The sequence below is a fragment of the Thalassobacter sp. genome (assembly GCF_982993085.1).
Genome location: NZ_CEZFMW010000016.1, coordinates 1 through 40,406, shown reverse-complemented (window position 1 = coordinate 40,406; position 40,406 = coordinate 1). Strand labels below are relative to the sequence as shown.

The 40,406-nt window shown below is 59.5% G+C and carries 28 protein-coding genes and 1 pseudogene; 13 read left to right on the top strand and 16 right to left on the bottom strand.

Translation table 11 applies throughout. The annotated features are described in order from the left end of the window. Positions 1-171: 171 nt before the first annotated feature. Positions 172-1,551, bottom strand: coding sequence for an AAA family ATPase (locus AC4GMC_RS04515; protein WP_487877816.1), 1,380 nt, complete (start codon positions 1,549-1,551; stop codon positions 172-174). Positions 1,552-2,062: 511 nt separating this feature from the next. Here AC4GMC_RS04515 and AC4GMC_RS04510 point away from each other — a divergent pair. Continuing rightward, positions 2,063-2,977 carry a replication initiator protein A gene (locus tag AC4GMC_RS04510; protein WP_487878871.1) on the top strand — a complete coding sequence of 305 codons (915 nt, stop codon included), beginning with the start codon at positions 2,063-2,065 and terminating at the stop codon, positions 2,975-2,977. Between the two features lie 484 nt (positions 2,978-3,461). After that, entirely contained in the window at positions 3,462-3,902 is a 441-nt protein-coding gene (locus tag AC4GMC_RS04505; RefSeq protein WP_487875829.1) for a hypothetical protein, read from the top strand. A gap of 212 nt (positions 3,903-4,114) precedes the next feature. Here the strand turns inward: AC4GMC_RS04505 and AC4GMC_RS04500 are convergent, their stop codons facing one another. Next, entirely contained in the window at positions 4,115-4,861 is a 747-nt protein-coding gene (locus tag AC4GMC_RS04500) for a VPLPA-CTERM sorting domain-containing protein (RefSeq protein ID WP_487875828.1), read from the bottom strand. Positions 4,862-5,309: 448 nt separating this feature from the next. Beyond that, on the bottom strand, positions 5,310-6,074 hold the full coding sequence (locus AC4GMC_RS04495; RefSeq protein ID WP_487875827.1) for a sulfotransferase family 2 domain-containing protein: 765 nt from the start codon (positions 6,072-6,074) through the stop codon (positions 5,310-5,312). Positions 6,075-6,437: 363 nt separating this feature from the next. Between AC4GMC_RS04495 and AC4GMC_RS04490 the strand changes: the two genes are divergently transcribed. Genes AC4GMC_RS04490 through AC4GMC_RS04475 form a run of 4 tightly spaced genes read left to right on the top strand, consistent with a single transcriptional unit; the run spans position 6,438 to position 10,745 of the window. Next, positions 6,438-7,709, top strand: coding sequence for a nucleotide sugar dehydrogenase (locus AC4GMC_RS04490; RefSeq protein WP_487875826.1), 1,272 nt, complete (start codon positions 6,438-6,440; stop codon positions 7,707-7,709). Continuing rightward, positions 7,706-8,944, top strand: coding sequence for a glycosyltransferase family 4 protein (locus tag AC4GMC_RS04485; RefSeq protein ID WP_487875825.1), 1,239 nt, complete (start codon positions 7,706-7,708; stop codon positions 8,942-8,944). The genes AC4GMC_RS04490 and AC4GMC_RS04485 overlap by 4 nt, the downstream gene beginning before the upstream one ends. Continuing rightward, positions 8,941-9,816 carry a glycosyltransferase family 2 protein gene (locus tag AC4GMC_RS04480; RefSeq protein ID WP_487875824.1) on the top strand — a complete coding sequence of 292 codons (876 nt, stop codon included), beginning with the start codon at positions 8,941-8,943 and terminating at the stop codon, positions 9,814-9,816. Before AC4GMC_RS04485 ends, AC4GMC_RS04480 begins: the two co-directional genes overlap by 4 nt. Then, positions 9,813-10,745 (top strand): glycosyltransferase family 2 protein, encoded by a 933-nt coding sequence (locus AC4GMC_RS04475; RefSeq protein ID WP_487875823.1) that lies wholly within the window; start codon positions 9,813-9,815, stop codon positions 10,743-10,745. The genes AC4GMC_RS04480 and AC4GMC_RS04475 overlap by 4 nt, the downstream gene beginning before the upstream one ends. Before the next feature lie 22 nt (positions 10,746-10,767). Here the strand turns inward: AC4GMC_RS04475 and AC4GMC_RS04470 are convergent, their stop codons facing one another. The 3 genes from AC4GMC_RS04470 to AC4GMC_RS04460 form a co-directional block, all read right to left on the bottom strand. Further along, positions 10,768-11,391: an acyltransferase gene (locus AC4GMC_RS04470; RefSeq protein ID WP_487875822.1), complete on the bottom strand. Its 624-nt coding sequence runs from the start codon at positions 11,389-11,391 to the stop codon at positions 10,768-10,770. A gap of 199 nt (positions 11,392-11,590) precedes the next feature. After that, the gene (locus tag AC4GMC_RS04465; protein ID WP_487875821.1) at positions 11,591-12,370 is read right to left on the bottom strand and encodes a capsular polysaccharide synthesis protein; all 780 of its coding nucleotides are present in this window, start codon (positions 12,368-12,370) and stop codon (positions 11,591-11,593) included. Between the two features lie 3 nt (positions 12,371-12,373). Continuing rightward, positions 12,374-13,819, bottom strand: coding sequence for an O-antigen ligase family protein (locus AC4GMC_RS04460; RefSeq protein ID WP_487875820.1), 1,446 nt, complete (start codon positions 13,817-13,819; stop codon positions 12,374-12,376). Between the two features lie 200 nt (positions 13,820-14,019). Between AC4GMC_RS04460 and AC4GMC_RS04455 the strand changes: the two genes are divergently transcribed. The 3 genes from AC4GMC_RS04455 to AC4GMC_RS04445 are packed head-to-tail and all read left to right on the top strand — an operon-like array spanning position 14,020 to position 16,951. Continuing rightward, the gene (locus tag AC4GMC_RS04455; protein WP_487875819.1) at positions 14,020-14,913 is read left to right on the top strand and encodes a glycosyltransferase; all 894 of its coding nucleotides are present in this window, start codon (positions 14,020-14,022) and stop codon (positions 14,911-14,913) included. 11 nt (positions 14,914-14,924) lie between these two features. After that, entirely contained in the window at positions 14,925-15,998 is a 1,074-nt protein-coding gene (locus AC4GMC_RS04450; RefSeq protein WP_487875818.1) for an acyltransferase family protein, read from the top strand. Further along, positions 15,995-16,951 (top strand): glycosyltransferase, encoded by a 957-nt coding sequence (locus AC4GMC_RS04445; RefSeq protein WP_487875817.1) that lies wholly within the window; start codon positions 15,995-15,997, stop codon positions 16,949-16,951. Before AC4GMC_RS04450 ends, AC4GMC_RS04445 begins: the two co-directional genes overlap by 4 nt. Here AC4GMC_RS04445 and AC4GMC_RS04440 read toward each other — a convergent pair whose 3' ends face one another. The 7 genes from AC4GMC_RS04440 to AC4GMC_RS04410 form a co-directional block, all read right to left on the bottom strand. Next, positions 16,952-21,907 (bottom strand): autotransporter outer membrane beta-barrel domain-containing protein, encoded by a 4,956-nt coding sequence (locus tag AC4GMC_RS04440; RefSeq protein ID WP_487875816.1) that lies wholly within the window; start codon positions 21,905-21,907, stop codon positions 16,952-16,954. 114 nt (positions 21,908-22,021) lie between these two features. Further along, positions 22,022-22,741: a rhomboid family intramembrane serine protease gene (locus tag AC4GMC_RS04435; protein WP_487875815.1), complete on the bottom strand. Its 720-nt coding sequence runs from the start codon at positions 22,739-22,741 to the stop codon at positions 22,022-22,024. A gap of 67 nt (positions 22,742-22,808) precedes the next feature. Next, entirely contained in the window at positions 22,809-24,398 is a 1,590-nt protein-coding gene (gene xrtD / locus AC4GMC_RS04430) for a VPLPA-CTERM-specific exosortase XrtD (protein WP_487875814.1), read from the bottom strand. A 209-nt stretch (positions 24,399-24,607) separates the two neighbouring features. Next, entirely contained in the window at positions 24,608-25,891 is a 1,284-nt protein-coding gene (locus AC4GMC_RS04425; RefSeq protein WP_487875813.1) for a porin family protein, read from the bottom strand. 53 nt (positions 25,892-25,944) lie between these two features. Further along, positions 25,945-26,547, bottom strand: coding sequence for a polysaccharide biosynthesis/export family protein (locus AC4GMC_RS04420; RefSeq protein ID WP_487875812.1), 603 nt, complete (start codon positions 26,545-26,547; stop codon positions 25,945-25,947). Between the two features lie 226 nt (positions 26,548-26,773). Continuing rightward, on the bottom strand, positions 26,774-29,209 hold the full coding sequence (locus AC4GMC_RS04415; RefSeq protein WP_487875811.1) for a tetratricopeptide repeat protein: 2,436 nt from the start codon (positions 29,207-29,209) through the stop codon (positions 26,774-26,776). Between the two features lie 250 nt (positions 29,210-29,459). Then, positions 29,460-30,176: a sugar transferase gene (locus tag AC4GMC_RS04410; RefSeq protein WP_487875810.1), complete on the bottom strand. Its 717-nt coding sequence runs from the start codon at positions 30,174-30,176 to the stop codon at positions 29,460-29,462. 425 nt (positions 30,177-30,601) lie between these two features. On the opposite strand from AC4GMC_RS04410, the gene AC4GMC_RS04405 reads away from it, so the two are divergent. From AC4GMC_RS04405 to AC4GMC_RS04395, 3 genes are all read left to right on the top strand, one after another. Further along, positions 30,602-31,453, top strand: a complete 852-nt coding sequence (locus AC4GMC_RS04405) for an ExeA family protein (protein ID WP_487875809.1) — start codon at positions 30,602-30,604, stop codon at positions 31,451-31,453. Positions 31,454-31,592: 139 nt separating this feature from the next. Next, a complete protein-coding gene (locus AC4GMC_RS04400) occupies positions 31,593-33,164 on the top strand; it encodes a GumC family protein (RefSeq protein WP_487875808.1) in 1,572 nt (523 codons plus the stop codon). A 44-nt stretch (positions 33,165-33,208) separates the two neighbouring features. Further along, a complete protein-coding gene (locus AC4GMC_RS04395; RefSeq protein WP_487875807.1) occupies positions 33,209-34,045 on the top strand; it encodes a CpsD/CapB family tyrosine-protein kinase in 837 nt (278 codons plus the stop codon). Here AC4GMC_RS04395 and AC4GMC_RS04390 read toward each other — a convergent pair. Then, on the bottom strand, positions 34,042-34,833 hold the full coding sequence (locus AC4GMC_RS04390) for a metallophosphoesterase (protein WP_487875806.1): 792 nt from the start codon (positions 34,831-34,833) through the stop codon (positions 34,042-34,044). The genes AC4GMC_RS04395 and AC4GMC_RS04390 overlap by 4 nt on opposite strands. A gap of 108 nt (positions 34,834-34,941) precedes the next feature. After that, positions 34,942-37,698, bottom strand: coding sequence for a PKD domain-containing protein (locus AC4GMC_RS04385; RefSeq protein WP_487875805.1), 2,757 nt, complete (start codon positions 37,696-37,698; stop codon positions 34,942-34,944). A gap of 395 nt (positions 37,699-38,093) precedes the next feature. On the opposite strand from AC4GMC_RS04385, the gene AC4GMC_RS04380 reads away from it, so the two are divergent. Next, a complete protein-coding gene (locus tag AC4GMC_RS04380) occupies positions 38,094-39,512 on the top strand; it encodes an oligosaccharide flippase family protein (protein WP_487875804.1) in 1,419 nt (472 codons plus the stop codon). Between the two features lie 4 nt (positions 39,513-39,516). Here the strand turns inward: AC4GMC_RS04380 and AC4GMC_RS04375 are convergent. Next, positions 39,517-40,406 (bottom strand): annotated as a pseudogene (locus AC4GMC_RS04375) (hypothetical protein); the annotation flags it as partial.

The window sequence follows — 40,406 nt, the reverse complement described above, 5'->3', positions numbered from 1 at the left end:
GCGGGGCTGAGACGTTTGCGTTTGGCCATTTGGGTGTCCTCCTGGATCGGGGGCGAAGCCTAGCGGGGAGCAAAGACTGCGCCTAGGGGTTTCTTCCGCCTCAGAATGCCTTGGTTAGGGTCTATTTTGACGGGTGCGCTGGCTGAGGCAGGTCGAAGGCGGCGATCGTGCTCATTCCGCAGCCTGCTGCATGGCCAGTTCATCGCGGCGCCACACCCCCAGCAGAAGCTTTTTGAAGGCGGCGTAGGTCGCATCAAAGGTTTCGCGGCCACGGGCATAGGTTTCACGGTTAAAGTCGCGGTAATCGGCCTCGTAGATGCCTGACACCTGTTCACCCGCTTGACCGATCAGGGCTGTGAACCCCTGACGGTGCGGCGAAAGTGTTTTACCAAGATAGGCCTGCATCAATGCGGCCAGTTCCGCCTGCTGGCTTTCGTCGTGGCGGGTCAAAACGGCGCGCACAGCATCCCACTCAAACGCCATCTCAGGCCGGCCAAGGGCGCGGGCGGCGATGTTTTCGCCCTCTTCGATGGAGGCAAAGGTGGAATGGAGCATGTCGAAAAACCGCCCCGTGCTGTCGAACTCAAGGAAAGACGCACCAAGGGGCACCAACAGGATATCCGCCGCAGCCAACCCATTGATCGTGAGGTAGCCAAGGGCAGGGGGGGTGTCGATGAAGATCAGGTCATAGGTGTCCAGCACACCGTCGGCCTCAAGCCGGTCGGTCAGGGCATCCCACAACTTCCACCCGCGCCCGGCCATCCGCCAGACGGGGATCTGGAACTCAGCCCAATACAGGTTCAGCTGCGCCCCGATCAGGTCGATATTGGGCCAATGGGTGGATTGGATCAGATCGCGCGTGCCGACACCCAAGGCTTCGGTCAGGGTGTCGTCCATGGGGACGGGCGCCTCGCCCCGGTCTACGCGGCGCTGGTTGTCGGATTGCAGGTGTTCTGCGTAGTGGCGCGCCAACAACGGAAACACGGTCTGCCATTCGTCCTCAACTTTGCCGCCAAAGATCGATGTCATGGAGCCTTGGCTATCGAGGTCAATCACCAGGACCTTGTAGCCATCAAGGGCGGCGGACATCGCCAAATGCGCCGCCGTTGAAGTTTTGCCAACCCCGCCCTTAAAATTCGCGACGGCCACCATTTTGGCAGGCAATCCTGCGGGACGGTAGGGCAGGTATTCTTTGGCCTTTGATCCCTCTTGGGCGAAATGCGCGCGCAGGCGCAGGACCTCATCAAGGGTGAACCACTTGGCGCCGCCTTCGGTTTCAGATGTGCCTTGGGGCAGATCGGGATGGGATTTGAGGACACGGCGAAAGTGGGCTTGGGCCACGGGGATTAGATAGCGGGTAATCTCCCATGTGGAGAACAGGCGGAGGGTTTTTTGCCCCTCTGCGTTCAACCCGCGAGAGGCCAGATCATTGCGACCTTGGGCACAGGCCCCGGCGATATTGGCAAACCCTGCGCTGCCTACGGGGGCGTCCAATTCGGCCAAGGCCGCATCTGGGTCGATATTGAAATAAGGAGGTAACATGCGTGACATACTCCTTGGGTCCTGCCGATGTATTGTGTTTTGCCCAGTATACGCAAAAACACGGCACATGGAAGAAAAGACAGCAAGTGGCGATGTTTTTCTCTGATTTTCTTAGCAAATTCCAACAGTGGGTCTGGGTGTGTGGCTAAAGAGTGTCTGTTAGATTTGTGTTATCTATGTGTTACGCCTCTAAATCTGGTGTGCAAAGGATTATTCTTGTTGAGCTTTTTTTGGGGGGGTGACTCTGAACCCACGTTAAAGCGACTCTGAAACCACGCACAGGCGACTCTGATCCCCCGATAGATTTACGCGCAGGGGGCGGGTCGGGGTTCACAGGTGTTGTGGATAACTCTAGGGTGGGTGTCACTAAAACCACGATAATGAGTCGCCCCTTGATCCTTAGGATCGGGGAGGAGGCCGAGCAGTGAGCCAGACAGTGACGACCCTAACCCCCGCTTCCGGCGGAGGCTTCTTCGTATGTGATGTCTTGAGCGCCATCCCCAAGGATGACCTCGCATCGATGGAGCATCCCCTCTTTTCGCTCAGCACGCGGCCAGACCGCCGGATCCTGAGCTATGTGCATAATGATACCGAAATCACCGTCACCCCCAGTGTGCGCGGATTGGCGACGATCCATGACAAGGACATCTTGATCTTTTGCATCAGCCAACTGATGGCGGCGGTTAATGCGGGGCGGGCCACGGCGCGCACGCTGCATCTGCGGGCTCACGATCTGTTGGTGGCCACGGGGCGCGAAACCTCGGGCGATGCCTACCGGCGGCTGCGCGACGCGTTTGAGCGGCTGGCCGGCACTCGGATCACCACCAATATCGAAGTCGGCGGCCGCGAGATCACCAGTGGCTTTGGCCTGATTGAGCGGTGGGAAATTGTGCGCGCCTCGCGGGGGGGGCGGATGGTATCGGTGGCGGTGACGCTGTCGGAGTGGCTGTATGAGGCGGTGCTGTCAAAATCGGTACTGACGCTGAGCCGTGAGTATTTTTCCCTGCGCAAGCCGCTGGAGCGGCGGCTCTATGAGATCGCGCGCAAACATTGCGGGCGCCAAGAGGCTTGGGTGATTTCGGTGGATGTGCTTCTGAAAAAGTCGGGCTCGGCGTCGCCCCGGCGGGTGTTTCGCGCCATGGTCCGTGAGATGATCGCCGCCGACCCGCTGCCCGATTACCACATCGAAGAGATCGAGGGCGACAAAATCCGCTTTTCATCGCGGGCGCGGATGATCGAGCGCGAGGTCGCGGGGCAGGGCGGGCCGAGCCTGTCGCCTGCGACGCTGGAAAAGGCCCGCGCCTTGGCCCCCGGTTGGGATGTCTATGCCCTAGAGGCGGAGTGGCGCGGCTATTGGCATGCCTCGGGCCGGCCGCGGTTGCGCTCCGCTGAGGCGGCGTTCCTTGGGTTTGTGAAGGGCAAGGGCGAGGCCTAGCCCCCCTTTGAGCCGGGCGCCTGATGGGGCTCTGTGATCCTGCATCGCGCCCCGTCCTGTCCGCCCACTATATACATGCACGAAAAATCCACGTGGTGGCGGCCTCCGGTTTGGTGGGGGGGCTTATTCTCGTGTGCAGGCCGCTTCCCTAGGGGGGGCGGCTTTTTTGATGTGGGGTGTTTGGGACAGTGCCCCCGGCAGCGGCACCCAAATGTTACAAAATCGGCAGTTTGCTCACGCGATCTGGAGGGTTGATCGCGCCGGCGTGAGGGCGGTGCGGAGACAATAAAGGTATGTGCATAAGCGCACCTTATATACGTCATTCTCACGCTTCCGTGCATTGATGAGCGCATTTCACAGCCGTATATCTAACTCATCGAACGGCGGCAAACACACCGCCTCACACAAACCGCCCACACCGGGCAACACACTCTCAAATGCCAAAACGGCGCATCGCCGGGCACACACACAAAGGACTAACACAATGAAAACTCTTATCGCTTCCGCCGCTCTCGCACTCGCATTCACTGCTCCTGCTTTCGCAAACGACCAACTGGCAGCCTCCCTCGGCGTTGACGCCGGCCAGTACACGCTCTCTGAGCTGGCGCAGATCAAAGCGAACAAAGCCTCCGATGATGGCGTCAGCTTCAAAGTTGGCAACGCCGGTGAGACATCGTTCTCGACCCGCGGTGTTCAAGGCGGACCTTCGGTGTTCGAACTGGCCCAAGTCATCGCCAACAACGCCAGCGACGACGACATCGACTTTCCGATCAAAAGCGTTGACGAAGCCCGCGCTTCAACCCGCGGCGTGACCGGTGGCCACGTGCAATTGGCAGCGTCCTTGGGTGTCGATGCTGGTGGCTACACAGTGGCTGAGCTGGCCGGGATCATCGCTGACCGCGCATCGGACGACAGTGTGAACTAAGACAAAATCTCTAAGCTCTCGGGGTGCGCGCATATTTGGGTGCGCCCCGATCCACACATTCCACCTCTCTCCTCCCTCTCTCCCTTTGGGTTCCGTCCGTCTCATTCTCCCCAACTCCTTTGAATAAACGGAACCCACACGAGGTGTGTGTGGCCTGACACCCCGGACGACCTAACGTCGCCGGGGTGTCAGTGTTTTTTGGGGTGTTTGCGCTAGGCCACGGGGGCTACCGGGCGCCGCCGCATTGCGCCAAGCGTCATGAGACCAAGGATCAACGCCAGCCCCGAGGCGGGCAGGGGGATGACAGCGGGCATCGGAAACCCGGTGAGCGCGCGAGAGGTGGTCCCGAAACTGTCGATGACGATATCGACCTCGCCCTCTCCGGTGAGGCGGAAATCCGTCGCATCCACCGCAAAGAGAAACCTTTCATACTTGGGGGTGGCCGAAGCGATATCGGGGGCCAGCATGTCGATCGTGATTTCATCGCCGTCGGCGGACAGCGAAATCCCGGGGGCCAGCAGATGCATCGGCGTTTTGGGATCGCTCCAGGCAAAGTCGATGGCATAGCCCGCAAACCCGCTCATCCGGAACAGCTGTGCCCCATTATTGAAGCCGCCTGCCAAGCTTGCGTCACTGGCGAAGGGGGCGATGTCGAACACCAACCGCCCGCTGGCCGTGCGCGACACAGTCGAGGTGATCCCGGCGGATACATCATACAAGTCCGGCACGACGCCGACGCCATCGACAAAGCCGTCCCGCGTTTCACGCGCGCGTTGGGTGACTGTGCTTAGCTCGGTCCCGAACCAATCGGGATCACCGGCTGCCACGCCGAACAGATCATAATCCGTCAGATCAAGGCTGCTGCCCGGGGTGAGGGGGACGGCCTGCGCAGGCAGAGCGAGCGCGCCAGCAAGCAGGCTGGCAACAAAGGTACGGTGCAAAAAGACAGTTGGGCGCATGACATATCTCTCTTGTGACACAAATTGGAGGGCCCGGAGGCACGCGATAATTTTGGTTTAGAAACAGAGCTATAAATCAACAGGCCCCCGCACAAACTTGTCAAGACGCCCAAATGAGCGCGCCAAAAAGTGAGCGATGAGACGCCGGAAAAAGACGCCACAACGGATTTAGATTGAGGGTCGTATCCGGGGTATGGGGCTCTTTGGGGCTAAGGTTTGAGATGTTGGCCCCGTTCCCGCCGTGTCATGGCGCAAGGACCGAGGCCGGAAACCTCTGAATATGCCCCTTATCGCATTTCTGCGCGGGCTTCAGCCAAATCCGCGGCGGCCATCTCGGTGACGAGGTCTGCAAAGCTGGTTTCTGGTGTCCAGCCCAGGTTTTTTGTGGGGGGGGGGGGCGCCATATCCAATGCCGCGCAGGGCGCTTGGCGGGGATGGAACGCCCCGGCTACAACCTGTTGCGGATTTTGCCGATCAACTGTGCCGCTCGGGCGCCGAGGCTGGGGCTTGGGGCAGATTGCGCGCCGCCTGTGGGCAGGCCAGGGATGGGACAGGGGTGGCCGTTGGCTTGGGGGGCTGCCTCATCCTCAAGCCGGTAGCCAAATCGCTCAAAATCTTGTGCGAATATCTCTCCGATTAGCGCGAGATCCCCGGCGCTGGGGCTGGTTTTGGCGGGGGTTTTGGCCTTCTTGCGGCGGGCGTTGACTTGGGTGATTTCGGTGGGGCCATTTGTGTCACCCACAACCATGTTGAGCCACGGGATGATCGCCTCTAGCCCGTGTTCAAGGTAAAACACGGCCGCATCGGCGGGGACGATCTCGCTCATGGGGCGGGTGTGGTTGTCATAGGCGTAGGGGGTTTGGGCCCATTGCAGCGGCAAATCCGTCAGCCAATCCGAAAACGTCATGCCTTGGGGGACCGTCTTTTCCTGCTCTAGCTGGAAATGCCATGCGCTGATGATGCGCGCGGTGGGGTGGCGCACCACGGCAAAGCTGGCGTCGATGAACCCTGCGGGAAACAGCTGGGCCAACGCGTGGCGATCCATATGTTGGGGCGAGGTCTGGGTCCACGGGTGGCTGTGGCTGAGGTAGGCGGTGTCCACAAAGGCCAAAGATCCAAAGCGCGCGGCCAAGTAATGTTCCAACGCCGAGCCCGCGCATTTGGGCACATGGGCATAATAGAGCAATTGAGAGCCTGCACGCATCAGGGGCATAAGAACGTCTTTCGTAAGGGCGGCTTGGGAGCCAATTCTAAAATTACTTTTTGCCCCCAAATCAGGAGGCCTTTGTTTTTATTAGAAACGATGGGGCCACAGGTCCAGCCGCCGGGCACCGGTTTTGCGCAACTGCGGCGCAAACCCCACGCATAGGGGTGGGCCATATCCCGCCGACTGGCGATGTGTTCCGCCGCGACGCAGAAACACGCCTTTATAACGCCTCTAACCTGCCCTTATTCTGGCTCAGATGGTACGTTTTTTGCAGTATTGAAGGGGCTAATCCTGACAAGGCACGCCCCAAAGTGCATGGTTTCCATGTCAAAGAATTTTAAAAACCGATATTGAGGGCGCGTTTAAAGTATGAAGATTGTAATTTTTGGCCTCGGGTACGTTGGATTTACGGCGGCCTGTTGTATCGCCAGCCAAGGGCACACTGTCATCGGGGTGGATGTGTCCAAGCGCAAAGTGGATGCCATCAACGCCGGCAAAACCCCCATCATCGAGCCGCAGGTCGCCGAGATGCTGCAAACCGGTTTGGCGCAGGGGCTGATTGAGGCGCGCACCGAAATTGGCGACGCGCTAGAGGGCGCGGATTTGGGGATTGTCTGTGTCGGCACGCCGTCGGCGGCGGATGGATCACACAACATGGGGTATGTGGCGGATGTAACCCGCCAGATTGCCCAAGCCTTGGCCAAACGCCCGCGGACTGGGGCGCCCTTGGCGATTGCCTACCGCTCTACGTTCCGGCCGGGCACGGTGGATGAACTGGTGTTGCCGGTGCTGGCCTCGGTGCTGGATGATGTGCCGTCACAGGCGCAGGTGGTCTATAACCCCGAGTTCCTGCGCGAAGGATCGGCGGTGCTGGATTACTTCCACCCCCCCAAGATCGTGATCGGCACTCATGATGGCCAGCCCAATGCGGCGATGGATCAGTTGAACGCAGGGATCGAGGCGCAGGTGTTCAACGTGGGCTTCCGCGAGGCAGAGATCACCAAGTTCATCGACAACACATGGCACGCGGTCAAAGTGGCCTTTGCCAATGAAATCGGGCGCACCTGTCTGGCCTTGGGGGTGTCGGCGAAAACCGCCCATGAGATTTTCGTCTCGGACACCAAGTTGAACATTTCGCCCTATTATACCCGCCCCGGTGGGGCCTTTGGGGGGTCGTGCCTGCCCAAGGACGTGCGCGCGTTGCAGCATATTGGGGCGGATGTGGGGGCGAACCTGCATCTGGTCGACAGTCTGTTGCGATCCAATGAGGCACATAAACACCGGCTGTTTGAATACGCCGCCGCCGGTCTGGAGCCGGGCGCGCGGGTGTTGATGGTGGGCTTGGCGTTCAAGGCGGGCACCGATGATCTGCGCGAAAGCCCCAACGTGGATTTGGCGCGCAAACTGTTGGGCGCAGGGATCGCGCTGGATGTGTATGACCCCGCGATTGAGGCCGACATGCTGGTGGGGGCCAACCTTGGGTATGCGTACAGCCAGTTGCCCAGCCTTGAGCGGCTGTTGGTCAGCCGCGCGCAGGCCGAGGCCGGGGGATACGCCCGCATTTTGGTCAACAACGCCACCGCCAAACAGCTGACCCTGCCTGATGGTGTGGACACCCTTGATCTGGGGAGCCTGTCATGAGCGAGAGTTTTGCCACCCCACGCATGAACGCCGCCCGCACTGCCCAGCCCCTTGCGGGGCGCAAGGTCCTGATCATCGTCGAAAACCTGCCCCTGCCGTTTGACCGCCGGGTCTGGCACGAATGCCGCACGCTGACGGCCGCCGGCGCGCAGGTCGCGGTGATCTGCCCCACGGGCAAGGGCTATGAGGCAGCATATGAGGAAATCGACGGCGTCCATATCTATCGCCATTCCCTGCCGCTTGATGCCAAGGGGGCCTCTGGCTATTTGCTCGAATACGGCGCGGCCCTGTGGCACGAAATGCGGCTGGCGTTGAAAATTGCGCGCAAGCACGGGTTTGACACGATCCAAGGCTGTAACCCGCCGGATCTGATTTTTCTGATCGCGTGGCCGTTCAAGCTGTTTGGTAAGCGCTATATTTTCGACCACCACGACATCAACCCCGAACTGTATGAGGCCAAGTTCAACAAGCGCGGCTTTTTCTGGAAGCTGATGGTGCTGTTTGAGCGGCTGAATTTTCGCGCAGCTGATGTGGTGATTTCGACCAACCAAAGCTACCGCGAGATCGCGCTGACCCGTGGCTCAAAGGTGTCTGAGGATGTGTTTGTGGTCCGCTCGGGCCCCGATCTGACGCGGCTCAAGAAAATGCCCCCCTCGCGGGAATGGCACAAGGGGCGCGCGCATATGGTGGGTTATGTGGGTGTAATGGGCGACCAAGAAGGGTTGGACCTGCTGTTAGAGGCCGCGCGCGAGATCATCATCGATCAGGGGCGCGATGTGCAGTTCGTTCTGGTGGGGGGCGGACCCGCTTTGGCGGATTTGCAGGCGATGGCCCAAGATTTGGGTCTGTCGGAGCATGTCACATTCACCGGCCGCGCGCCTGATGATGTGCTGTTTGATGTGCTGTCGAACGCGGATGTCTGCGTGAACCCGGACCGGGTGAACCCAATGAACGACAAATCCACCATGAACAAAATTCTCGAATACATGGCGTTTGAAAAACCCATTGTGCAGTTTGACGTGACCGAGGGGCGGTATTCGGCGCAAGAGGCTTCGCTTTATGCGGCCTCAAACGACACCTCGGATATGGCGGCCAAGATCCTGTCGCTGATTGATGACCCGGAAAAATCCGCTCAGATGGGGAGATATGGGCGGGATAGGGTCGAAACGGAACTCAGCTGGGATCATCAGGTGGACACCCTGATCGCGGCCTACACCCGCGTGATGGAAAAATGACCGGGGCTGTGGCCCCCCTGACCCATGCGGTCATCATCCCGCATTACAACGACACCGACCGGTTGGGGCGGTGTCTGAATGCGCTGCTGCCGCAGGTATGCGGCGGGGTTGAGGTGGTGGTGGCCGACAATGCTTCGCCCATGGATATGGGGCCGGTGGCGGCACAGTTTCCCAGCGTGCGGTTTGTCACCCAGCCCGAAAAGGGCGCAGGACCTGCCCGCAATAAGGGGGTTGAGGTGACCACTGCGCCGGGGCTGATTTTTCTAGATGCGGATTGCGTCCCCGGTCCCGGTTGGCTGGCGCGGGCCTGCGCGGTGCAGGCCCAGGATGCGGTCATCGGGGGGCGGATTGATGTGTTTCACGAAACCCCGCCGCCGCGCACCGGTGCGGAAGTGTTTGAGGAGGTCTTTGCCTTCAAGCAATCCGACTACATCGCGCACAAAGGGTTCTCGGTCACTGCGAACCTTGTGACGACGCGTGCGGTTTATCTGGCGGCGGGGCCGTTTGTGACGGGTCTGTCTGAGGACGTGGATTGGTGCCGCCGCGCGGTCGCGGCGGGGGCAAGCCTGCGGTACGACGATGCGCTGGTGGTGGCCCACCCTTCGCGGCAGGACTGGCCCGCACTGGCCAAGAAATGGCGCCGGTTGACCCAAGAAATGTATGGGCTGGGCGGCAGCCGCCCCAAAGCGCGGATCACATGGGCTCTGCGCGCGCTGGCCATGCCGCTGTCGGCGGTGGTGCATGCCGCGCGTATTGTGCGTTTTGACGGGCTCAGCGGGGGCGAGCGTTTGGCAGGCATTGCCACGTTGATGCGCCTGCGGGTGCGGCGGGGGGTTTGGATGCTCGCCCAGGCGATGGGGCGCACGATATGAGCCAGCCCCCCGAATTGACCATCATCATCGTCAGCTACAATACCCGCGCCCTGACCCTCAAATGCCTTGAGACGCTTTATGCCACGACCCGCGACACGGCCTTTCGCTGCGTGGTCTATGACAACGCAAGCGAGGATGGCTCGGCGCAGGCGATTGCAGCGGCCTTTCCCCAAGTCGATTTGATCGCAAGCGCGGAAAACCTTGGCTTTGCCAAGGCCAACAACGTCGTGGCCGAGGCCGCCACCACCCCGTGGATTTTGCTGCTCAACCCCGATACCGAAGTCCACGCAGGCGCGGTGGACAACCTGATGGCCTTTGCCAAGGCCCATCCGCAGGCGGGCATCACGGGCGGGCGTACGGTATTTCCCGATGGCACCCTGAACATCGCATCGTGCTGGAACAAGATCACGCCGTGGTCGGCCCTGTGTGCGGCCACCGGGTTGCGCAGTGCTTTTCCCAACTCAGCCGTGTTCAACCCCGAAGGCATCGGCGGCTGGCCGCGCGACAGCGTGCGGCAGGTGGACATCGTGGTGGGATGTTTTCTGATGATCCCCACAGATTTGTGGCAGACCCTTGGGGGGTTTGACCTGAAGTACTTTATGTACGGCGAAGAGGCTGACCTGTGCCTGCGTGCCGCCAAACTGGGCTACCGCCCTGCAATCACCCCCGACGCGCAGATCATGCATATTGTGGGCGCGTCCTCTGGCAAACTGGCGCGCAAGGTCGTGATGGTGGCCAAGGCCCGCGCCACCCTGATCCGGGACCATTGGCCCCGCGCGTTGGTCCCATGGGGGCTGTTTTTGATGTGGCTGTGGGGCGCGCTGCGGTATGGGGCAAGCCGCCCTTTGGGGTGGCTGGGCAAGCGAGAGGGGGCGGCAAAATGGGCCGCCATCTGGGCCGCGCGCCACGATTGGTTGGCGGGGTACTAACCTGCGGCTTGGCGTGGGTGGTCTAGAGGTCTGATTTGGGGGCGCCCGGACGATCGGGATTGCGAGTGCCCGTTTGCGTGGCGGGATTTCCGCTTATGATGGCATTTGGGGGGACGTTTCCGCGCACCACGGCGTTGGCCCCGATAATCGCGCCATCCCCAACTGTAGTACCTGCCAAAATGACTGCGCCATAGCCCACCCAAACGTCATGGCCCAAAATCACATCCGCCTCTTTCATCGGCTGTTTGGTTACGGGGCTGCCGTCATGGATGCGATAGCTTGCGGCCGTGATCATCACGTTGGGCCCAAACAGGGCGTCCGTCCCGATCACGATGCGTCCTGAGCTTGGCCCACCCCAAAGATTACAGCCCGCCCCGATCCGCGCCCGATCCCCAATGTGCACGTTGCTGGGGTTTGACAGGCTGACCGTGGGGCTTAGGCGCACATCATGCCCCAGATGTGCGGCGCGGCGGGGGGCGACATGGGTGTAATTGTAGTAGTTCACGATCTTGATCAGATGCGCCCAGGCCCGTGGGTCCACCGCCGCCCCGATCAACCGCAGAAACCGCCCCACCCGAGAACGGTCTTGTTTGTGCACAGCCTGCTGCGCGGACGCGTCAACTTTGGAGGCAACGGTGTCTTTCATGGCGCGTGCTTTCGTTCTGATCGGGCCGGTGTGGCGCCCTGTAAGGGGGGCCACTCTTTCACTATTGCAGTGGTATGGCCCCCGTGTGACGGCCCTGTGGCCCCGTGATGGCCGCGTCTTTGGCGATGGCTCAGCGTAGCGGCGCGGGTCTGAGCAGGCAAGCTAGGGGCAAGAGCGGTTGGCATGAAACAGGCGCACATTAGGGGGTTTTCGGCGGATTGGTGCCGCCCGTGATTTGCGCCAATAGCGGCGGGGGGAGGTCTTCTTTCCAGCTGAGTTTATGCAGGGGCAGGGTGGCCAGCACTTCTGCGGGGATGTGCGTTTGTCCCGCGCGCCCGGCGGCGTAGACGGTGTGGGGGCCATCCGCGCTGAGTTTTGGCATGAGCCGCCATGTGGCGCGAAACTGGCGGTTTGTCAGGATGCTCCACTCCATCATGTAGTGAAAAAAGAAGTAGTTGATGGCCTGGTCATGACGGCGCCAATACGCGGTCACGAGGTCCGTCATATGGGCGATGATAGGGTTGCTGGGGGCCGCCGCAATAAACCAATTGCCCATGATCCGCCCTGCGACGGGGCGATGAAACGCGAAAAACCCGGCCTGCATCAGGGGGGGCAACCACTCATCCAAGGGTCGTGCGCAATAACAGGTCGCATCAACCCAGACGCCGCCGTGTTGTTGCAACAGGCGTAGGCGCAGCAGGTCTGATTTATGCGCCCATGACACATCCGGACCAAACGAGATATCCGCCAGATAATCGGGCAAAGTCTCGGCGGTGATGACGGTGACGTCCCAATTGGGATGATGTGCGCGCCATGAGGCAATGCAGGTTTGCACGATTTGGGGGGCGGATGCTTCTCCCTGTGCCCAAAACAGCCACAGCTTGCGCGGTAGGGGCTGGGGCGGATGGCTGATTTGCATCCCGTATCGCCGCAACAGCCGGTTCACGAGAGCACGGGCGCGAATGAACAGGTCAACCATTCCCTAGCCCTGCTTGCGCGAAGTTGGGTTGAGCACGCGGGCATAGCGTGTGGCGGGCCGGGGCGTGGTGGGGGCGGGATCGCGAGGCGTGATCTTGGCCCCGGTGCCGCGGGCCTTGGGCGCAAAGCGGGAATACAGCGTGCCCGTGGGGGCGGGGGCTTCCTGCGGGGCGTTTTCCTCGGGCTCAATCTGTTTTTGCGCGATGATCCAAAGCCCGCTGGCAAAGATGAAAAACGCCATCGAATACATGACCGAAAACAGGGCCACAGTGGCCAGCGTCAGGTTCATCCCGACCATCATAAACACCCACCCCAGCCGCAAATCGCGCATCGGGCTGTTGGGCTGTAGCGGGCGACGGGCGACCAGAAACGTGCCGCCAATAAACGCCGCCGCCAGCGCAAGCAGAGCGGGCATCCCATAGATCAACGCCTGCAATAGCCAAAAGTTGTCGATGCTGCCGCTCATCCAAGGGGGCAGGCCCCAGTCGTTGTATCCCACGCCCAGCCATGGGGTTTTGCCGATCTGCTCGGTGCCGAACTCAAACAACCGCTGGCGGATTTGCACTGTGGCTTGGTTGAACGACAGCCGTGAAATCACCGCAATCAGCGCGGGCCGGTTCGAGGCGATGTCGAGGATGATATACATCACCGTCAGCCCGGTGATCAGGATGGTCCAGCGGTTTTTCACGTTCACCGTCGCGCGGGCCCACAAGATCAGGGCAAACTGCACCGCGATCGTCAGAACAGCCGCACTCGACAACGACAAAAAGCTGCAAAACGCCGCCGCGCCACCCAAAATCCACCGCTCGCCCGAGGAAATCGCGCCCTTCAACCCGCTCAGCACCATCGCAAACACCAGTGCGCAGAAAAAGCCGTAGTGGATCGGGTGCACAAAGGTGAATTGCGCCCGGTACAGCCCCGGAATGCGCTGTTCATGGGTGGCCCGAGGAAAGACATTCATCCCGGGCAACCGGTCGACCAATTGCATGATAATCATCTGTTTGGTCAGGGCTTCAAACAGCGCAAATGGCAGGCTCAGCAGGACGACATAGCCCAAGAAACGGCACAAAGACGCGAAATGCTCGGCTGTTTGGATAGAGGCGCGGGCGGTCAGATACCCCCCGAGCACCACCACCGCAGTGGACCCCGTGAACTGCACAGCCTCCGCCGGGTTGTTGACGAAAATCGAAATCGTCAGCCAGAGAATATTGAGAAACACCAAAACGTCGACGGGCAGAACTTTGCCATATTTGCCGCGTAGAAGGTTAATCGTGAGAAACGGAACCAGCACCAAAAACATCAGCCGCGAGGGAGAGAGCGCCAAAGGCCCGATACTGAAACTGGCAGGAATGATCATCGCGATGATGGCGATTTTGGCCATCCACGGCAGCGGGGCGTTGGCCAGAACGCAGGGCGGGGTCACCGCCTGAGAGAAACCTGTGGGTCTCACGCCACAACTGCCTTTTGATGTCGCAAAGGGCCTGAATTCCGGGCGACTGGCACATCACAAAGGGATAAGCAGGGTTTCATTCGATACTTGCTCTTCTTTGGGGAGCGCATAAATTAACGTTAATAAATTATTACCCTTAAGTATTTAATATTTTTGCCGATGGATAGGGTTGTGAGCATAAAACTTGAAGTGAGGTCACGATGAAGATCCCCGACACTGCCTCTGACGAGGGCACCAATAGCGGGTCTCAGGCTGAGGCTAATCCCGGGCGGGGGGATGCGCCCTTTCACCATGTTTTGATGACTCGCTTTAATCTGGCCACTCCGGGGCGTGAATTTTCCATTCGGACCCAGCCCGGCTGGCTGGAGGGGCGGTTCGATCTGTTTGAGCAATATTGCCTGCCTTCGGTGGCCGCCCAAACCAGCCACGATTTTGACTGGGTGATCTATTTTGACATCGACACCCCCCAAGAATTCAAAGACCGGATTGCGACCCTGCAAAAGGTGTTTGCGTTCCGTGCGTTCTACACTCCGATGTTTGGCAAAACCGGTTGGCAGGATTCCATCCGCTCTGAGATCGCGCCGCGCACACCATTTTTGCTGACGACGCGGCTGGACAGTGACGACGCGCTGGCCACGACCTTTTTTGAACGTTTGCATGATGAAATTGCGGTCCATGGCCACGCGCCGGGGGCCTATAATTTTCGCAACGGGCTGATCAGGCGTGGCGAGGCCGTCTATAAGATGGTCCACGACAGCAACCCATTCTTTAGCTTCCTTGAAATCAACGATGCCGCCATCCGCACCGCGCCGGGCATTCATCACATGGCCATCGATGAAACCGGCCCTGTGGTGCAAATAGACGGCCCTCCCGCTTGGATGCAGGTCGTGCATGAAACGAACGTCTCAAACCGGGTGCGCGGCTGGCGCATGGTGCCCGATGCGGCGGTAACGTCGCATTTTCCCGCCACCGCCGTGGCCGGATTGCAGCCCCCCACATTTGCGGAACGCACCCATGAGGCGGTGATGGGCCCCTTGCGGCGCCTGCGCGACCGTCTTGTTGCCCTCATTCCGCGCAAAAAAGGCGCCATGTAGAAGGATTTTTCATGGCCAATGCGCATTTCTCAAAACGTTCAGTCCCGCTGGATTGTATCCGCACCTTGGCGATCACATTGGTGTTCGGCTTTCATGTCGCGATTTTCTATGACCGGGCCGATCTGGATGCGGTGGCGCGATTTTTCCTGCGGTTTGGGTTTTATGGAGTGGATATATTCTTTCCGCTGAGCGGGTTTTTGATCACCCGGTTCTTGCTACGATCCACCCGGCCGGATTTTGTGAAGGCGTTCTTTTTGCGCCGGGTGTTTCGGATTTTGCCGCTGTATCTGGCGGCTATCACCCTATATGCGGCCGCTGCGATCGTGACGGGCTATGAGCAAGAATTGCTTAGCCGGATTTGGATACCCTATCTGTTTTTGACGGGGTGGTTCGTGTTTTTGGATGGGGTCGAAACGGTGCCCTATACGATCACGTGGTCGCTGTCGGTCGAAGAATTCGCCTATATTCTGTTTGGTATTCTGGCGTGGATAAACCGCGCACGGTTTCCGCTGTTTATTATTGTGCTGATCATCGCGCCTACAGTGCTGCGATATTACCTCAACACCCAAGGGTTGGACAAAATCTATTACTTCCCGCCAGCGCGCATTGATGCGATTGCGATTGGGGGTCTGACGGCGCTGTTTCTAGACCGATGGAGAGGCCGCGAAAACGCGCTTATTGGTGTCTATCTTGGGCTTTCTGCGCTGTTTTGGGCTGTCGGTTTTACCGATATCTTAATGCGCCAGACGTTCTTTTTTACCGCGATTGCGTTTTCGACCTGTGCGGTGATCTTGATCTCTGAGGTGTGGTTGCGCGGCGCGCCGGGGGTTGTTTCAACGGAATTGGCGCGGGTGGGGTTCTATTCCTATTTTCTCTACTTGTTCCATTATTTCATCATTTTTGGCGTGAACGCGGTGCTGGGCAAATTGGATATCGCACTGGGGTATTGGACGGTGTTGGGCCTGTGTTTTGCGATCACCTACGCGGCGGCAATCCTGTCCTACAAGGTGTTCGAGGGCCCGATGATTGATCTGGGCCGAAAGCTGGAACACCAGCGCGCCCCCGCAAAGGGAGTGCCCGAATGACCGCCCCCCGTGTTGAGATTTTGCTGGCCGTTTACAACAACGCCCCCCACCTGCGTGCCTTGCTGCAATCGCTGTTGGAGCAGACCTATGATGATTTTCACCTGATCATCAGTGACGATGCCTCAACCGATGACAGTCTCGCGATCATTGATGAAATGGTGGCCGCATTTCGCAACCCTGTTGAAGTGATCCGCCGTCCAAAGGGCAGCGGGTCGGCCAAGGCGAATTTTGCCTTTCTGACCGGGCAGGCCGCCGCCCGTGGGCAGGCCGATATTATCTGTTGGTGCGACGCCGACGACGTGTGGAAGCCTGAGAAAACCGCGCTTTTGGTGCAGGCCGTTCTGGGGCGTGAAGCCGTGTTGGGCCGGGACGTGCCCCTGTATGTGCAATCGGATGTGCATGTGGTCGACGCAAATCTAGGGATGATTGACCCTAGTTATACGACCTTCAAAAAGATTAATCCCGCCGAAGCGCATCTGTTGCCCCGTGCCCTAATCTCGACACATGGGTTGGGCTGTGCGGCGGCGTTTAATGCAGCCCTGCTCAAGCGCCTGACGGATATTCCGGTGGATGAAGTGACGGGCCACGATTGGTACGCGACGCTGGTCGCTTTATGTTTTGGAGCGGTGCATCACATTCCTGATAAAACGGTGCTGTACCGCCAGCACGGGGGCAATTCCTCGGGGCAAAAGCGGGTGGGGTTGTTTAGCTACCCGGCCTCAAAGCTGCGGATGATGTACGAAGTGCGCCGCCGGGTCGAAATCCGCCGCCGTCAGGCGCAGGCTGTGATCACGGTTTTTGGCGATCAGCTGCCCCCCGAGGCTTTGCGTCTGATCACCCGGTTCGTCGCAACGCGGGGGCAAAATGCGATTGCCCGCCGCTGGGTTTTGTGGCGCGAACGGCTGCTGTATCCGGACCGGCTGCGCAACACGGCCCTGATGCTGTTCGCCTGATTAGGTGATGGTAAAGGTGCCGTTGGGCGTCAGGTTGCCGCCGCCACCCAAGTTTGTGCCTGCGTTCCAACTGTCCAACCCGGTGAGGAAAATCTCTGGCACTTCGCCCGTAGGCCCGGACCCATCTGGCCCCATGTTGAGGTATTGGAAACTGTCGCGCACCGATGCTTGGCTGATGTCGGGCAGGCTGCTTGGAAAGCCGATATAGGCAAAGTCCAACACCCCTTGGAAATACCGTCCCGCCGCGCTGAGCGCGAGCAGTTCTAGGTTGTCCACCTGAGACAGTGAAAAGCTAGCCCCCGATGCCCATGTCGGATTTTCAGGCGTGAGCGGCGTGTTGCCCAAATAGGCTGTCACACCCGAAGCCATATCCGGCGCGGTCGTGTCGATTGAGATCAACAACCGCTCTGGTGTGATGCCGTTGGTGGGGATCGGGCTGGTCAGGCGAAATCGGATCGTGTTGCCCCAGCCGGTAAAGGCGAATGTGCTGCCGATCATCTCGGCCCGGACACGTGGGGAACTGCCGTCCATCACCCCAAACAGGTCATACCGCCCGCTTGATCCGCTGCCTTGATCCAGTTGCAGCGCGATCAGCGCCTTGGTGATGGCGGGTTTGTCCCCCGCCAGCGCGCCGCCCGTCAGATAGGCGCCTGTGCTGGTCACGGTCTGATAATCCGACTGCCCGATGGCTGTGGTTTGCCAGCGGTATTCGCCCGCGCTTAGGCCCGCAAAGCTGGCCACATAGAACCGCGGCATGACCACCCCGGACCCTATCCGCAATTCGACCGTTTTGCCGATGGGCAACGGCGTGGCGGGCAAGAAATGCAATACGCTGCCCGTCACCCAAAACTGTGCATCCGTAATCGGGACCGTTTGGGCCACGGTTCCATCGGTCACATTATAGACCTGCACATTCCCGGCGCCTTTCTCAATGAATTGATCAAAGCTGAGGGTGATTTCCCCATTTGCAGGGAAGGGGTCGCCTTGGCGGGGCAGGGTTTCGGTGATTTTGGGCGCGCCAAAGCTTGCGTTGGGGGCGCCGGTGCTGGGGTTAAAGAACCCGTTCGTATCCGTGGGGCCAACCGCGCCGATGCCTTCTACATCCAACACACTGCCTGCCGCGGCACGGGCGGCGGCAAAGACGTCTTCGCGGGTGTCGGGGCGAAAATCATCCAATGTGTTCGCACCAAACAGGGGCAAAAGCGGGCTCATATCGCCTCCGGAGGCCAGACCATCCACCAATGTGCCCACATCCTGCGCCCCGTCGTTGCGGGTCAGCGAGCTAAGCACAAAGTTGTGCTGTCCCGCGGCCGTCGCCCCATTGAGCCGCATTTTCGCGGTTGAGGGCGATTTGGGGTGCCCATCCACCGGAAAGCTGAGGAAGGTATTGTTGTAGGCGCTGGTGTCGACCATCGCCAATTCCGGCCAGAACGTATTGGCGGCCTGCCCCATAAAGATGTTGCCGTAGAACGTACAATTCACCGACCCCTCGTTCGAGAAATACCCCTGCAACGACAGCGCGCCGCGATAGGCCAGCCATTGCGCGCCGTCCCAGACGAATTTGTACCCTTGGCCTTCTGCGTAGGACACTGACGTGCCCGTCGGCGTGCCGTCATCAAATACGATCTGCTCACCACCTGTGGTTTGCAGGGTCACTGTGCCCTCATCGGGGTAAATCCGCTGCACACTTTGGACCGCGCCGGGATAACCCGCTGGCAGGGTGATCTGACGGTTGGCGCTAAAGCTGCCCGCCGGGCCGGGGGCATCTGCGGTGGACACCATGACCAACTGCCCGCGGGTGATCGTGTCGTCCAGCACCATGCTGCGCCGGGCCACGATATTGAACTGGAGATAGCCCAGTTCCTGATATGCCCACTGCGTGCCGCCGCTGCTGACAAAGGAATAGCCCTGTTGGTTACCGCTGAGCGGGGGCAGGGTGCCGGCCTCATGGGTGTCGCCGGGGGCCAGTGCGAATTCCAGCGTCGCCCCCGCCCGGTTGCCTACGATCTGACAGAAATAGCCATAGCCATCGCTGGCGGCACATTGCGGCAGGACGACGGTCGCCGTGGTGCCCGGTGCCACAAGAAACTGTAGATCCGTGAATGTATCGGCGGGCGTCAGGGTGACGGTGCCGTTCACGATCTCGCGGGCGTGGTCATTTGCGGCCAGATAATCTGTCTCATTGGTGTAAACGACGCGGCCACGGGGCGCTTGGGGGTCGGTTTTATCATAGCTTGCGCGGCCGACATTGCCCCATGTGACCGTGTTGCCATAGGCCGTGATGTTGGTCAGTGGACCGTGGCCTGCGTTGACCTGAAACCAATCGGGGTGGCGGAAGGTCGGGTTAGACCCCGGGCTTGAGCAGTGATTGTTCGCAACCAGCCCGTTGCGGAACTGACCGTTCGAGGAAATGAAGTCGCCGTGGAAATCACGCCCCTCACAGTTGACCAGCTGGCCGCCGTCACATTGCATGCCATAGCAGCTTTCGACGTTGTGCACGGTGCATCCCTCAATCCGGACCCGTGTGGCGGTGGTGCTGGTGTCGATCCCGGTCACAGTTGAGAACGGCCGCCCCCCATCAGAGGACACCGGCAGGTTGCCGGTCACATCGCAATTGCGCACCAGCGCGTCTTGGGCCGTGCGCATCTGGATGATGGCAGACCCGGGCGCCAAATCTTGGTAGCGGCGATTGACGAGGTTCTTGCCCAGCTCTTCGGTGAAATCAAACGTGAGCCCATCAAGAACATACGAATACCCTTGGGCATTGGTCGCGACCGAGCCCGTGAATGTCCGCGGGTGGGTGACCCAGCGTTCCAGCACTGGGGGCTGGTCGGGGTCATCGGCGGCAAAGGTGATCGGGGTCTGGTTGGCATCAAACCGCGAGTCGTATCCGTTGTTCAGGTACCGCCCCGGGCGCAGGTAAACGGTGATGTCTTGGCCCCCCAGATCGGCGCGCCCGCGCACGGTGTTCAGCTCTTCTACGGTCGAGACATGCAGCGCATTGGCCGTGACGACGATCTCTTGGCTGTCCACATTGTAGATGCCCGGTGTCAGGGGGCTGGTGTTGGTGGTCAATTGCTCGGCTGTGGCGGTGAAGGGGCCATAGGTGCCATCCGCAAGACCGGGCATGGGCAACGCGCCCTGACCCACAGGCGTCAACGCCCCAAAGCTGAGCGCACCGGGCTGTGGCGCGGGGTCCGCTTGATCGCCTGCAATGGTTGTGAACCCGCTGGCGGTATCGGTGCCTTGCGCGTTCGTCGCGGTCACGGCCCAAGCGACGCCTTGGGCGTCAGCAGAGGAGGGCGCGGTATAGGTCCACGGGCCGGTGCCCGTCGCCTCGGCGCGCATGTCGATGCCATCCAGCGTGAGGGTGCTCAGCGCGACATCAGGCACAGGCGTACCAGTCAGGTCAGTGACAGAAATGCGCAATTCGCGGCCCACAAGGCTATCGGTGGCGGTAATGGTGGGGGCTGCTTGATCCCCTGCGATGGTCGTGGCCCCACTGTTGGTATCGGTGCCTTCGCTGTTCGTCGCGGTGACGGTCCATGCGATATCTTGTGTGGTCGCCGCGGCAGGCACGGCATAGGTCCACGGACCGGTGCCCGTGGCCTCGGCCATAACGTCCATCCCATCAAGGCTCAGCTCGGTCAGTGCCACATCCGGTGCAGGCGCGCCCGAAAGCTCCATCACGGAGACACTGAGCATGCTGTCAATCACCTCCCCCGAGGCAATCACCGTCGGCGCTTCACCCACAGAAGCCGAGGCCACAGTGGTATCCAGTACGATTTGCCACGCCACAGCGCCATTATCGGTCTCAGACCCGCGCCATTCCGCGATGATCCGCGCCCCTGCGTCCTCGGGTTGGACGACGTATTCGGTGGTGATGTCCTGCACCGTGCCCGCCGCGCGGAAAATCCGGAAGCGCGCCACATAGGAAACTGCCCCCCCCGCGCCGGGTTGGACGACACCGGGTGTGATAATGATGGTTTCACCAACCTCAGGGGTTACGTCATTGACCGAACCATCCGCCGAAACGGTGGGAAGTTGTGGGGCTTGATCGCCTGCAATAGTCTCTGAGCCGCTGGCGGTATCCGTACCTTGGGTGTTTGTCGCAGTCACGGTCCATGCGATGTCTTGGGCGTCGGCAGAGGAGGGGACCGTGTAGGCCCAGGGGCCGGTGCCCGTCGCCTCCGCGCGCATGTCCGTGCCATCGAGTGTAAGGCTGCTCAGCGTCACCTCAGGCACAGGCGTGCCAGTCAGGTCGGTGATAGAAATACTCAACTCGCGGCCCACAAGGCTATCGGTGGCGGTAATGGTCGGGGCGGCTTGATCGCCTGCAATAGTCTCTGATCCGCTGGCGGTATCTGTGCCTTGGGTGTTCGTGGCCGTGACAGTCCATGCGATGTCTTGGGCATCGGTAGAGGAGGGGACCGTGTAGGTCCACGGGCCGGTGCCCGTCGCCTCCGCGCGCATGTCCGTGCCATCAAGCGTGAGGCTGCTCAGCGTCACCTCTGGCACAGGCGTACCGGTCAGGTCGGTGACAGAAATACTCAACTCGCGGCCCACGAGGCTATCGGTGGCGGTAATGGTCGGGGCGGCTTGATCACCTGCGATAGTCTCTGATCCGCTGGCGGTATCCGTACCTTCGGTGTTCGTGGCCGTGACGGTCCATGCGATGTCTTGGGCATCGGCAGAAGAGGGGACCGTGTAGGTCCACGGGCCGGTGCCCGTTGCTTCGGCTAAGACATCCAGCCCATCAAGGCTCAGCGCGGTCAATGCCACACTTGGCATCGGTGTGCCCGACACGCCACTGATCAAAATGCTCAGATCACGTCCCGTGAGAGCATCGCTTGCCGTAAGCGTGGGCGCGACACCCGGTGTTGGCTCGCTGGGAGCGGGGGCGTCGAGCGACGCTACGAAACTGGCCGGGTGGCTGTTGATGGCAAGCGAGATCATGGATCCGGTCCTCTTTTCGGGTGCGCGCAAATACGGGAGAGCCGGATGTATAGGCTTGGGCCGATCCGTGTTGCGGATCAGCTCAGAGCAGCGCGCGCGCCTGACAAAAAGGGACTAGGACGACGGAGGGCGGCGGTCGAAGGGGCCATAACGCCCTTCCCAGATGGCACGCATGATCAGGCCCGCACCAAAACCTGCCCCCGCCAAGGCGCCGCCCAAATGGGTCTGCCACGCCATGCCCAACTGCTGATCAAGGCTCAACAACACGCCCAGTGCCACCAAGCCCACCAACACCGCAGTCCGCTTGGGGCGGATCGACAGAATATGGCCCTTTTGCACCAAAAACATCTCATACAAGCCCCATACGGCGGCCAATCCCGCCACCGCCCCCGAAGCACCGGTCATCAAGCTACCAGGTGGGGCAAGCCACAGAAAACTCAGCGCCCCCCCCAAGGCCCCGCCCACAAAGACCAAAACGAAATCAGTGACATACATCCACGGCATCAAATACCACAGCAGATACAGCGTCAGCAGATTGCCCAGCATATGGACCGGCCCGATGTGCAGCAGAACATGGCTAAAGAACATCACCCACGGCTGGGCGTCATAAAGCGGGGGCGTGCCTGTCAGATAGCTCGAATTGAAGGCCAATGTGGCAAAGCAAAAGATCCGCAGGTTTTCATAGCCAAAGTCATGCGCCAGCGAGAGCAGCACCTCAGCCCCCGCGATCAACACCAACAGGGTCAAAATCGCGGCAGGCGGACGTTTGAGGCGGTGCTTGCGGCGCTGTGTTTGGGGGGCCGCGGACGCAGGCTTGGTCGAAGGGGTTTTCATAGCCCCAGTGTGAGCCGCGCGCGCAGAAGTGTCTAGGCGCACAGATGACGACCCGTGTCCGAGGGCCTTATTCCGGCACGAACCGGGGCGTGCGTTTGAGCGCGAGTTCCATCAACCGCTGCATCCGCGCCTCGGCATCGGCCTCGGTCTCATCGGGCAGGATCGGGGTGACAAACCGGATCAACGCCCCATCCGTGCGGTTGATGGTCAGACTGTCCCAAACTACCGAAAACTTGGCCAAGTAATCGTTGGTCATCCGTTTGCCGCGTTGCTCAAACCAGTAATAGACTAACTGCTGGGCGGTGCCCTTTTGGATCACGGCGCGGTTGACCTCAAAATCACCGTACACCGTGTTCGGGAAGCTGACGGTATGAGGATCAAGGCTGAAAATCTCCCAGCCACCTGCGGGCAGGCAAACCTCAGGCGAATGGATCCCGCCCCCTTCGGTTTGTTTGTCATAATAGGCCGAAAAGAGGTTCACCGGCGCCACTTCCTCGCGGGAGCGGAAGGTGGCTGCGATGTAATCGGTGGCCGCAAGGACCTCCTCAATTTCGGGCTCAAGGCTTTGGAGCGTACCGGTCCAACTGCCAAGTTCGCGCGGAAAGCTGGAAAAGGGATCCCGGCTCATGGGCTCAAAATCACGCTGTGGGGTCAGCACCATCGCCAGACCCACCACCACGCACACACCTGCCGCAATCGCCAAACCGCGCGTGGCCACCAAATCCAGCACCCGGCGGGCTTGGGGGACCATGCCGTCAAAATCCAGATCGATTGTCTCGGACAGGGGCTTGGGGTCGCGTGTCAGGCGTTGCAGGCCAATCGCCATCAAAAACAGGATTGCGATGCAGCTGCCAAAGATTACCCAGCCTTCAAAAAAGTGCAAAAATCCTTCGGCATGGGAAATCCCGTATTGGTTCACCATCACCCCGATGACCCCGATCCGGAAGGAATTCATCAACACCGTCAGGGGGGCAGCGGCCAAAAACAGCACCGCCTTGTGCCAAAACGGCCCCTTATAAAGGATGCCAAACAGGTATGAGAACGACAGGATCGGGAACAGATACCGCAGGCCCGAACAGGCCTCGGCCACGTGCAGCTTATAGATGCCCAGATCAATGATGTTGCCTTCTAAAAAGACGGGAATGTCCATCATCCGGATGAACATCACCCCTACTTCCGAGGAAACGAACTGCAACGAAATCGTCAGCTGCCAAAACACAAACTGCGGCAGAGGCAGCATAAAGATCAGGTGCAAAACAGGCAGTTGGTGTTTCTTACCCCGGTCCCAGCCCATCACGGTCAGCACCACACCCGCGGTCCAGATGATGAACCCATAGGTGACAATATCAGGGATACGCACCAGATTGCCCAAGATCGCGATCACGATCCCAAAGCAGATCACCGCCACGCCGGGCCCCGTGCGGCGGCGTTCCATTGGATCAGGGGCAGGGGCTTGGCGTAATTCGCGCAGATACAGATACAATGAGATCAGCGGGATCAACGGCCCGTGGCTGTATTCTGGCGTCACCCAGGCCTGTCCCAATGAGACAAACCCAAGCCAAAACACCGGGATCGTCGCGACGCAAATCAATATGAACCAGACGGTGCCCATCGACAGGCCGCTGAACCCAGTACGGGGCGCGTGGGAAATGCTCATAATGACTAACCTTTGGAAAAAACCAGGGATCTAATTTAATATAACTTAACGAAGTCGCGCGATTCTCTCTAGCCTGCCAAGCGGCTGTGCCCCCCGTAAACACTGTGTTTCCGCCGCAATGGCGCAAACGTGATGGCACTTTGCAGGGCTATTTTCCCCGCTATAGCCTTTGGGCGACAAAAACCGCCGCCCAAGGCACGGTCCCCACCCTAGGGGCGGAAGGCAAAGGCCCGCGAAATAGACAGCGATACCCGGGTACTGTCGGCACGGTCCGACCCGTCTTGATCCTCAATCCGGTGGGTGGCTTCGGCCGCAAGGCTCCAGTCACTGGTCAGGGCATAGCTGACGCCCGCACTTAGGCTTGCGGTCAGGGTGCCAACACCGGTTTGGGTTGTTTCACTGTCGCGCACCGCCAGATCAACTGTGCCTGTCAGTCGGTCGCTCAACAATTGCTCAAGACCGACGGTGACATTGGTGCGGCGTGTTTCCGCATCGCGGCTGTCTTGGGTGATGCCATGCTCCAACCCAAAGCTCAGGGCACTTGCGGGGCCTGCAACCGTCCATTCAACCGAGCCCGTGACACCGGTGCCATCAAACGCGCTTTCCTCAATACCGATCTGCGCATCAAGCTCACCCGTGGGCAAATCATAGCTGCGCCCGACCAGAAGCTGGGTCCGGGTGCCATCGGCCGTATCCGTGGTCTGCGCCGATAGGTTTACGTTGCCATCTGGGCGCGCAAACACAAGCGAAACGCCAACGATATCTGTGTCAGAGGTATCCGCCGACCCCACTTCGTCCAACCGCGAAGTCGAGCCGCGTACCGTCAGGGTGGTGGCCCGGTTCAGATCAAACCGCAGCGAAAGCGAGGCGCTGTCGCGGGTGCTGTCCACAAGGCCCGGGTCGGTTGTATCGACATATTCCGTCTCGACCCGGCGAAGGGTGGCCGTGGCCCCAACGGGTCCATCAACGCCCCACTCATAGGACAGCCCGCCGCCGTATTGTTGCCGGGTCCCGGTGTCGGGGCGGCTGATCAAGGTCGGGTTGCCAAATTGGTCCTGTCCGACCTCAAACGCCAGATCGTCCACATCCGTTTCGCCAAAAAACACATCCGTCGAGATCGTCGAACGCGCCGCATCTTGGCTGTAGGACAGGGCAAGACGCGGGTCTTTGAAACCATTGGGCTCCACGTCGCCGTATTCCAACGCGCCCGAGCCTGAGAACGTCAGGCTAGAGGTGCGGGTCGTCGTGCTGAGGTCAAAGCCCAGATCGGTGCGCGCGAAACTTTCGGTGGGCGCATCGGGACGTTCCAGCCCAGGGTTGGTTTCACTGACCAGACCCTGAGAAATGGTAAAGTTCCAAAGCAACCCACCTGTGCTTGCGTCTTGGGCGGCCACTGGAAACCCAATGGCGCAGCTTACGGCGGCTCCGGTCCACAGCATGATCCACGGGGCACGGCCCATCGTGTTTGCGGCGCGTGTCGGTGTCGTCTGCATTATGTCTTGAGCCCCCTGCCCAGTTTAGTACCCAGTTTTAGTTTACCCAGTTGTCACTCAAACAATCGACGTTGTGGCACCACCAAAACGTCGCCGTCGCGCAACCGCATCATGCCGTCTTGGCTGATGCCGGCCTCGATATCATTATAATTCAGCGGGAATGTATCACCGCCCCGGCGCAGTTGTAGCCGTTTAGTCGCGGCAAAACGTGTGAAACCGCCCGTTTCTGCCAAAAGCTGCAACACGATGGTGTTGGGATCAACCTCACGCTTGCCCGGGCTGTTCACTTCGCCCAGCACAAAGATGTCGATGGTCCGCCCCGACGATCCGGGCACCCGGGCGCGCTGCGCCTCTAGGGCCACGAAAACCGTGGGCACAGTGGCAAAGTTGGGAGACAATTGGCTGGCCAAATCCGCCTGAACGGCCGCGATGGTGCGCCCCGCCGCCTGTACGCCGCCCACCAGTGGCACCGAGATTTGCCCATCAGGGGCGATCAGCAACAGCCGGTTCAGGCTTTGATCTTCAAGCACTTCAAGGCGCAGGGTATCGCCCGCGCGCAATTGATAAGCCTGCTGGGCCTGAGCGCCCGAGGTAACCGCGATGCTGGCCCACAAGCCAACCAAAACTGCTGTGAATGTCCGCATCAACCGCGCCATAATATGTCCTCCTTTGATCTGCCGCGCAGCACCGCCTGTGGCGGGGGCGGCAGGTCGTTAACTGCCTTTACGTAATATCGAAAGTATGCGCTGAAAAATTGCATGATCATAGACCCCTACGCCTTTGAAGATCGCCTTGATGGGGTCACCGGCGTCAACCGTGGCATCTAGGTCACGCTTGACGCAGATTGGCCTTGTTTTGAGGGCATTTCCCCCGCGCATGCGCCTACTGGCTGTCAGAAGCCAGCGTGATCAGCCGCTCTTGGGCGATGGCCAGTTGCGGCAGGGCACGGTCACCCGCCAACTCTTGCATACGCTTAAACTGAGCAATCGCCTCGGCGGTGCGGCCCAGATCCGCATACACCATCGCCAAATGGAACTGCGCAACCGGGTCGTCGGGCAGGCCCGCGGCCCCGGCCTGCAAATAGGGCAGGGCATCTTCTAGGTTGCCGCGCCGATATTCGATCCAGCCGTAGGTGTCTTGAAACGCCGGCACAGGCTGTGACCGCAGACGACGCGCAATGGCATAGGCCCGCTCAAGGCTGGCCTCATCCGTGCGGTGCACGCTAAGCATGCTGGCCAGATTGTTGGCCGCGATGACGTCGTTGGAATTGCCCGCATAGATTTGCTCATAAATCGCGATGGCATCCTCAAAGCGGTTCTCAGCCTCAAACCGGCTGGCTTGGATCCACAGCAATTGGCGCGGATAGGGGACATTTTTGATCCCGTCCTCTAGCACGGTGATCGCCGCATCAACTTTGCCCTGCACCATCAAAACACCATACAACAGACGCACGGGCAGTTCGGCCTGTGGCTCATCGGCGATGATGGCCTGCAAAGCCGCCTCAGAGGCGGGGTAATTGCCGTCCAATGCATCCAGATTGGCCAACAGTAGACGCAGGGTGCTGCTGTCGGGATTGTCGCGCAGCGCAATGGTCAGCGTTTGGCGGCTATCCTCTAACTGGCCCGCTTGGATTTGGGTCACCGCAAGGGCGACAATCGTGCGGATGTCGTCACTGGCTGCCGCGGCTTGGTCTGCCAACAGGTCGATGCCCTCTTGGAACCGGTTGCGCGCCAACAGCATCGTGGCCTCCAGCTGCTTGGCCACGTTGATAAACCGCTCCTGCTCAGTGCTTTTGAGAAGCGATGTGATTTCCTGCACCCCGCCCCAGTCTTCTTGACTGATCAACACGCGGGACAATTCCACCAACAACAGCGGGATGTCCCCATTGGTGCGGCGGGCATCGCGCAGGACGGTTTCGGCCACGCCCACACGGTCCTGGCTCATCAAGAACCGGGCATACCGCAGGGCTTCCTCTACGCCCGTGTCAGAGGCGACAACGGCCTGCGCCAATTGCTCACCGGCCAAATCGGGGCTGCCGTCCCGCTCAAAGGCGGCGGCAAGCAGGGTCATGATGGCCGGATCACGGGGCGCCTGACTTTGGGCGGTGCGCAGGGCCAAGATCGCCTCGCCGGGGCGGTCACTGTCGATCAGCCAACTGGCGCGCAGCTTCAAGGCCTCCACGTGGGAACTGTCTTCGGTCAGCACCGCGTTGACGATGGCTTCGGCGGCGGCACGATCCTCGGCCGACAGCAACATCTGCGCCTTTGCGATTGAGATATCGCGGGTTTGGTCCGAGGGCTCTGCCGTGGCCAAAATAGCATCCAATGCGGCCAAGGCGTCATCGGCTTTGCCGTCCTCAAAATCCATGCCCGCCAAGAAGGCGCCATAGAAATCCGCAACAGGCGTGCCCTCATTGGCGGCGCGCAGAGCCTGCAATTCAGCGCGGGCGGCATCGCGGCCGCCGATGCGCATCACAAGGCTAACGACCTCCATGTGGGGGGCGGTGTCACCGGTCAACGCACCGGCCTCAGCTCGCAAAAACGCCTCTGCGCCCGCGAAATCTTCCTTGGCAAAGTACCAACGGATCAGGTCCTGCTTGAGATCATCGTTGTCGGGATACAGCTCGACCATAGCTTTCAGCTGGGTGCCCAAATCCTCATTCAACCCTTGGGCCGCGAACAATTGCAGCTTCATGCGGTTGAACTGAAAACTCTCGGGCGAAAGCTCTAGGGCCTTTTCCACGTGAGGGAAAACGTCGGCATAGCGCTCGGCTTCCAACAGGTGGTTCATCGCCACACGGCGCAACAACAGGTTGTCGGGCTGGGCGGTGATCTCGGCGATGGCGGCCTCGGCCACGGCGACACGGTCGGCCTCGATCCGGGCCTCGATTGCGTCGCGGTAAGCAAGGGCCAGCTCGATGGCGCGGCTTCGGGGCAGCTCGGGGGACAGTTCTATTGCCGCCCGACCATGACGTTCGGCACCATCCCAATCACCCTGATCCACAGACATCTCTGCCAGTTGCAGGCGCACATTCACCATATCTGGATACTGCTCTACGAGGCGTAGATATTGGCTATAGGCTTCGGCAATTTCACCGCGCGCAAGCTGGGTGTCGGCGTACAACAGCCGCGCTTCTTGGTGGAACCCATCGTTTTGAAACACATTGCGCAGTTCGACCAAGGCGCGCTCGATCTCTCCCTCATCCATCAGATCTAGAGCAGAGGCGTAATATTCCGCCGCCCGTTCCTCGGGGCTTTTGCAGGCCCCAAGCGCCAGCGTGGCAAGAAGAAGGAGAGTGAATTTAGACAGGCGTGGCATGAACAACCCTTTTGGCGGGAAACGGAGGATATCCGCATTTCAGGCACTGAAACGTGGATTATGAAAGGCAATGGTGAGAATAAAACATGTCTGAACCCATTAACAAAACCGGGTAGGATATCTGTACATATAGGAGAGGACGGGACCAAACGGGAGGGCAAACAAAACGGGCCGAAGCGGACCCCGACCCGTGGCACCCGCCCGGGGGCCCTTGGATATGCGCCTGAGCGTAGCCGACGTCCGTACCCGTTTACTGTCCGGTCGCCTTGATCACGACGGAGAATGTGGCGCCGATCAGCTTGATGTCAGTCCAAAGGCTCATGTCACGAAAGTAGATCGAGTCAAAACTAGCCCGGCCCTGAAAGGAGCAATTGTTGCGCGCCGAAACCTGCCAAATGCCAGTGATACCAGGGCGCATGTCGTAATAATGCGTGCCGGGGTACATGCCGCGCTGCTCAGGCAGCATTGGGCGCGGGCCCACAAGGCTCATGTCGCCCTTCAGCACGTTCCACAGTTGGGGCAGTTCATCAAACGAGGTTTTGCGCAGCACACGCCCAAAGGCCGTGATCCGGGGGTCATATTTCAATTTTTGGGTGGTTTCCCACTCCGTCCGCGCCTCTGGATTGCTCTCAAGATAGGTCTCAAGAGCGGCTTCGGCGTTCTCTACCATCGTGCGCAACTTCCAGATGCTATAAAGTTTGCCGTTCCGGCCCACCCGATCCTGAAGATAGAAAGGCTTGCCACCGCGCGCCCAAATAACAGCCGCCAGCCCTAAAACCATCGGCAAGACAAACGGCGCAGAGCCCACAACAAGTAGGATATCCAGTATACGTTTAATATAATTTTGGTAGAGAGAATGGCGCCAAGTAGGTTGAAAAATATCAACAATTGTCGCGTGTGAGCTAAATTGCTCGGCTGGGTTTTTCGACAAAATGGTCAAAACTCTATAACTTTCTATGTTTCTCACATCCGAAAATTGCGGCTGAGTATGTACAGGTCTGTTCGAGCTTTCTGTCTCTAAAGATACACGAGGCAGATCAAAATAAGTTCTTAATATACTAAAAGGCTACACTTAGGAGATAAGCAAAGCAATCTTGTTGTTTGCCTTAAAAATTGCACAGAGCCGTGATCTGTCCTTAAAAACAGGCAAAAATAGGAAATTGACCGTCTTTGCGGCAGTGCAGAAACCTGTCACAACTATGCAAGAGCAGTGCATGGCCGCATACCATTGATGCGAATCAGGCCGGGCAGAGACGCTAATGTGATGCGGCCTTAGTCGCCTTATGAGACCTGTGACCGGTCTCTGCATCGCAAGCGCGCATGAGACGTGGCTTGGCAGTATTTTCGCCAAGTCATTAGAAAAAATTTGTTGGGGATACGCGGCATCGCGATATGGGCAGTAGTTTAGACATTTACACGCAGCACTTTGGTCTGAGCGAACGCCCGTTTTCGCTCGTGCCTGACCCTGACTTTATCTATTGGTCGCCGTCGCACAAACGCGCCTATTCAGTGCTGGAATATGGCCTGCTGACCGGGGCGCCGATTACGGTGATCACTGGCGAAATTGGCGCCGGAAAAACCACAATCCTGCACCATATGCTCAAGACCATCGACAGCGATGTGACCGTGGGGCTGGTGTCCAATGCCCACGGCGACCGGGGTGAATTGCTGCGTTGGGTTTTGCTGGCGCTCGACCAGACCGCGCGCCCAGATGAGACCTATGTCGACCTGTTCGGGCGGTTTCAGGATTTTCTGATCGCTGAATATTCTGTCGGTCGCCGGGTCGTGCTGATCTTTGATGAGGCCCAGAACCTGACCCGCGAAAGCCTCGAAGAGCTGCGCATGTTTACCAATATCAACGCCAACAAGGATGAACTGTTGCAGCTGGTTTTGGTGGGCCAGCCCGAGCTGCGCGATATTATCCGCGGCCCCGGTTTGCGCCAATTTGCCCAGCGGGTTTCGGCCACGTTTCACCTTGGCAAAATGGACAAAACCACTGTGCGTGCCTATATTCGTCACCGGCTTTCGGTGGCAGGTGGCGCACAAAATCTGTTCAGTGCGGGGGCCGCAGACAAAATTTTCGAAGCCTCGCGCGGGGTGCCTCGGTTGGTGAACCAGCTTTGCGATTTCGCAATGGTGTATGCCTATTCCAGTGGCAACAAAAAGATATCGACCCACACCGTGCAACAAGTCCTCAACGATGGGGTCTGTTTTGCCGAAGGCTTGGTCGATGAAGAAGAATAAGGCCTGCCACAAAACGGGCCAAAACCTTTGGCATTATGTTTGCAAATATAGACGCAGATGTAGTGATGAAAAATTGATTTATTATAGGACCTTGGGAGTGACAGGCGACATGACTGAGACGGCCAGGGGGCTCTGACACATGGATATTAGTTTTTATTTCAAACTCTTTTTAAGACGGCTTCACTATTTCCTCATCATGGTGGTTTTGTGCTCGGCGGCGGGCATTTACCTCGCACGGGCTCTGCCCACCGTGTTTGAGGCCGACGCCCGCCTTTTGGTCGAGAACGAACAAATCCCCGGGGATCTTGCGGCCTCGACCGTGCAGATCAACGCCAATGAACAGCTTCAGATTATTCGCCAACGAATTTTGACGCGCGACATCCTGATCGACATGGCCAACCGGCTCGATATCTATGCCGATGCCCGCCGCGCCGGTGATGCCCCCCTCAACGCAGAGGAAATTGTTGCCGATCTGCGCAATCGTATTCGCATTGATATTCCACGCGCCAACCGCCGCGGCGAAAGTGGGGCTACAATCGTCAGCATCGGCTTCCAAGGCCCCTCTGGGCGCATCGCCGCCGAAGTCACCAACGAAATGGTGAACCTTGTGCTGGCCGAAGACGTCACCATGCGGACCCGGACCGCGCGCCAAACGCTCGAATTCTTTGAGCAGCAGGTAGAACAGCTCGACCGTGAACTGTCCGAGGCCGCAAGCGAGGTTTTGACCTTTCAAGAAGCCAACATCGCCGCTTTGCCCGACAGTCTTGAGTTCCGCCGCGGCCAACAGGTCGCCGCCCAAGAACGTCTGGTGCTGATTGAACGCCAGCTTGCCGAAATCCGCGACCGCGAGGCCCGCATCCGTCAGATCATTGCCAACAATGGCTCGATCGGGGATTTGGGCGTGGACCTGCGCGCGAATGAAACCCCCGAGGCCGCCCGCCTGCGCGCGCTCAAGGAACAGCGCGACTCGTTGCTGACGGTTCTGTCGCCCGAAAATCCGCGCATGCGCCTGCTGGATCAACAGATCACCCCCCTCGAAGAAGTGGTCGCCGCCCAACAACAGGTCGCCAGCGAAGCCGGTGCAAATGGCACCACCGAAATTCTGTCTCCGATTGAAATGCAGCTGCTCGATATGGAAGGGCAGTTGGCCTTTTACGAAGACCAGCGCGTTCTCATCCAAGATGAGATCGCAGCCCTGACCCGGTCCATCGCGCAGACCCCCGCCAATGCTGTTGTTCTGGCCGCCCTTGAACGCAACCGCGCCTCCATTGAGCGGCGCTATGAAACGGCGGTCGTCAATCTGGCCAAGGCCGAAACCGGGGACACCATCGAAGGCCTGTCCAAAGGGCAAAAGATCACCATCATTGAACCCGCCATCGCACCGCGCACCCCCAGCAGCCCCAACCGCCCCCTCATTGCCGCCGCAGGCGTCGGGGCGGGGATTTTCTTGGGCGTGGCCATTGTGGTCTTGCTGGAATTTTTCCGCGCGGGCATCCGGCGCCCCGTGGACCTGACCAAGGGGCTCGGTATCACCCCCTTTGCCACCCTGCCTTATATGCTGTCGCGCAAAGAAGTCGTGCGCCGCCGCCTATTTGTTTGGGGCGGGTTTGTGGGGGTTCTGGCCGCAGTCGCCCTAAGCGTCTGGCTTGTGGACCGTTATTATATGCCGATCGACCGGATCGCTGAACTTATTCAACAGCGCCTGCGCTGATCTCCAAACGAAAGGAGCCCCGCGCATACGCCGGGGAATATCCGATGGAAAAAATACAAAAAGCTCTCGCAAAGGCCAGAGACAGCCGCAACACACCCGCCCCCGCCCCCCTGCGCAGTGCGGCCGCCCCTCAGCTCAGTTCTGCGCCCTCAAGCGCAGAGCGTGTCAGCGCAGCCTGGCGCGATCTGCGCCCCTTTGAGGTAGAACCAGAGGCCCTGTTGGCGCACCGGATCATGACGCTGGAACAAAATCGTGGGGCCACGGCCTTTGACGTGATGCGCACCAAGATCACACAAACCATGCGCGCCAATGGATGGCGGCGGTTGGCAATCACCTCACCCACACCCGCATGTGGCAAAAGCACGATTTCGCTCAATCTTGCCTTCAGCTTTGCCCGCCAACCCGACCAACGCCTGATCTTGGCAGAGATGGACCTGCGCCGCCCCGATCTGGGTGTGCCCCTGCGCCACCGCCCCGAGAGAGGCTCGGATGCGGTCCTGCGCGGTGATGTCTCCTTTGCCGAACAAGCGATCTGCCATGGTGGCAACCTTGCCGTATCGCTGGCACGCAACCCCGTGCGCGAAGCCTCTGAGCTGTTGCAGCGCGCGGTCGTGGGCCACACCCTGACCGAGATTGAGGCCACCTATGACCCCGATCTGATGATCTTTGACATGCCCCCCATGCTGGCCAATGACGACATGATGGCCTTTTCCAGCAATGTGGATTGCGTGCTCATCATCGCGGGTGCCGAAAGCACGACGGTCAAACAGATCGACCTATGTGAACGGGATTTGGCGAGCCAGACCAACGTTATGGGTGTCGTGCTCAACAAGTGCCGCTTTGTTGAGACTGAGCAAAGCTACTATAACTATAGTGACTAGGTGGTGTGAAACACCACATCACCTGCGCCATCGATCACCGCCGCCGTCAGCCGCCCCGTGCGCCACGCACCGGTATCCACCGCGATACGCCCCGGCTCTAACACGGGGGCTTTGACGATCTTGTGGCCATGGGCCACCCACAGCCCATCCCGCCGCGGCGTGTCATAAAACCGAAGGTCACCCCACAGAAATTCGCGGGCCCCTTGCAACGCGGGGCTATGGCGGGGGTCTGCTCCTGCATGGGTCACCCACAGCGCGCCTTCGGTCCAGAAGAGCGGCCTGTCAGCCAGCCAGCCATGCAACTCAGGGCCCATCGCCTCCGCGAGGTCCTGCGCCAGCGTTGTCAGCCTTTGGCGCGCATCCCCTTCGGATCGATCCATCCGGTCGGACGACAGCCCAAAGCTCAGCAGTGTCTCGGCCCCACCGTATTGCAACCACCGCAGCCCTATTCCGCTGGGATCATCGATGAAATCCAACAGCATCCGGTCATGATTGCCCATCAAACACGTCAGGCTTGCAAAGGGGCCGGGGTGCGTTTCCAACCCGTGCAGACGGCGCAACACCGCCGCACTGTCCGGGCCACGGTCCACCATATCGCCCACACAGATCACCCGCATCTGGCCCGCCTCCGGCAGAGCAGCCAATGTGTTCAGCAAAGCGTCCAACAGATCATCGCGCCCATGCACATCGCCGATCACCGCAAGCGGGGCCTCAAGGCGGGGGCGCGAAACATCCGCCCCACCACTGCCACCGCCGGGCACCGGTTTTGCGCGCCTGCGCCAGATCATTGTGGGATATGTCTATGGATCATACATCTGCATACCCGCCCCGGCGTGCCCCCTCAACCGCCCACACAAAATCCCGTGGCCGGGCAAAAAGGTACCAAGATGGTGAAATCAGGCGACCCAGATCCCAAGGTCTTCGTCCTCATTATAGGGCGTGTCCGACAGGCTGGGGTCCTGCAAATGGGCATCCGCCTCTGAGAGCGTGGTCGTAACAGGCACCACGCTTTCCAATGAGCCCCAATCATCCACGCCCTCATCGTCTAGCTCTGCAACCTGCCGACCCACGGTGCGCATATTGGCAAAGGCGCTTTGCATCACCTGCTGGGCCGTTTGCGCGGCAGTTCCATAATCTGCGTCATGACCGGGAAAGGGGCCATAATCCATGAAATCTGCGGGGTCATAGTATTCTTCTTCCTCTGGCTCTGGCGCTTTGGCGACAGGGACCGGAGTAGGCGCCGGAGTAGGAGCGGGCGCAGGCGTCTCGGTGCCCGGGAACGCGCCGTAATCTATAAAATCAGCCGGATCGTAGTATTCCTCTTCCTCTGGCTCTGGCGCTTCGGCGACAGGCGGGGCGGGAACAGGGGCCGGAGTAGGAGCAGGCGTAGGCGCAGGTGGGGCCACAACCGGCGCTTCTACGACGGGTTCTTCTGCCACAGGTTCTTCAACAACCGGCGGCTCAACCACGGGTTCCTCGACAATCGGCTCCTCGATCACAGGTGCCTGCACAACAGGCGGCGTAGGGGCAGGGGCGGGGGGCTCCGCGGCCACAGGCTCCTCGACCGCGGGTGTTTCTGTCCCCGGAAAGGCGCCGTAATCCACGAAATCAGCCGGATCGTAGTATTCCTCCTCAACGGGCTCTTCTACGATTGGCGCCTCAAACGCAGGCTCCTCTGGGATCACGACGGGTGGGTTGGCGGGTGCCTCGACCTGACCATACAACGACGATACAGGGCTCGTGACCTTGAGGTTGTCCATCACCCCAAGCGCGCTGGTACCAAAGGGATTGCCGAACTGTAGCGCGCGGCCCTCTCCGCCAATGGTGCCTGTGGCCGAGGTTTCGGCCACAACCTGACCATCCACCGACAACGACAGCGCCCCGGCGGGACCATCGAAATTCACGCCAATCGTACTCCAGGTGCCGACATCCAATAGGCCCGGCTCGGTTTGCAAACGGTAGCTGCCCGCACTCGTGTCCAGATCAAACCGCAGGCCGCCATCAGGCGTGACCCGCATGTAGGTGGCACCAACCATCCGAAACAGACCGCCGATTTCCTCAACACTATCGGGGCGGAAATCCACCTCGAGCGAGAACGTATCGAGGTAGTGAATATGGGAATTATCGCGATCAATCTCAAAGATCGTATCGTCATCAATCCGAAATCCGGTCCCACTTTTGCCCGCGACCCACGCGGTGCCATTGGGGTCCTCAATGTTGACCGATCCGTCCCATACCGACTGATCGGCGCCCTGATTGCGGAAGTCCGTCTCAAACACGTCGTTGGTGCCCACGATCACAACACGCTCGACACTGTCGACGCGGCCATCTGACGTTTGAACCCGCAAGGTGACGTCATGCTCACCGGGGGTGTCAAAACTGTGGGTGACCTCAAGGCCTTCTTTCACGGTGCCATCGTCAAAGAACCATTTGAAGGTCGCGGAATTGGGGTTCACCAACGCGCCATCAATGGTCGTAAATTCCGCTGACAGCTCAATCCCGGCGCGGTTGCCAAAGGCCGCGGCTTGGTTCAGCACGGCGTGCACAGGCTCGGGGCTGGCGGTCCAAACGCTGTAGGTTGAGCCATAGGCCCCATTCAGCGGGCTATCGGGCTGAAATTGCAGATCCTGCCATTCCATATCCCCCCCCGAGGACAGGCCGATCACATGATCATAGGCATAGTTCGGCGCGGTGGGGTCGTCGTATTCAAGGATGAAATTGCTGCCCACGATATCCACGCCGTTGACGCTGATCTCACTGCCGACGTTGTTGTCGGTGGTCAGGTTGATCGCCTCGCGCGCGATGATCTTGGGCGGGGTTGAAATCGGGTCAGAGCCCACGTCATGGACCAGAAAGGACGCCTCATTCCACAGTAGGGTATTGTCGTAAATGTCCACGTTAGAGACATGTTTTAGCCCAATCCCGTTGGCTTGGCCGTTGTGGATCAGGTTGTCAAAAATCCGGATGTCGTCGTTATAGACACCGGCCAGATCGTGGCCCGGCTTATTGAACACCTCGTTTTGGATCAGGATCGACTGGGTCGCCCGCCCACTAGAGGCATCAAGGATGTTACTGGAAATTTCGATATCAAAGTTGGGGCGGTTCTCGATCCCGCCGGTCCAGATTTGGATCATATCGGTGTGGCCCCCCTCATTGGTAGAGCCCAGAAAATCGTGCATGTAGTTTTCCGTGATCACCACATGCTGCAACCCCCCGCCGCGAATGCCATCCCCTTGCAGATTGACCATCTCATTGTGGGAAAACTCAGCGTTAGTGACACCGGATATGCCAATCGCATGGAAGTAATTGGAAAACGTATTCCCCGAGAGCATCACATCCGACACATCCCGCAAGGCAATCGCGTTTTCGCCGCGCACCGCATCCGGATCTTCGGCCCATACGCCCGAAGCATTGGACTGGAAGTCGACATTGGTGATTTCGATATGATCGCTTTCGGTGATCTGCATATCGGGCAGGTGATCACCGCGCGTGTCGCCGTAGCCGCCCACATCGCCACTATCCACCCGCAGGGTATCAAAGGTGATATGCGAGGACCGTAGCATTAACGTTTGCTCCAGCACCGCGGGTTGATCGGTATTCAGGGACGTCACAAGGATCGGCGCCTCGGGTCCACCCAAATCAACAGAGCGCATACTATAGGGCGCACCGCCCCCTTCCAATAAAACCGTGCCCCCTCCGGAATTTGACAATGAAATCAGTGCGGCGTTTAATTCGTTCGTGTTGGATACAACAATTAAAGCGTTCCCATGTTGTGGGTAATCCGTGTAGGACGTCATGAAGCTGTTCTCACCTTAAGCATTTTGAGCAGCCGCAAATAGTTACGGCAATAAAGGGCGCAGAAACTCGGAACAAAGTCATGATTGTTAACAACACGTTACCAATCCCAAAACTCTGTGAAGATTCTAAGGCGTGATAACAGCAAATCTTGGCACATTTTATGCCCGGCTCTAGCGACAGCGAATGGCCGCTCAAATGATAAAACGTCTGGCAATATCCCGCTGACGACAGTGTATTTCGAAAGGTTGAGATGTTCAGAAAACTTCTCGTTCTGATCTCGGGCAATGCTCTTGGTTCGGTGCTCGTGTTTTTGCGCAATATCGTGTTGGCGCGGATGATCGGAGTTGAGGATTTTGGCATCGCGGCCACCTTTGCGATGGCCACGGCCGTGATCGAAATGGCCGCCCAACTGGGACTAAACCAGCTTATTGTGCAGGCCGACGATGGCGACGACCCGGACCTGCAAAAGGGCCTACAGGGGTTTCAACTGGTGCGCGGGCTGATCCTTGCGGGTGTGATGGTGGCCTGCGCCCAATTGATCGCGGATTTCATGCGCATCGGGCATGTGGCTTGGGCGTTTCAGGTGCTGGCACTAAGCCGGGTGTTCGTGGCGCTTTTGCATTTTGATATGTACCGCATGCAGCGAAAAATGCGGTATTTTCCCCTCATGCTGGTGAACAATCTTGGCCCGGGGCTATCGCTTTTCGCGCTGTGGCCCCTGTCGTGGTTCTATGATGATTACCGCGTGGCGCTTTACGCGATCCTGACCCAAGAATTCCTGCGCCTTGTGTTCAGCCATCTGGTGGCTGAGCGCCCCTACCGTGTGGCGTTCAACCGGGCGGTGATTGCCAAATGCCTCAGCTTTGGCTGGCCGCTTATGCTCAACGGCGCGATCCTGTTCATGGTTTTCCACGGCGAAAAACTGGTGGTGGGTCGCGAGTTGGGCATTGAGGTGCTGGCGCTTTATGCGCTGGCCGTCACGCTGACGATGGTGCCGATGATGATCCTTGTGCGCACGATCGAGCCGTTCTTTTTGCCCCAACAGGCCGCGGCCAAATCCGACCCTGTGCGGTTCGCGACCCTGACCTATGTGGGGATTGAGGCCAATATGTTCGGCGGATTGGTCGTGATCGCGACCACCCTTTTGCTGAGCGTCTGGCTCGTTGTCCCGATCTTTGGGCCCGATTTTGCGGGCATCACGCTGTTTTTGCCGTGGCTCGCGATGGTTGAGGCCTTGCGCTCCACCAAGGGCGGGGTGGCCATGGCCTCGATGGCGCAGGCCCGCACCCAAAACGCGCTAATCGCCAACATGTGCCGGATCATTGCGCTCAGCATTTCGTGGTGGTTGGTCGTGAATATGGATCACGGGGTCTACACCATCATCGGCGGCGCGTTGGTGGGGGAATTTGTCGGCGTCTTGGTGTCTTTGGTGATGCTGCGCAGTCAGGTCGGGATTTCCCTGCGCCCGCTCATTGGGTCCTATGCCTGCAACGGAGCACTGCTGCTGGCGCTCATTTCGCATTTCATCTCGGTGCAGGTGCTGGCGCAGCCCGTGATTGATCCGATGATCAGCACGGGGATTTGCGCCGCCCTGTTCGTGGTGGCCATGGCCTCCCTGCGGGAGTTTTGGCGCCACATGGCCGCGCGTCAGGCCACGGCCTATCAATAATGCCCTAGCGTTTGGGCACCCAACTCCAATCGTACCAATCTTGGGCGGCGGTGGATGCCACGGCCCCCACCTGCGTGCCCGCCAACGCCCCATCCGCACGGGGGCGCGCCATCTCAATCGCTTCATAGGGGGTGGTGGGATACAGCGTTTCGGACCCTGCGGGCCAGGTGAACCGCGCCCGCATGGACCGCCCCCCATCGTCGTGGCGCAACTGATCGTCGTTGTTTTGCCAGCCCGGGCGCTCGCGTTGCTTGCCCACTTGTGAGCTGATGTTATCGCGTACTTCTATGCGGTTGCCATCAATGATGATGTTGGTCCCACGCGTGTGGCCGTTAAACCCATCGGCTTCGGTATTGGGGCGACCGTCCCCATTGGGATCCCCATGAAAGGGCTGCAAAAAGCTATTGTTGGCCACCAAAATGCGGTCGTTATCCTCATCCGACAGCCGCACCCCGTGACCCGATGTCAGCCAAAAGACATTGTTGCGGATGATCATGTTCTTATAGCCATCCGCGCCCCGGATTTTGTTGCTAAAGAACCCCTGCGGCCCGGATTTCATCGCGCGCATATGCCAGACCGGCTCATTCTTGCCCCGACAGATTAGCAGCCAGGCCTCTCCCTCGGCGCGGATGTCATAAGAGGTCAGCGCACGCCCATATAGCATCAACCGATCCCCGGGCGCGGCCTGCAACACGACAGGCCCTGTCCCACCAAACCCTGCCGCTTTTTGGATGCCCAGCTTCAATTGCTCAGTCCCGCAATTGGCCGATGGCAGGGTCACGGTGCCCGGCCCGATCAGGCGATGCATATTCTCAAAATCCCGCGCCAACAGCTTTGGGGCCGGATAGGGCGCGGCCAGCCGAAACCCCGTAGGCCGCGCCGGTTGCACCATGC

What these genes read in the sequence shown, in the direction of transcription:
- AC4GMC_RS04515 (WP_487877816.1), bottom strand. Translation starts at nt 1,551, where the DNA reads ATGTCACGCATGTTACCTCCTTATTTCAATATCGACCCAGATGCGGCC.
- AC4GMC_RS04510 (WP_487878871.1), top strand. Translation starts at nt 2,063, where the DNA reads ATGGAGCATCCCCTCTTTTCGCTCAGCACGCGGCCAGACCGCCGGATC.
- AC4GMC_RS04505 (WP_487875829.1), top strand. Translation starts at nt 3,462, where the DNA reads ATGAAAACTCTTATCGCTTCCGCCGCTCTCGCACTCGCATTCACTGCT.
- AC4GMC_RS04500 (WP_487875828.1), bottom strand. Translation starts at nt 4,861, where the DNA reads ATGCGCCCAACTGTCTTTTTGCACCGTACCTTTGTTGCCAGCCTGCTT.
- AC4GMC_RS04495 (WP_487875827.1), bottom strand. Translation starts at nt 6,074, where the DNA reads ATGCCCCTGATGCGTGCAGGCTCTCAATTGCTCTATTATGCCCATGTG.
- AC4GMC_RS04490 (WP_487875826.1), top strand. Translation starts at nt 6,438, where the DNA reads ATGAAGATTGTAATTTTTGGCCTCGGGTACGTTGGATTTACGGCGGCC.
- AC4GMC_RS04485 (WP_487875825.1), top strand. Translation starts at nt 7,706, where the DNA reads ATGAGCGAGAGTTTTGCCACCCCACGCATGAACGCCGCCCGCACTGCC.
- AC4GMC_RS04480 (WP_487875824.1), top strand. Translation starts at nt 8,941, where the DNA reads ATGACCGGGGCTGTGGCCCCCCTGACCCATGCGGTCATCATCCCGCAT.
- AC4GMC_RS04475 (WP_487875823.1), top strand. Translation starts at nt 9,813, where the DNA reads ATGAGCCAGCCCCCCGAATTGACCATCATCATCGTCAGCTACAATACC.
- AC4GMC_RS04470 (WP_487875822.1), bottom strand. Translation starts at nt 11,391, where the DNA reads ATGAAAGACACCGTTGCCTCCAAAGTTGACGCGTCCGCGCAGCAGGCT.
- AC4GMC_RS04465 (WP_487875821.1), bottom strand. Translation starts at nt 12,370, where the DNA reads ATGGTTGACCTGTTCATTCGCGCCCGTGCTCTCGTGAACCGGCTGTTG.
- AC4GMC_RS04455 (WP_487875819.1), top strand. Translation starts at nt 14,020, where the DNA reads ATGAAGATCCCCGACACTGCCTCTGACGAGGGCACCAATAGCGGGTCT.
- AC4GMC_RS04450 (WP_487875818.1), top strand. Translation starts at nt 14,925, where the DNA reads ATGGCCAATGCGCATTTCTCAAAACGTTCAGTCCCGCTGGATTGTATC.
- AC4GMC_RS04445 (WP_487875817.1), top strand. Translation starts at nt 15,995, where the DNA reads ATGACCGCCCCCCGTGTTGAGATTTTGCTGGCCGTTTACAACAACGCC.
- AC4GMC_RS04440 (WP_487875816.1), bottom strand. Translation starts at nt 21,907, where the DNA reads ATGATCTCGCTTGCCATCAACAGCCACCCGGCCAGTTTCGTAGCGTCG.
- AC4GMC_RS04435 (WP_487875815.1), bottom strand. Translation starts at nt 22,741, where the DNA reads ATGAAAACCCCTTCGACCAAGCCTGCGTCCGCGGCCCCCCAAACACAG.
- xrtD (WP_487875814.1), bottom strand. Translation starts at nt 24,398, where the DNA reads ATGAGCATTTCCCACGCGCCCCGTACTGGGTTCAGCGGCCTGTCGATG.
- AC4GMC_RS04425 (WP_487875813.1), bottom strand. Translation starts at nt 25,891, where the DNA reads ATGCAGACGACACCGACACGCGCCGCAAACACGATGGGCCGTGCCCCG.
- AC4GMC_RS04420 (WP_487875812.1), bottom strand. Translation starts at nt 26,547, where the DNA reads ATGGCGCGGTTGATGCGGACATTCACAGCAGTTTTGGTTGGCTTGTGG.
- AC4GMC_RS04415 (WP_487875811.1), bottom strand. Translation starts at nt 29,209, where the DNA reads ATGCCACGCCTGTCTAAATTCACTCTCCTTCTTCTTGCCACGCTGGCG.
- AC4GMC_RS04405 (WP_487875809.1), top strand. Translation starts at nt 30,602, where the DNA reads ATGGGCAGTAGTTTAGACATTTACACGCAGCACTTTGGTCTGAGCGAA.
- AC4GMC_RS04400 (WP_487875808.1), top strand. Translation starts at nt 31,593, where the DNA reads ATGGATATTAGTTTTTATTTCAAACTCTTTTTAAGACGGCTTCACTAT.
- AC4GMC_RS04395 (WP_487875807.1), top strand. Translation starts at nt 33,209, where the DNA reads ATGGAAAAAATACAAAAAGCTCTCGCAAAGGCCAGAGACAGCCGCAAC.
- AC4GMC_RS04390 (WP_487875806.1), bottom strand. Translation starts at nt 34,833, where the DNA reads ATGATCTGGCGCAGGCGCGCAAAACCGGTGCCCGGCGGTGGCAGTGGT.
- AC4GMC_RS04385 (WP_487875805.1), bottom strand. Translation starts at nt 37,698, where the DNA reads ATGCGCTCTGTTGATTTGGGTGGACCCGAGGCGCCGATCCTTGTGACG.
- AC4GMC_RS04380 (WP_487875804.1), top strand. Translation starts at nt 38,094, where the DNA reads ATGTTCAGAAAACTTCTCGTTCTGATCTCGGGCAATGCTCTTGGTTCG.